This window comes from Campylobacter sp. W0066.1, from assembly GCF_024723635.1.
In the GTDB taxonomy this organism is placed as follows: Bacteria; Campylobacterota; Campylobacteria; order Campylobacterales; family Campylobacteraceae; genus Campylobacter_D; species Campylobacter_D lari_C.
The window spans coordinates 1-57,671 of record NZ_JANQCW010000008.1 but is presented as its reverse complement, the minus strand read 5'-3'; the positions used below and the strand labels follow the sequence as shown (position 1 = coordinate 57,671).

57 protein-coding genes, 2 tRNA genes and 1 pseudogene (1 of these 60 running past the window's edge) are annotated in these 57,671 nt (G+C 30.6%); 38 read left to right on the top strand and 22 right to left on the bottom strand.

What is annotated here, in order from left to right; translation table 11 throughout:
- From CAMP18497_RS04485 to map, 3 genes are all read left to right on the top strand, one after another.
- Positions 1–271, top strand: the final stretch of a protein-coding gene (locus tag CAMP18497_RS04485; protein ID WP_442867773.1) for an aromatic amino acid transport family protein. 1,013 nt of this gene lie to the left of the window's left edge; 271 of the gene's 1,284 nt are visible here — the last part of the coding sequence; the start codon falls outside the window, past its left edge; the stop codon is at positions 269–271.
- 11 nt (positions 272–282) lie between these two features.
- Positions 283–1,650, top strand: a complete 1,368-nt coding sequence (locus CAMP18497_RS04480) for an L-serine ammonia-lyase (RefSeq protein ID WP_337212724.1) — start codon at positions 283–285, stop codon at positions 1,648–1,650.
- 89 nt (positions 1,651–1,739) lie between these two features.
- A complete protein-coding gene (map, locus tag CAMP18497_RS04475) occupies positions 1,740–2,495 on the top strand; it encodes a type I methionyl aminopeptidase (protein ID WP_337212722.1) in 756 nt (251 codons plus the stop codon).
- A gap of 16 nt (positions 2,496–2,511) precedes the next feature.
- Here the strand turns inward: map and CAMP18497_RS04470 are convergent, their stop codons facing one another.
- From CAMP18497_RS04470 to CAMP18497_RS04460, 3 genes are read right to left on the bottom strand one after another with little or no spacing between them, the layout of a single operon-like run.
- Entirely contained in the window at positions 2,512–4,314 is a 1,803-nt protein-coding gene (locus CAMP18497_RS04470) for a methyl-accepting chemotaxis protein (RefSeq protein ID WP_337212720.1), read from the bottom strand.
- Positions 4,298–5,221, bottom strand: coding sequence for a cytochrome-c peroxidase (locus tag CAMP18497_RS04465; RefSeq protein WP_263676995.1), 924 nt, complete (start codon positions 5,219–5,221; stop codon positions 4,298–4,300). The genes CAMP18497_RS04470 and CAMP18497_RS04465 overlap by 17 nt, the downstream gene beginning before the upstream one ends.
- Positions 5,222–5,275: 54 nt before the next feature.
- Positions 5,276–6,565 (bottom strand): MFS transporter, encoded by a 1,290-nt coding sequence (locus CAMP18497_RS04460; protein ID WP_337212718.1) that lies wholly within the window; start codon positions 6,563–6,565, stop codon positions 5,276–5,278.
- A 136-nt stretch (positions 6,566–6,701) separates the two neighbouring features.
- Between CAMP18497_RS04460 and infA the strand changes: the two genes are divergently transcribed.
- The 17 genes from infA to flgE all read left to right on the top strand — a co-directional run bounded on the left by infA (position 6,702) and on the right by flgE (position 20,543).
- On the top strand, positions 6,702–6,920 hold the full coding sequence (infA, locus tag CAMP18497_RS04455) for a translation initiation factor IF-1 (RefSeq protein ID WP_012660842.1): 219 nt from the start codon (positions 6,702–6,704) through the stop codon (positions 6,918–6,920).
- 174 nt (positions 6,921–7,094) lie between these two features.
- Positions 7,095–7,208, top strand: coding sequence for a 50S ribosomal protein L36 (gene rpmJ / locus CAMP18497_RS04450; RefSeq protein ID WP_002781429.1), 114 nt, complete (start codon positions 7,095–7,097; stop codon positions 7,206–7,208).
- A 3-nt stretch (positions 7,209–7,211) separates the two neighbouring features.
- Positions 7,212–7,577: a 30S ribosomal protein S13 gene (gene rpsM / locus CAMP18497_RS04445; RefSeq protein WP_012660843.1), complete on the top strand. Its 366-nt coding sequence runs from the start codon at positions 7,212–7,214 to the stop codon at positions 7,575–7,577.
- 9 nt (positions 7,578–7,586) lie between these two features.
- Positions 7,587–7,979 (top strand): 30S ribosomal protein S11, encoded by a 393-nt coding sequence (gene rpsK / locus CAMP18497_RS04440; protein WP_012660844.1) that lies wholly within the window; start codon positions 7,587–7,589, stop codon positions 7,977–7,979.
- Between the two features lie 30 nt (positions 7,980–8,009).
- Complete coding sequence (rpsD, locus tag CAMP18497_RS04435; protein ID WP_039617184.1) at positions 8,010–8,636, top strand: 30S ribosomal protein S4; 627 nt, start codon at positions 8,010–8,012, stop codon at positions 8,634–8,636.
- A gap of 14 nt (positions 8,637–8,650) precedes the next feature.
- The gene (locus CAMP18497_RS04430) at positions 8,651–9,664 is read left to right on the top strand and encodes a DNA-directed RNA polymerase subunit alpha (RefSeq protein ID WP_039627711.1); all 1,014 of its coding nucleotides are present in this window, start codon (positions 8,651–8,653) and stop codon (positions 9,662–9,664) included.
- A 3-nt stretch (positions 9,665–9,667) separates the two neighbouring features.
- On the top strand, positions 9,668–10,021 hold the full coding sequence (gene rplQ, locus CAMP18497_RS04425; RefSeq protein WP_337212716.1) for a 50S ribosomal protein L17: 354 nt from the start codon (positions 9,668–9,670) through the stop codon (positions 10,019–10,021).
- A 117-nt stretch (positions 10,022–10,138) separates the two neighbouring features.
- Positions 10,139–11,038 (top strand): ATP phosphoribosyltransferase, encoded by a 900-nt coding sequence (gene hisG, locus CAMP18497_RS04420; protein ID WP_214097810.1) that lies wholly within the window; start codon positions 10,139–10,141, stop codon positions 11,036–11,038.
- A gap of 9 nt (positions 11,039–11,047) precedes the next feature.
- Positions 11,048–12,328 carry a histidinol dehydrogenase gene (gene hisD, locus CAMP18497_RS04415; RefSeq protein ID WP_114639928.1) on the top strand — a complete coding sequence of 427 codons (1,281 nt, stop codon included), beginning with the start codon at positions 11,048–11,050 and terminating at the stop codon, positions 12,326–12,328.
- Entirely contained in the window at positions 12,325–13,392 is a 1,068-nt protein-coding gene (gene hisB / locus CAMP18497_RS04410; RefSeq protein ID WP_337212712.1) for a bifunctional histidinol-phosphatase/imidazoleglycerol-phosphate dehydratase HisB, read from the top strand. Before hisD ends, hisB begins: the two co-directional genes overlap by 4 nt.
- The gene (locus tag CAMP18497_RS04405; protein WP_337212710.1) at positions 13,389–14,228 is read left to right on the top strand and encodes a type II restriction endonuclease; all 840 of its coding nucleotides are present in this window, start codon (positions 13,389–13,391) and stop codon (positions 14,226–14,228) included. The genes hisB and CAMP18497_RS04405 overlap by 4 nt, the downstream gene beginning before the upstream one ends.
- On the top strand, positions 14,221–15,063 hold the full coding sequence (locus tag CAMP18497_RS04400) for a DNA-methyltransferase (RefSeq protein ID WP_214097806.1): 843 nt from the start codon (positions 14,221–14,223) through the stop codon (positions 15,061–15,063). The genes CAMP18497_RS04405 and CAMP18497_RS04400 overlap by 8 nt, the downstream gene beginning before the upstream one ends.
- A complete protein-coding gene (hisH, locus tag CAMP18497_RS04395; RefSeq protein WP_337212707.1) occupies positions 15,060–15,641 on the top strand; it encodes an imidazole glycerol phosphate synthase subunit HisH in 582 nt (193 codons plus the stop codon). Before CAMP18497_RS04400 ends, hisH begins: the two co-directional genes overlap by 4 nt.
- 6 nt (positions 15,642–15,647) lie before the next feature.
- Complete coding sequence (gene hisA / locus CAMP18497_RS04390) at positions 15,648–16,382, top strand: 1-(5-phosphoribosyl)-5-[(5-phosphoribosylamino)methylideneamino]imidazole-4-carboxamide isomerase (RefSeq protein WP_337212705.1); 735 nt, start codon at positions 15,648–15,650, stop codon at positions 16,380–16,382.
- Positions 16,364–17,131: an imidazole glycerol phosphate synthase subunit HisF gene (hisF, locus tag CAMP18497_RS04385; RefSeq protein WP_337212703.1), complete on the top strand. Its 768-nt coding sequence runs from the start codon at positions 16,364–16,366 to the stop codon at positions 17,129–17,131. Before hisA ends, hisF begins: the two co-directional genes overlap by 19 nt.
- Before the next feature lie 11 nt (positions 17,132–17,142).
- The gene (gene hisIE / locus CAMP18497_RS04380) at positions 17,143–17,769 is read left to right on the top strand and encodes a bifunctional phosphoribosyl-AMP cyclohydrolase/phosphoribosyl-ATP diphosphatase HisIE (RefSeq protein ID WP_337212701.1); all 627 of its coding nucleotides are present in this window, start codon (positions 17,143–17,145) and stop codon (positions 17,767–17,769) included.
- A gap of 311 nt (positions 17,770–18,080) precedes the next feature.
- Entirely contained in the window at positions 18,081–20,543 is a 2,463-nt protein-coding gene (flgE, locus tag CAMP18497_RS04375; RefSeq protein ID WP_337212699.1) for a flagellar hook protein FlgE, read from the top strand.
- Between the two features lie 167 nt (positions 20,544–20,710).
- On the opposite strand, the gene CAMP18497_RS04370 is transcribed toward flgE, so the two are convergent.
- Together CAMP18497_RS04370 and CAMP18497_RS04365 are read right to left on the bottom strand one after the other, a co-directional pair.
- Positions 20,711–21,292, bottom strand: a complete 582-nt coding sequence (locus tag CAMP18497_RS04370) for a zeta toxin family protein (RefSeq protein WP_263672352.1) — start codon at positions 21,290–21,292, stop codon at positions 20,711–20,713.
- Positions 21,293–21,420: 128 nt separating this feature from the next.
- Positions 21,421–22,662 carry a multidrug effflux MFS transporter gene (locus CAMP18497_RS04365; RefSeq protein WP_337212696.1) on the bottom strand — a complete coding sequence of 414 codons (1,242 nt, stop codon included), beginning with the start codon at positions 22,660–22,662 and terminating at the stop codon, positions 21,421–21,423.
- A 123-nt stretch (positions 22,663–22,785) separates the two neighbouring features.
- On the opposite strand from CAMP18497_RS04365, the gene CAMP18497_RS04360 reads away from it, so the two are divergent.
- From CAMP18497_RS04360 to CAMP18497_RS04305, 12 genes are read left to right on the top strand one after another with little or no spacing between them, the layout of a single operon-like run.
- Positions 22,786–23,055: an iron-sulfur cluster biogenesis protein NfuA gene (locus CAMP18497_RS04360; RefSeq protein ID WP_039619526.1), complete on the top strand. Its 270-nt coding sequence runs from the start codon at positions 22,786–22,788 to the stop codon at positions 23,053–23,055.
- On the top strand, positions 23,042–23,581 hold the full coding sequence (locus tag CAMP18497_RS04355) for a hypothetical protein (protein ID WP_039617205.1): 540 nt from the start codon (positions 23,042–23,044) through the stop codon (positions 23,579–23,581). Before CAMP18497_RS04360 ends, CAMP18497_RS04355 begins: the two co-directional genes overlap by 14 nt.
- Positions 23,565–24,848 (top strand): UDP-N-acetylmuramoyl-L-alanyl-D-glutamate--2,6-diaminopimelate ligase, encoded by a 1,284-nt coding sequence (locus tag CAMP18497_RS04350; protein ID WP_337212694.1) that lies wholly within the window; start codon positions 23,565–23,567, stop codon positions 24,846–24,848. Before CAMP18497_RS04355 ends, CAMP18497_RS04350 begins: the two co-directional genes overlap by 17 nt.
- Positions 24,849–25,154, top strand: coding sequence for a YbaB/EbfC family nucleoid-associated protein (locus CAMP18497_RS04345; RefSeq protein ID WP_337212692.1), 306 nt, complete (start codon positions 24,849–24,851; stop codon positions 25,152–25,154). It abuts the gene before it with no gap.
- Entirely contained in the window at positions 25,151–26,230 is a 1,080-nt protein-coding gene (locus CAMP18497_RS04340) for a DUF7488 domain-containing protein (RefSeq protein WP_337212690.1), read from the top strand. The genes CAMP18497_RS04345 and CAMP18497_RS04340 overlap by 4 nt, the downstream gene beginning before the upstream one ends.
- A complete protein-coding gene (locus tag CAMP18497_RS04335; protein ID WP_337212757.1) occupies positions 26,230–27,075 on the top strand; it encodes a polyprenyl synthetase family protein in 846 nt (281 codons plus the stop codon). Before CAMP18497_RS04340 ends, CAMP18497_RS04335 begins: the two co-directional genes overlap by 1 nt.
- Before the next feature lie 3 nt (positions 27,076–27,078).
- Complete coding sequence (gene tkt / locus CAMP18497_RS04330) at positions 27,079–28,983, top strand: transketolase (RefSeq protein WP_337212688.1); 1,905 nt, start codon at positions 27,079–27,081, stop codon at positions 28,981–28,983.
- Between the two features lies 1 nt (position 28,984).
- Positions 28,985–30,085: an MlaE family lipid ABC transporter permease subunit gene (locus tag CAMP18497_RS04325; RefSeq protein WP_442867772.1), complete on the top strand. Its 1,101-nt coding sequence runs from the start codon at positions 28,985–28,987 to the stop codon at positions 30,083–30,085.
- Entirely contained in the window at positions 30,082–30,804 is a 723-nt protein-coding gene (locus CAMP18497_RS04320) for an ABC transporter ATP-binding protein (RefSeq protein ID WP_263676909.1), read from the top strand. The genes CAMP18497_RS04325 and CAMP18497_RS04320 overlap by 4 nt, the downstream gene beginning before the upstream one ends.
- The gene (locus CAMP18497_RS04315; RefSeq protein WP_337212683.1) at positions 30,804–31,631 is read left to right on the top strand and encodes an MlaD family protein; all 828 of its coding nucleotides are present in this window, start codon (positions 30,804–30,806) and stop codon (positions 31,629–31,631) included. Before CAMP18497_RS04320 ends, CAMP18497_RS04315 begins: the two co-directional genes overlap by 1 nt.
- A gap of 1 nt (position 31,632) precedes the next feature.
- The gene (locus CAMP18497_RS04310) at positions 31,633–32,223 is read left to right on the top strand and encodes an ABC-type transport auxiliary lipoprotein family protein (RefSeq protein WP_337212681.1); all 591 of its coding nucleotides are present in this window, start codon (positions 31,633–31,635) and stop codon (positions 32,221–32,223) included.
- 42 nt (positions 32,224–32,265) lie between these two features.
- Positions 32,266–32,787, top strand: coding sequence for a flagellar FLiS export co-chaperone (locus tag CAMP18497_RS04305; RefSeq protein ID WP_337212679.1), 522 nt, complete (start codon positions 32,266–32,268; stop codon positions 32,785–32,787).
- Positions 32,788–32,821: 34 nt separating this feature from the next.
- On the opposite strand, the gene CAMP18497_RS04300 is transcribed toward CAMP18497_RS04305, so the two are convergent.
- Positions 32,822–33,361 (bottom strand): superoxide dismutase family protein, encoded by a 540-nt coding sequence (locus tag CAMP18497_RS04300; RefSeq protein WP_263675564.1) that lies wholly within the window; start codon positions 33,359–33,361, stop codon positions 32,822–32,824.
- Between the two features lie 113 nt (positions 33,362–33,474).
- On the opposite strand from CAMP18497_RS04300, the gene CAMP18497_RS04295 reads away from it, so the two are divergent.
- Positions 33,475–34,353 (top strand): helix-turn-helix domain-containing protein, encoded by an 879-nt coding sequence (locus CAMP18497_RS04295; protein WP_337212677.1) that lies wholly within the window; start codon positions 33,475–33,477, stop codon positions 34,351–34,353.
- Between the two features lie 65 nt (positions 34,354–34,418).
- On the top strand, positions 34,419–35,255 hold the full coding sequence (locus CAMP18497_RS04290; RefSeq protein ID WP_337212675.1) for an ATP-binding protein: 837 nt from the start codon (positions 34,419–34,421) through the stop codon (positions 35,253–35,255).
- Between the two features lie 20 nt (positions 35,256–35,275).
- Here CAMP18497_RS04290 and CAMP18497_RS04285 read toward each other — a convergent pair whose 3' ends face one another.
- The 6 genes from CAMP18497_RS04285 to CAMP18497_RS04260 form a co-directional block, all read right to left on the bottom strand.
- Positions 35,276–35,533 carry a TFIIB-type zinc ribbon-containing protein gene (locus CAMP18497_RS04285; protein WP_337212673.1) on the bottom strand — a complete coding sequence of 86 codons (258 nt, stop codon included), beginning with the start codon at positions 35,531–35,533 and terminating at the stop codon, positions 35,276–35,278.
- 48 nt (positions 35,534–35,581) lie between these two features.
- The gene (ung, locus tag CAMP18497_RS04280; protein WP_337212671.1) at positions 35,582–36,271 is read right to left on the bottom strand and encodes a uracil-DNA glycosylase; all 690 of its coding nucleotides are present in this window, start codon (positions 36,269–36,271) and stop codon (positions 35,582–35,584) included.
- 8 nt (positions 36,272–36,279) lie between these two features.
- Positions 36,280–37,587 (bottom strand): sensor histidine kinase, encoded by a 1,308-nt coding sequence (locus CAMP18497_RS04275; RefSeq protein ID WP_337212669.1) that lies wholly within the window; start codon positions 37,585–37,587, stop codon positions 36,280–36,282.
- Positions 37,577–38,263: a response regulator transcription factor gene (locus CAMP18497_RS04270; protein ID WP_337212667.1), complete on the bottom strand. Its 687-nt coding sequence runs from the start codon at positions 38,261–38,263 to the stop codon at positions 37,577–37,579. The genes CAMP18497_RS04275 and CAMP18497_RS04270 overlap by 11 nt, the downstream gene beginning before the upstream one ends.
- Position 38,264: 1 nt before the next feature.
- Positions 38,265–38,687 (bottom strand): DUF1104 domain-containing protein, encoded by a 423-nt coding sequence (locus CAMP18497_RS04265; protein ID WP_337212665.1) that lies wholly within the window; start codon positions 38,685–38,687, stop codon positions 38,265–38,267.
- Between the two features lie 62 nt (positions 38,688–38,749).
- Positions 38,750–39,502, bottom strand: a complete 753-nt coding sequence (locus CAMP18497_RS04260; protein ID WP_337212663.1) for an SIMPL domain-containing protein — start codon at positions 39,500–39,502, stop codon at positions 38,750–38,752.
- A 75-nt stretch (positions 39,503–39,577) separates the two neighbouring features.
- On the opposite strand from CAMP18497_RS04260, the gene mutY reads away from it, so the two are divergent.
- Both mutY and CAMP18497_RS04250 read left to right on the top strand, forming a co-directional pair.
- Positions 39,578–40,621: an A/G-specific adenine glycosylase gene (gene mutY / locus CAMP18497_RS04255; RefSeq protein WP_337212755.1), complete on the top strand. Its 1,044-nt coding sequence runs from the start codon at positions 39,578–39,580 to the stop codon at positions 40,619–40,621.
- Positions 40,611–41,468, top strand: a complete 858-nt coding sequence (locus CAMP18497_RS04250) for a radical SAM/SPASM domain-containing protein (protein WP_337212661.1) — start codon at positions 40,611–40,613, stop codon at positions 41,466–41,468. The genes mutY and CAMP18497_RS04250 overlap by 11 nt, the downstream gene beginning before the upstream one ends.
- Here CAMP18497_RS04250 and CAMP18497_RS04245 read toward each other — a convergent pair.
- The 3 genes from CAMP18497_RS04245 to CAMP18497_RS04235 are packed head-to-tail and all read right to left on the bottom strand — an operon-like array spanning position 41,452 to position 44,297.
- Positions 41,452–42,327, bottom strand: coding sequence for a hypothetical protein (locus CAMP18497_RS04245; RefSeq protein ID WP_337212659.1), 876 nt, complete (start codon positions 42,325–42,327; stop codon positions 41,452–41,454). The two genes, CAMP18497_RS04250 and CAMP18497_RS04245, sit on opposite strands and share 17 nt — an antisense overlap.
- Positions 42,321–42,941: a penicillin-binding protein activator LpoB gene (gene lpoB, locus CAMP18497_RS04240; protein ID WP_337212657.1), complete on the bottom strand. Its 621-nt coding sequence runs from the start codon at positions 42,939–42,941 to the stop codon at positions 42,321–42,323. Before lpoB ends, CAMP18497_RS04245 begins: the two co-directional genes overlap by 7 nt.
- 9 nt (positions 42,942–42,950) lie before the next feature.
- Positions 42,951–44,297, bottom strand: coding sequence for a hypothetical protein (locus tag CAMP18497_RS04235; protein WP_337212655.1), 1,347 nt, complete (start codon positions 44,295–44,297; stop codon positions 42,951–42,953).
- Positions 44,298–44,349: 52 nt separating this feature from the next.
- On the opposite strand from CAMP18497_RS04235, the gene CAMP18497_RS04230 reads away from it, so the two are divergent.
- Positions 44,350–44,437 (top strand) — tRNA-Ser (locus tag CAMP18497_RS04230).
- Here the strand turns inward: CAMP18497_RS04230 and CAMP18497_RS04225 are convergent.
- Positions 44,438–45,088: a putative metalloprotease CJM1_0395 family protein gene (locus tag CAMP18497_RS04225; protein WP_337212653.1), complete on the bottom strand. Its 651-nt coding sequence runs from the start codon at positions 45,086–45,088 to the stop codon at positions 44,438–44,440. It abuts the tRNA gene before it with no gap.
- Positions 45,089–45,215: 127 nt separating this feature from the next.
- On the opposite strand from CAMP18497_RS04225, the gene CAMP18497_RS04220 reads away from it, so the two are divergent.
- A tRNA-Met gene (locus tag CAMP18497_RS04220) sits at positions 45,216–45,292 on the top strand.
- A gap of 8 nt (positions 45,293–45,300) precedes the next feature.
- Here the strand turns inward: CAMP18497_RS04220 and CAMP18497_RS04215 are convergent.
- From CAMP18497_RS04215 to CAMP18497_RS04190, 6 genes and pseudogenes are all read right to left on the bottom strand, one after another.
- The gene (locus tag CAMP18497_RS04215; RefSeq protein WP_337212651.1) at positions 45,301–45,573 is read right to left on the bottom strand and encodes a hypothetical protein; all 273 of its coding nucleotides are present in this window, start codon (positions 45,571–45,573) and stop codon (positions 45,301–45,303) included.
- 25 nt (positions 45,574–45,598) lie between these two features.
- A complete protein-coding gene (locus CAMP18497_RS04210; protein ID WP_337212648.1) occupies positions 45,599–51,859 on the bottom strand; it encodes an inverse autotransporter beta domain-containing protein in 6,261 nt (2,086 codons plus the stop codon).
- 631 nt (positions 51,860–52,490) lie between these two features.
- On the bottom strand, positions 52,491–53,132 hold the full coding sequence (locus CAMP18497_RS04205) for a potassium channel family protein (RefSeq protein ID WP_263664328.1): 642 nt from the start codon (positions 53,130–53,132) through the stop codon (positions 52,491–52,493).
- Positions 53,129–54,472, bottom strand: coding sequence for a TrkH family potassium uptake protein (locus tag CAMP18497_RS04200; RefSeq protein WP_337212645.1), 1,344 nt, complete (start codon positions 54,470–54,472; stop codon positions 53,129–53,131). The genes CAMP18497_RS04205 and CAMP18497_RS04200 overlap by 4 nt, the downstream gene beginning before the upstream one ends.
- Before the next feature lie 93 nt (positions 54,473–54,565).
- A pseudogene (locus tag CAMP18497_RS04195) lies at positions 54,566–55,898 on the bottom strand (anaerobic C4-dicarboxylate transporter).
- An 18-nt stretch (positions 55,899–55,916) separates the two neighbouring features.
- A complete protein-coding gene (locus CAMP18497_RS04190) occupies positions 55,917–57,329 on the bottom strand; it encodes an aspartate ammonia-lyase (RefSeq protein ID WP_337212643.1) in 1,413 nt (470 codons plus the stop codon).
- Positions 57,330–57,671 lie beyond the last annotated feature (342 nt).

Genomic DNA, 57,671 nt, shown 5'->3' with positions numbered 1-57,671 from the left:
AGGTAATGAAAATCCTGATTTGAAAAAAATCGCAGTTTATTCAACTTTAGTAATGTATATTATTATGTTGATTACCGCTTATGTAAACCCAAGTATTTTAGGCTTTATTGAAAGCTTAGGTGGTCCAATTATTGCTGCGATTTTATTCTTGATGCCTATGATTGCAATTTATACTGTTTCTAAAATGAAAAAATTCCAAAACAAAGCTTTAGATGCATTTGTGTTTATCACAGGTATTTTGACAATCATCACTGTAATTTATACTTTTTAAGGTGCTAGTGAATGAGTAGTAATTTAAGTATATTTAAAGTTGGTGTTGGTCCTTCTTCTTCTCATACTTTAGGACCAATGTTAGCAGGGAATATGTTTTGTGAAAAAATCAAAGATAAAATCACACAAATTACAAAAATTCAAATCAAACTTTATGGCTCTTTATCACTTACCGGTAAAGGCCATTTAAGTGATAAAGCTATTATATGGGGTTTGAGTGGATTAAAGGCAAAAGAGCTTAACGCTGCTTTGCAAGATCGCGTGTTTAATAAAATTTTGCAAGATAAAATTTTGGTTTTAAATGCTCAAAAAGAATTAAGTTTTGATTATGATAAAGATTTGATTTTTGAAAAAGACTTTTTGCCTTTGCATGAAAATGGGTTAAAAGTAAGTGCTTATGATGAAAATGGAGAAATCATTGCTGAAGAAATTTATTATTCAGTAGGCGGTGGTTTTGTTATGAGTGAAGCTGAGCTTCAAAAACACAAAGATGGAGCTTGTGAGCAAAAACATACTAAATTAGAACTTGATATTAACAATGCAAGCGATGCTTTAAAAATTTGTGAAGAAAAATCATGGGATCTAGCAAAACTTTCTTATGAATATGAGCTTCAATTTCACACCAAAGAAGAAATTAGAGCTTATTGTTTAGAAATTTGGGAAGTAATGCAAGAGGTTTATTATAATGGTATTCATCCAAGTTCAGATTTCCTTCCAGGAAATTTACATTTAAAACGCCGTGCGAAAGGACTTAATGAACGTTTGGCTATGACAAGTGATCCTTTAGGAATTATTGATTTTATTTCTTTATATGCTATTGCTATTGCAGAGGAAAATGCAAGCGGAGCTAGAGTAGTAACTGCACCAACTAATGGAGCATGTGCTGTTGTACCTGCTGTAATGCTCTATCTTAAAAATCACACGGTTGGTTTTAATGATGAAAAGGCTATTAATTTTTTACTAACTGCTATGTTAATAGGTTCTTTTTATAAGAAAAACGCAAGTATAAGTGGTGCTGAAGCTGGTTGTCAAGCTGAAATTGGTAGTGCAAGTTCTATGGCAGCAGGAGCTATGGCTACTGTGATGGGTTTTGATGCAAAGATAGCTTGCAATGCTGCTGAAATTGCGATGGAGCATCATTTGGGGCTAACTTGTGATCCAGTAAGTGGTTTAGTGCAAATTCCTTGTATAGAAAGAAATGCCTTTGGAGCGATCAAAGCGATTTCGGCTGCTAGAATGGCAATGAGTAGAAAATCAACTCCAAAAGTAAGTCTTGATGAGGTCATAAAAACTATGTATGAAACCGGCAAGGATATGAACTCAAAATACAAAGAAACTTCTTTAGGTGGCTTAGCTACTAATCTTACAAGTGTATGTTAAAACCTTAAGTTTTAGAACTTAAGGTTTTTCCTTAAAGCTTTTAAAAGCGCATAAATGCTAAATTTTTAAAAATTTTAAGGAAAACATAAATGATAGAAATCAAAAAACCAGCAGAAATAGAAAAATTACGCAAAGCAAATGAACTTGTAGCTAGAACGCTTGATTATCTAGAAAGTATCATAGTTCCAGGTATGAGTTTAAAAGAAATTGACATTAAAGCGGAAGAATTTATACTTGATCATGGTGCAAAACCATCTTTTAAAGGTTTGTATGGTTTTCCAGGTAGTATTTGTATCTCGCTTAATCAAGCTTGTATTCATGGTGTAGGCGATGAGCGTATTTTAAAAGAAGGCGATATTTTAGGGCTTGATGTGGGTACTTGTATAGATGGATATTATGGAGATGCAGCAAGGACTATACCTATAGGTAAAATTTCAGCTACTGATGAAGCTTTGATTGCTTGTGCTAAAGATGCTTTGTATTATGCTATAGATATTATCAAAGAGGGTATGCGTTTTAAAGAGCTTTCTTGTGAGCTTGGTGAGTTTATTACTAAAAGAGGTTTTGTGCCTTTGAAAGGTTATTGTGGTCATGGTATAGGTAAAAAACCACACGGTGAGCCTGAAATTCCAAATTATTTAGAACCAGGGGCTAGTGCAAAAAGTGGCCCTAAAATCAAAAATGGTATGGTATTTTGCATAGAACCTATGGTGTGTCAAAAAGATGGCACGCCGGTACATTTAAAAGGCAATTGGGAAGCAGGGAGCAAAGATGGTTTAAATGCGGCTCACTATGAGCATTGTGTTGCTATTATAAATGGCAAGGCAGATATTTTATCTAAGTAAGAAAGTTTAATCTTTCTTACTCGAATGTTTTTAGTTTTTCTGAAAGTTTAGAAGCATTTTCTAAAACATCTTGTGAAATTTGCGTTAAATCAAGGGAGTAATTTTTAACACAATTTGCAAGTTCGGTTACTTTTTCTATATTTTGTTCTAGCTCATTCATTTTAGCTTTTGATTCATCGCTTTTTTCTTCCATGATTTTCGTAGAATGAATACTTGTTTTTAATTTTTCTATAGAAGTTCCAACTTCACCTTGTAAGATATTAGCTTTGTTAGAAGTGTCATTCATGGATTGATGAATTCCATCCATTAAGCTTTTATTATCATTGATTTGTTGTACTATAGTTCTTACGGTGGTTTCTATAGCGACTAAAGACTTTGTGGTTTTATCAGCTAGATTTCTAACTTCATCAGCAACCACAGCAAAGCCACGTCCATGCTCGCCTGCACGCGCAGCTTCAATGGCTGCATTTAGTGCAAGTAAGTTGGTTTGATCGGCTATATCTTTTATGGTTGTAGTAACTTCTACTATGCTATCAGCACTTTGCACTAGCATATCCATAGCACTTAAAACACTTTGTTCTTTTTCGCCACTTAGTAATATAAGTTCTACTAATTCTTTAAGTGTTGTTTCAACCTCTCCCATCACTTCTTGCATATCATGCATATCGTTTATAGTGTTTTTAGCTAGGTTTTGAGTTAAGTCTATATGGCTTTCTAAGATAGAGCTTATTTCATAGACATTAGAAATTTGCTCATGCTGTAAAAGTGAGCTTTGCTGTAAAACTTCAGCATTTTGAGAGAGTTTTTGTGAGCTTTTATGGCTTGAATTTGCAGTTTGTATAGCTTCTAAAACTGAATTTTGTACTATTTGTATAAAAGAGTTTATATGGCCAGCACTTGTAGCTAATTCACTTTTTTTGTCAATATCTAATCTTGCACTTAAATTTGCATGCTCACCAGCTAAGTTTGCACTTAGTTTTTCAAGTAAAGATATAGGTATGATTACTTTTTTTAGTGTTAAAAGTATGAAAAAAATCAACACAGCTAAGGTAAATAAGAAAATTCCTATAGCGGTGTAAAGATTATATTTGTTATTAAGGTTGATTTCTTGTGCAATTAAATTTTTATGAGTAATGATTTCTTTTTGTAATTCTTGATCAAGAAAACTTTGAGAATTATCTTTTAAAATTTTAATCTGACTGAGTATCATTTTACAATGTGTGCTAAAAAGCTCAAATAATTCTTGTGGCAATTGAGAGTCTTTCGCATTCAAATTTGCGACAAGATTTTGTAGTCTATTTTGTGCTAAAGGTTCTAATATATCCATAGTTCCTATAATACTTAATATATCTCCTATATAATCTATTTGTTTAGCTTCTTGGATAGTGAGTGCTAGTTGATTTGTTTGTTTGATGATTTCTTGTTGAATTTCATAAAGATAAAGTTTTGAATTTATAGCAATAGAATTAGCTGATTTAAAATGCTGTAATTGAGCATTTTTTTTCTCAAAAATGGTTTGTATTTTTTTGGTGTCTATTTTATTAGCTTTTAAAATTGCTAAAGTATTTTCAAAATCTTGTACCAAAGCAACACTAGTATCGTAATTTTGCAAATTGAGTTTATTTTTAAAAATCTCATCTATTTTGGTATCTAAAATTTCTAATTTTTGAAAAGAACCCATGATGAGTGAATTTCTTTTTGTAGTGTTGTATGTATTAAAAATAAACAAAGTCAAAGTTAAAAGCAATACCAAAACCACTATAGATAAAGTAATAAATTGTTTTAAAAAAGAAAAAGATTTTTTATTTGAGTGGGTCATGGTATTCTCCTGTTAAAGAATTTAAAAAAGCAACTATATCATCAACTACATCTTGTTCTAAAAATTTACCAAGTTGGTAATACGCCATAAATTGCACACAAGCATCAAGGGTTGGCATAGAGCCATCGTGAAAATAAGGAGCAGTTTTAGCTATATTTCTAAGGCTTGGTACTTTTACTACAAATTGATCATGAGGATCTTGAGTAATCTCATAGCGTCCTTTCCAGTTTGTTCCATTATCATAAGGCACAAATACCCCCATTTTTTGATACATATTACCACCTATATTTTGTCCTTGATGACACGCTATACAACCATTTGATAAAAAAGCATTATAACCTCTTTTTGCTTGTTCGCTTATAGCGTTTTTATCGCCCTTTAGGTAGCGATCAAAAGGCGAATTTGGAGTGAGTAAGGTTTTTTGAAATTCTGCTAAAGCATGTGCTATATTATCAAAGGTTATTTCTCCATAAAGTTTTTTAAATTCTTTTTCATAAACTGCGTTAGCTTTTACTATTTGTATCACTTCATTTGCGTCTTTTAATCCCATTTCTTTAGGGTTTAACAAAGGATGTTTGGCTTGATCTTGCAAATCTTTTGCATTGCCTCTCCAAAATTGTGCTAGATTAAAAACAGCATTAAAATTTGTAGGGGTATGGAATGGTTCATCTACTATACCATTAATACCTGTTGAAAAGGTTTTATTATCAACTCCAAAATTTGTAATATCATGACAGCTATTGCAAGATACTTTTTTATCTTTTGATAAACTTGTATCCATATAGAGTTTTTTCCCTAAAATAGCTTTTTCTTTATCATAAGGTATGCTTTCTGGTATAGGTGTGATCATTTCAAGCGCTAAAAGCGGTAGTAAAGAAAATATTAAAACAATAAAAATTTTCATAATCATTTTCCTTTATTTTTATAAATTTTTAATTAATAATTTTTCTTAATTATAACATTAAAATCTTAATCTCTTATAAGTAAATACAGCAGCTATCAATGTTATTAATGAAAGAAATAGAATATAAATAAAAATTCCATATACAAAAGGATTTTCAGGTTTTACAGCCAAAGAGTGCAATGCAAATACAAGTTGAGGTGTAAAACCACCTGCTATAGCATAGGCTATATTATAAGAAAAAGAAATCCCACTAAAACGAATACTTGGTTTAAAAATTTTACACATTAAAATAGGTGCTAAAGCATTAATACCACCAAAAAAACATGCTATGAAATAAAAATATATACTCAAATGTAAAATTTGTGCATAGAAAAAATAAAAATAAAAAAAGCAAGAAAGGCTAAAACCTATTGCAAATACCAAACTAGTCATTAAAAAACCAAATTTATCTACCCAAATTCCAGCAAGCAAGGTTCCGCAAGATAAAATCACTATTGCAATCATTTGTATTAAAATAGCGTCTGTTTTATCAAGAACTAAAACTTCAGGTATAAAATTTGGCATAAGTAAAATAAGTATAATCACACAAGCTGTAAGCATCCATGTTAAAAGCATAGAAGCGATGATATCTAAAAAAATATTTTTTTCTTTAAAAAGAGCTTTTAAAGGAAATTTTTCTAAGTTATTTTCTTGGTGCATTTTTTGAAAAACAGGTGTTTCTTCTAGAAATTTTCTAAGGTATATAGAAATAATACCAAAAATTCCACCTATGGCAAACGGAATACGCCAAGCATAATCATAAATTGATTCTTGATCAAAGCAATGATTAATTATTAGCGCAACAACACATCCTAAAAGAATACCAAAAGCCATGGAAGCATTAATGGCACTGATATAAAAACTATCTTTTCCATCGGGCGCGTGTTCTTTTACAAATACCCAAGCACCAGGTAATTCTCCGCCTATGGCTATGCCCTGAGCTATTCTAACAAGTAGTAAAAAAATAGGAGCTAAATAACCTATGCTTTCAAAAGTAGGTATGAAAGCTAAAGAAAAAGTTGGAACAACCATCAGCAAAATACTAAACATAAACATTTTTTTGCGACCAAATTTATCACCAAAATGCGCCATAACTATACCACCAAGTGGTCTAGCTAAATATCCTGCCGCAAAAGCCCCATAAGTATTTAAAAGTTTCCAAAAATCACTTAAATCACTTGGAAAAAAATTTCTTGAAATATAATTAGCAAAAAAGACAAAAATCACAAAGTCATAAAATTCTAAGGCCCCACCTAAAGAAGATAAGGAAAGTGTTTTATAATCACTTCTTTTTAAACTTTTTGGCATCTAAATACTTTCTTTTTTGTAGTAATTTTATAATTATAGTAAAAAAATATCATAGTTTGTTAAAAAATATTAAAAAATTAAAAAGAAAAATTGTGTTAAAATAATAGTTTTGTATTTTAATAGAAAGGAGAATGCATTGGCAAAAGATGATATTATCGAAATCGATGGTAATGTAATCGAAGCTTTACCTAATGCAACTTTTAAAGTTGAATTAGATAATAAACATGTAATACTTTGTCATATTGCAGGTAAAATGCGTATGCATTATATTAGAATTATGCCTGGCGATAGAGTTAAAGTAGAGTTAACGCCTTATAGTCTTGATAAGGGTCGTATTACATTTAGATACAAATAAGTCTAAGTTGTTTAAAAGCAAAAGTAAAGTATAATTAGCACTTTTGCAGAAATTGCAATAAAACTGTATGAAGAAGTATTTTCAAAATCACCACTTATTTTGAAAATAGTTGGTTGCTCTAAAAACCTGGTGCAGTTGTAAAAAAAGTGGAATTTACAATAACAGGAGTAAAGCATGAAAGTTAGACCATCTGTTAAAAAGATGTGTGACAAATGCAAAGTAGTTCGTCGTAAAGGCGTAGTTCGCATTATTTGCGAAAATCCAAAACACAAACAAAGACAAGGATAATTTATGGCTCGTATTGCAGGTGTGGATTTACCAAAGAAAAAAAGAATTGAATATGGCTTGACTTATATTTATGGTATAGGTTTGCATACTTCAAGAAAAATCTTAGATAAAACAGGAATTTCTTATGATAAAAGAGTTCATGAGTTAAGTGAAGATGAAGCAGCAGCTATCCGTAAAGAAATTCAAGAAAACTACATGGTTGAGGGTGATCTTAGAAAACAAGTTGCTATGGATATCAAAGCATTGATGGATCTAGGAAGCTTTAGAGGCTTAAGACATAGAAAAGGCTTACCAGTTCGTGGTCAAAAAACAAAAACAAATGCCAGAACTAGAAAAGGTAAGAGAAAAACCGTTGGTGCAAAATCATAAGGATAGAAAATGGCAAAAAGAAAAGTAGTTAAGAAAAAAGTAGTTAAAAAAAATATAGCTAAAGGTATAGTTTATATCAGTGCAACATTTAATAATACTATGGTTACTGTAACTGATGAAATGGGAAATGCTATCGCTTGGAGTAGTGCAGGTGGTTTAGGATTTAAAGGTTCTAAAAAATCAACTCCTTATGCAGCACAACAAGCAGTAGAAGATGCTTTAAATAAAGCAAAAGAACATGGTATTAAAGAAGTAGGTATTAAAGTACAAGGACCAGGAAGTGGTCGTGAGACAGCGGTTAAGAGTGTAGGTGCTATGGAAGGTATTAAAGTAACTTTCTTAAAAGATATTACCCCATTAGCTCATAATGGTTGTAGACCACCAAAACGTCGTCGTGTCTAAGAATAAGATATAAGATTTAGGAGAATTATAATGGCAAGATATAGAGGACCAGTAGAGAAATTAGAAAGACGACTTGGCGTAAGCTTGGCAATGAAAGGCGAAAGAAGATTAGCAGGTAAAAGTGCTTTAGATAAACGCCCTTACGCACCAGGTCAGCATGGACAAAGAAAAGCTAAAATCAGCGAATACGGACTTCAATTAAGAGAAAAACAAAAAGCTAAATTTATGTACGGGGTTAGCGAAAAACAATTTAGAAGATTGTTTAGTGAAGCTGCTAGAAAAGATGGCAACACCGGTGCACTTTTAATTCAGCTTTTAGAACAAAGACTTGATAATGTTGTTTATAGAATGGGTTTTGCTACAACACGCCGTTTTGCTAGACAACTTGTAACCCATGGACATATTTTAGTAAATGGTAAAAGAGTGGATATTCCTAGTTATAGAGTAGAAGCAGGTCAAAAAATTGAAGTGATTGAAAAAAGTAAAAACAATCCTCAAATTTCAAGAGCGATCGAACTTACTGCTCAAACTGGTATAGTTGCTTGGGTTGATGTAGAAAAAGATAAAAGATTTGGAATTTTTACAAGAAAACCTGAAAGAGAAGAAGTTATCATTCCAGTTGAGGAAAGATATATCGTTGAGTTGTACTCTAAATAATAAAGGTTTTTGATATGAGACATATTACAACTTCTGCTTATACACCAACAGAGTTTAGTATTGAAAATATCAGTGATACAGTAGCAAAAGTAAGCGCATGGCCTTTTGAAATCGGCTATGCTATTACTTTGGCGCATCCTTTGCGTCGTTTGCTTTATTCAAGCACAGTAGGTTTTGCTCCAACAGGAGTTAAAATCAAAGGCGTAGCACATGAATTTGATAGTATGCGTGGTATGCTTGAAGATGTAGCATTGTTTATTATCAATCTAAAAAAATTAAGATTTAAACTAAAAACAGATTCTGAAAAAGAAATCGTAACTTTTAGTTTTAAAGGACCAAAAGAAATTTGCGGAAAAGACTTAGACAATGAAGTTGTTGAAGTTGTGAATGCAGATAGCTATCTTGCAACGATTAATGAAGATGCGGATTTAGAATTTACTTTAATCATTGAAAAAGGTATAGGTTATGTGCCTTCTGAAGAAATTCAAAATTTCTTAGATCCTGAATTTATAGCACTTGATGCATTCTTTACTCCGGTAAAACATGCGGTTTACGATATAGAAAAAGTGCTTTTTGAAGATAATCCAGATTATGAAAAAGTTGTTTTTACAATCACAACCGATGGTCAAATTTCACCAAGTGATGCTTTTAAAAATGCTTTAGAAGCAATGTATAAACAATTATCAGTGTTTGATAAAATCACTAATGCGCAAAGCGTTGTAAGAAGTCAAACACCAAATAATGAAGTAGAACATGTAAAATTACTTCAAAATATAACTGAGTTAAATTTAAGCGCAAGAAGTTTTAACTGCTTAGAAAAAGCAAATGTGGTTTATATCGGTGAGCTTGCTTTAATGAGTGTTAGCGAACTTGCAGATTTAAAAAATCTAGGTAAAAAATCTTTAGATGAGATTAAAAGCGTAATGGAATCTATAGGTTTCCCTATAGGAAATTCAAAACTCAGTGATAGTGCAAAAGAAACGCTAAAGAAAAAAATTACAGAATTAAAAGCACAAAATGAAGGATAATCAATGAGACATAGACATGGATATAGAAAGTTAGGTCGCACTTCTACTCATCGTGCAGCCTTATTAAAAAACCTTACCATTGCTATTATTAAAGCAGGTAAAATAGAAACAACATTACCTAAAGCAAAAGAATTAAGAGGTTATGTTGAAAGATTGATCACTCGTGCAAGAAAAGGCGATTTCAATGCTCACAGAGCAGTTTTTGCTAGCTTGCAAGATAAGGAAGCTACACATAAACTTGTAACAGAAATCGCACCTAAATTTGCAGATAGAAACGGTGGCTATACAAGAATTATCAAAACAAGAATTCGCCGTGGCGATGCTGCAGAAATGGCTTTCATCGAATTCGTAGCTTAATTTTTAGCCTTTTTAAAGGCTAAAAACTTCTTATTTTTATTCATTTACTTACTATTTTTTGTATTTTTATCCATTTTTTGCTACTATTAATCTTTTTAACTACAAAAAAGGAAAAAAATGCAAGAAAATTCAAGATTACGCATAGCTATACAAAAATCAGGTCGTTTAAGCAAAGATTCTATCGCCTTGCTTGAGTCTATAGGTGTAAAACTTCGCATACACGATCAAAGCTTGATTGCTTTTTCTACAAATTTACCTATTGATCTACTTAGAGTAAGAGATGATGATATACCAGGATTAATTTTTGATGGAGTGGTAGATCTTGGTATAGTTGGAGAAAATGTTTTAGAAGAAAATGAGTTAGAAAGAAAATCAAAAAACGAAAATGCAGATTTTATAATGCTTAAAAAGCTTGATTTTGGTGGGTGTCGTTTGTCTTTAGCATTGCCAGAAAATAGCGAGTATAAAGGTATAGAAAGTTTTAAAAATTTACGCATAGCAACTTCTTATCCACAGCTTTTAAAGCGTTTTATGGAAGAAAATAACATCCCTTATAAAACTTGTATGCTAACAGGCTCAGTTGAAGTAGCACCAAGTGCAAATTTAGCTGATGGAATTTGTGATTTAGTTTCAAGTGGTGCTACTTTAAAAGCAAATGGACTTAAAGAAGTTATGGTGATTTATAAGTCAAAAGCTTGTATTATCCAAAGAAAAGAAAGTTTAGCTTTACATAAACAAGAATTAATCGATAAGTTACTCATTAGGATTAATGGGGTTATGCAAGCAAGAGAGTCAAAATACATCATGTTGCATGCTCCTATTGAAAAGCTAGAAAAAATCACAGCTTTATTACCAGGTGTTGAAAAACCTACGATTTTGCCTTTAGAAAATGATAAAGCTAGAGTGGCATTACATATGGTAAGTCAAGAAAATTTATTTTGGGAAACTATGGAAGCTTTGAAAAAAGAAGGTGCAAGTGCGATTTTAGTTTTACCTATTGAAAAAATGCTCTCTTAAAGGATAAAAATGCAAATACTTGATTTTGAAAAATTAAACCAAAGCGAACAAGAATTAGCACTCAAGCGTCCTGCTATGAGTGCTAATGCACAGGTTAAAACCATAGTAGAACAAATCATTGAAGATGTTAAAACAAATGGCGATGAAGCTTTAAAACAAATGGCTGTAAAATTTGATAAAGTAGAGTTAAATTCCATCAAACTAAGCGATGAAGAGCTTAGTAATTTAGCAGAGCAAATTGATGATGAGTTAAAACAAGCTATTAAAATAGCTTATGAAAATATCTATAAATTCCACAAAGCTCAAGAAAGCCAAACTATAGAAGTTCAAACCTTTGAAGGAGTAACTTGCAAGGTGCTAACAAGAGCCATTGAAAAAGTAGGACTTTATATACCAGGAGGCTTAGCACCACTTTTTTCAACCGCACTCATGCTAGCTATCCCAGCTAAAATTGCAAAATGTAAATTTATAGCCTTAGCTTCCCCAGCGCCACTACACCCTGCCATTGCTTTTGTAGCAAAACTTTGCGAAGTTGATGCAGTGTATCAAATAGGTGGAGCAGGAGCCATAGCAGCGCTTGCTTATGGAACGCAAAGTGTGCAAAAAGTAGATAAAATTTTTGGCCCAGGAAATGCCTTTGTAACTGAAGCCAAAAAGCAAGTTAATAATCATGGAGTAGCTATTGATATGCAAGCAGGACCTTCAGAGGTATTAGTTTTAGCAGATGAGTTTGCTAATGCTAAATTTATAGCTTCGGATTTACTCTCACAAGCTGAGCATGGAGCAGATTCTCAAGCGATTTTAGTTTGCACAAGTGAAAAATTAGCTAAAGAAGTAGATAGTGAAGTTGCTTTACAGCTTGAAAAACTCTCGCGTAAAGAAATTGCTTCAAAATCTTTAGCACACTCTAAAATCATTCTTGCAAAAGATATAAAACATGCTATAAGCATTTCAAATGACTATGCACCCGAGCATTTGATCATTCATACACAAAATCCATCTAGCTTGCTTGATGATATTATGCATGCAGGTTCGGTATTTTTAGGTGAGTATTCTCCAGAATCTATGGGAGATTATGCAAGTGGGACAAATCACGTATTACCAACTTATGGTTTTACTAAGTCTTATTCTTCTTTAGGGCTTGCTGATTTTATGAAAAGAATGACTGTACAAGAACTTAGCAAAGAAGGCTTTAAAAAACTTGGGCCTGTGGTGGAAATTTTAGCAGCAGCTGAAGGGCTTGATGGGCATAAAAATGCCGTGAGTTTAAGATTAGAAAGTCTAAAATGAGTGCAAAAATTTTATTTATTGATAGAGATGGCACCCTCATTGATGAGCCAAAAGATGATTTTCAAATTGACTCTTTAGAAAAACTTGAGTTTGAAAAAGGTGCCATCAATGCACTTTTAAAGTTAAAAAATTTTGGTTTTAAATTTGTTATGGTGAGTAATCAAGACGGCCTAGGCACAAATTCTTTTCCTAAGGAAAATTTTGACAAGGCTCATGAAAAAATGCTAAGTGTTTTTCAAAGTTGTGGCATAGAATTTGAAGATATTTTTATATGCCCACATTTTGAGCATGAAAATTGTGCTTGCAGGAAGCCAAAAACTGCCATGCTTGAAAACTATATCAAAAATAAACTTTATGATAAAAATAAAAGTTTTGTCATAGGCGATAGAGATAGCGATATGCTTTTGGCGCAAAATCTTGAAATTCAAGGTTTAAAATATGATAAAAACGATTTTAACTGGGAGCAAATCGCTGGTTTTATCTTGCAAAATTACCGCAGTGCTTGTATAGAGCGTAATACCAAAGAAACCCAAATTCAAGTTAAAATAGCTTTTAATGAAAAAGCAAAAGCTAATATCAAAACAAATATCGCATTTTTTGATCATATGTTAGAGCAAATTGCTACGCATACAAATATATCTTTGGAGATAAAATGCAAAGGAGATTTAGAAGTTGATGAACATCACAGCGTAGAAGATGTTGCACTTGCTTTGGGCGAGGCTATTAAAAATGCACTAGATCGAAAAATAGGCATTGCAAGATATGGCTTTGTTTTACCTATGGATGAGTGCTTGGCAAGTTGTGCGATTGACTTTTGCAATAGACCGCATTTAGTTTATAAGGCTAAATTTAAAAAAGAAAAACTTGGAGAATTAAGCACAGAAATGATAGAGCATTTTTTCTACTCACTAAGCTATGCTATGGGTGCGAGTTTGCATTTAAAAGTTAAAGGCAAAAACGATCATCACAAAGCTGAAGGACTTTTTAAAGCCTTTGCAAGAGCTTTAAAAATGGCTATAAAAATAGAAAATGAAAACCTAGCAAGCTCTAAAGGAGTGATATGAAAAATGAACTTAGTTTTGAAAAATTTATAAATAGTTTGCAAGCTACAAATAGACATTTAGATTTTTATGTAGATTGGGAAAAATGCTTAAGAAATAAAAATAAAATTAGCATCTATCTTAATCATTTAAATTTTCTACTAGGAAAAAGCAAAAATGAATTAAGGCAATCTATAGAAGAACTTTTTGAAGAATATCCAAAAGCTTTTAATGTTTTAAATGTATTAATTGCGGTTAGAGATAAAGATAAAAAGGACATTGTTATAAATCAATTTTCAAATTTTGTATCTTTGGAAGGGTATTTTAAAAATTCAGATAGTGTTTATAATTTTATTTGCGAAACAGGCTTGTTAGAAATTTTTTCTACTCATGAGATTAAAAATTTAAATGATTATGTATTCGGAATAGAAGTGGGGCTTGATACTAATGCGAGAAAAAATCGTAGTGGTAAAATAATGGAAATGCAATTAAAAGAAATTTTTACTCCACATTGTTTAAAATTTGAAGAGCAGGTAAATATTAAAAAATTTCCTGAACTTCATAAAGCTTTTGGTGAAGATATAAAAAAATTTGATTTTGTAATTTTTTCTTCTAAAAAAACTTATTTTATAGAATGTAATTTTTATGCAGGTGCGGGAAGTAAACTAAATGAAGTTGCCAGAGCTTATCAAGAACTAGCTCCTAAATTTGATCGGTTTTCTCAATATGAATTTATATGGATAACAGATGGTCAAGGTTGGTTAAAAGCTAAAAATAAACTTGAAGAAGCTTATAAAAAAGTAGAAATTTATAATCTTTCTAATATTAATGATTTTATCTTAAAGGTAAAAAATGTCTAAGTCTATTTTTACAAGTAAAGATAAACTTTTTCAGCTTTATCAAAATGATTGTAATAAATTATTACCTCAATTTGAAAATCAAATTGATCTAATCTTTGCAGATCCTCCTTATTTTTTATCTAATGATGGTTTGAGTATCCAAAGTGGTAAAATAGTAAGTGTAAATAAGGGGCAATGGGATAAAGGTGATGATATTGAAAAAATAGATGAGTTTAACTTAAAATGGCTTTCAAATGCAAAAATAGCACTTAAAGATACTGGAAGTATTTTAATAAGCGGAACTTATCATAATATTTTCTCTCTTGGCAGAATTTTACAAAAACTTGATTTTAAAATTTTAAATATTATTACTTGGCAAAAAACTAACCCACCGCCTAATTTTTCCTGTAGATACTTAACTCATTCTACAGAACAAATTATATGGGCTAGAAAAAGTCCTAAACATAAACATATATTTAATTATGAGTTGATGAAAAAATTAAATGAAAATAAGCAAATGCGAGATGTGTGGCAATTTAGCGCTATAGCTCCGTGGGAAAAAAATAATGGCAAACACCCCACCCAAAAGCCATTACCTTTACTTGTTAGATTAATTTTAATGGCAAGTAATGAAAATTCGTTAATTTGCGATCCATTTAGTGGAAGTTCGACTACAGGGATTGCAGCTAATTTATTAAATAGAAAATTTATAGGTTTTGAAAAAGAAGATGAATTTATTAAAATTTCTGTAAATCGTAAAATAGAGTTAGAGAAAAATTTTCAAATGATTAAAAACAAGATTAACGACTTGAAAGTTTTAACAAAAGCAAATTTATTTCAAGAGAGAATGATATGAAACTAGCTATTATAGATACAGGTTGTGCGAATTTAGCTTCTCTTGCTTTTGCGCTCGAGCGTTTAGGACAAAAAAGTATTATCACACATGATTTAAAAGAACTCTCGCAAGCAGATAAGCTTTTACTTCCTGGGGTTGGCACCGCAGCTAAAGCAATGGCTAATCTAAAAGCACTTAATTTAGAAAATTTTATCCAAACTACCACAAAACCACTTTTAGGTATTTGTCTTGGTATGCAAATTTTGGGTAAATTTTCAGAAGAATTACACCAAAAAACACTCGGCATTATGCCTTTTGAGACACAAAAATTCCAAGAAAAAGCAAATTTTACTTTCCCGCATATGGGGTGGAATCAAGTCTTTAGCTCACATGGGCTTTTTAAAGGTTTAGATGGAGCTTATTTTTATTTTGTACATAGTTATTGTGTGAGTTTAAATGAATACACCATCGCAGAGTGTGAGTATTCTACTAAATTTAGTGCAAGTTTAAACAAAGACAATTTTTATGGTGTGCAGTTTCACCCTGAAAGAAGTGGCGAAGCGGGTGAAGTATTATTAAAAAATTTCATAAATATGTAGGTAAAAATGCAAACTCAAATCATTCCAGCATTAGACTTAATAGATGGTAAAGTAGTAAGGCTTTATAAAGGAGATTATACTAAAAAGCAAGAATACAGCTTTGATCCTTTAGCTAAATTTCAAGAGTATGAGGATCAAGGCATTACTTGGCTTCATTTGGTGGATTTAAGCGGTGCAAAAGATCCTAGTAAAAGACAACTAAAACTCATAGAAAACCTAGCTTCAAAAATTAGAGTAAATCTTCAAGTAGGTGGAGGAATTCGCACTAAAGATGAGGTTAAAGCTTTGTTTGATAGCGGTGTTAAACGCGTAGTTATAGGCTCTTTATCGGTTAAAAATAAAGCCTTTACACAAGAGCTTTTGAGTGAATTTGGTGTAGAAAGTATAGTCTTAGCGCTTGATAGTGTTTGCATTAAAGATGAGTTTTTTGTGGCTGTTGATGCATGGAGTAAAACAAGCGATGAAAAATTATTTGATCTTTTAAATTTTTACAAAAATGTAAAGCATATTTTATGCACAGATATTTCTAAAGATGGCACGATGAGTGGAGCAAATATCACTTTATATAAAGCTTTATATGAGAAATTTCCACATTTACAAACTCAAGCAAGCGGAGGTGTGGCAAGCTTGGAAGATTTTAAAAAGTTAAATGGCATAGTAAGTGGTATCATCGTAGGCAAAGCCTTGCTTGATAAAGAATTTAGCATAAAGGAGGCTAAAGAATGCTTGCAAAACGCATAATCGCATGTTTAGATGTAAAAGATGGTAGAGTAGTTAAAGGGGTGCAGTTTAAAAACCATGAAGATATGGGAGATGTTATAGAACTTGCTAAATTTTACTCACAAAATGGCATTGATGAGCTTGTATTTTATGATATAACCGCTTCAGCTAAAAATGAGCGCATTGATAGAACTTGGGTAAGCAAGGTAGCACAAAATATCTCTATACCATTTTGCGTTGCAGGGGGTATAAAAAGTGAAGATGACGCAAAAGAACTTTTAGCAAATGGTGCTGATAAAATTTCTATTAACTCCCCTGCTTTAAATGACCCTGATTTGATCTCACGCCTTGCAAAAAGCTTTGGAGTGCAATGCGTAGTTGTAGGTATAGATACTTTTAAAGATGAAAACAACGAGCTTTTAGTATATAAATACACCGGAGATGAGAGCAAATCTCATCATAGTGGTAAAAAAACACTAGAGTGGATTAAGCAAGTATGTGAGCTAGGAGCGGGTGAAATTGTGCTAAATATGATGAATCAAGATGGCATGAGAAAGGGGTATGATCTTGATCAACTTGCTAAAGTTAGACAAATTTGTCCTGTGCCTTTAGTGGCAAGCGGTGGTGCAGGAGCTAAAGAGCATTTTTTAGACGCTTTTAAACTTGGTGTTGATGGAGCTTTAGCAGCTTCAGTGTTTCATAAAAAACTTATAGATATTAAAGAATTAAAACTATTTTTAAAAGATCAAGGCATACAAATTCGTATTTAAAAGGAAAAGCTATGAAGATAAATGAAGAAGAATTTATAAAAAGTATTAACTGGCAAAAGGTTAATAACCTTGTTCCTGTGATCATACAAGATTATCATTCTTGTGAAGTTTTAATGCAAGGTTTTATGAATGAAGAGGCATTAAGAGAGAGTTTTAAGCACCAAAAGGTTGTGTTTTACTCACGCACTAAAGAGCGTTTATGGATGAAAGGCGAGCAAAGTGGGAATTTCTTACATATTATAGATATGGGGCTTGATTGCGATAGAGATTGTATTTTAATCCTTGTAAAAGCTCAAGGCGCTACTTGTCATACAGGCGATACTTCTTGTTTTGAAACGCTTTCTAAAAAGGCTGATTTTGTGTTTTTATCGCGTCTTGAAAGGCTCATCAATTCACGCAAAAACACTTGCGCAAGTTCTTCTTACACGGCTGAGCTTTTTTCAAAAGGTACTAAACGCATAGCGCAAAAAGTAGGCGAAGAAGGCGTTGAAACCGCTTTGGCTGCTACTGCTAAAGACAAAGATGAGCTTATAAATGAAGCTGCTGATTTACTTTATCATTTAGAAGTGTTATTAGCTGATGCGGATTTGAGTTTAAATGATGTGATTGCTAAATTAAAAGAAAGAAATAAAAGTTAAGCGTGATTTCTCACGCTTAATTAAGCAATATTTTTGAAAAGATTCACTAACTATATCGAGTAATTTTAAAAAAACTTTACACTTTAAAGACATAGTATGCATTTTTATAACAATTTGTTATGAAAATTGTAGACATTAATTTTTGACTAAAAGCTTTATTTTCCATTATTTTACTAAATTACTTTTGCAATATATGTATTCAATTGAATAACATTTTATTTACATTTTTGGAACACTTATTGCTTTACATTAGCTAAGCAATAGAAGATTGTGAGATATTCACAAAGCAATATTTTTTAAAGGATTTAATTATGATGAGATCTCTTTGGGCTGGGGTTTCAGGACTCCAAGCACACCAATACGCAATGGATGTAGAAGGTAACAACATAGCAAATGTTAATACATTTGGTTTTAAGTATTCTCGTGCGGATTTCTCAACGCTTATGAGCCAAACTTCTAAGATAGCTACAGCTCCAGATGGCAACCTAGGTGGTAAAAACCCTATGCAAGTTGGACTTGGTGCGGGTGTAAATTCTACGACTAGAATTCACTCTCAAGGTAATATCCAAACTACAGATAAAAACACCGATATGGCTATCAATGGAGATGGATTTTTCATCGTTTCAAATGATGGCGGTACTACTCAATATTATACTCGTGCAGGGGACTTTAAAACAGACGCAGTAGGAAATTTCGTAGATAATAACGGCTATACCGTTCAAGGCTGGAACTACAACCAAGAAACAGGTCAAATTGACTCTTCAACTTCAGTAGGTGATATCGTAATCCCACCTGGTATGAGTATGCCTGCTAGACCAAGTACTTCAGTAAAACTTACAGCAAATTTAGATAGTGGTAATACTTTGGGTATGAATGCTTCTGCTAAGCGTCCTATCTATGCTCTTGATTCTTTACATGGTGGTAGGTTAGATACAGGAACAACCATAGATGAAAATGATACTGGACATACTGAGTTTTATACTACTTCAAAAAGTGGAGCCCAAGTAACTGAAAAAGGTGTTGATATGGGTGTAGTGTTTAACGCTCAAGGTGAGGGCTTAAACCTAAGAGATGGGCAAGGTATATGGATAAGCTATAAAGAGGCTAAGCATCAAAGTAATGTCAAAATGAATGATACCTTGCCTTTAGATAGGGCAGAATGGAAACCAAGTACTAATTATACATTTTGGGGTGCAAAAGATGGCGATACGCAATACCCTGCAAAATTAGATATTACTATTAATGGTGTAAATATTACAGCAGAAGGTGTAGGACAGGAAACGTTTTTAAATGCTATCAATGCTAAGACAGCTGAAACTGGTGTAGTAGCTTCGATAGTAGATGGTAAAATGACATTTACTAATGATAATAGCACAGGAACTACGGCAAAATCTAAAAATTTAAATATTACTATAAACGAGGGAAATACTGCTGGATCACAAGTTTCTACAAATGACAAACCGCAAGATGGAAATATAACATTGAATTCTCAAGGGCAAGATGCTAATATCAGAGCATGGCTTGGAACAGATGGAACAGATGGAACAAATGGTAATATTAAGAAAAATGTTAAGGTTGTTACTGCTCATGAGTATATTTATAGCTCAAATAGTGTAGATATAGGGCCAAATCCTAATCCAAGTGCAAATACAGCTCAGGATGCACATATGCCAAGTTTAGATGGCCAAAGAACTTTTCATACTACTGAAGATTTAAGAGAGCTTTTGCAAAGAGATGCTAGATGGGCTGTGGATTATGACGGAGATGGAAAATTAGAAAATTGGAACAATGGTGGCGGTGCAGGAGAAGATGCAAATGTTGGTGTAGAAGTGGTTGTAGAAAGTGATGGTAGATTTAAAATAACTAATCCTAAATTAAACGATCAGTCTAAAGATATGACTTTTAAAGTTACAGGTTATTCTAATGAGGCTAATAAAATCGCCACAAATGATAAATTTACAGCGATGTTTAGCGCTTTAGATGGAAATTTCAACGCAGGTAATAATGAAAAATATTCTCAAGACATGTATTTATCAGCTCATACTGCGAGTATAGAAATTTTTGACTCATTAGGAACTAGACATGAGTTAACTGTGCAATTTACTAAGCAAAGTAAAACAGCAGATGGTGGGGCTGAATGGTCTATCATCATCTCAGTGCCTGAGCCTGCAGAGATTAATTTCAGTGGTGATGGTGCTCCAGGAAATATAGTAGTAGGAAATTTAAGATTTGGTAATGATGGCTCTTTACAAAGCTATACGCCAAATGTATTAAACTTCACTGGAAATAACGGCTCAAAACCTGATCAAGTTATAAAACTTGACTTTGGTACAACAGGTGGTTTTGATGGCTTAACAAGCTATGATAAAGACTCAGCTACCACCAAACAAGAAACTGATGGTTACACAGGGGGTAACTTAAAGCCAGACGCATTAAGAACTGATGAGAATGGTTATATTTATGGAGAATTTACAAATGGTAAAACTCTAGCTCTAGCTAAGGTTGCTCTAGCTACTTTCCCAAATAATATGGGTCTTGAAGAAATGGGTAATAACCTTTTCAAAGCAACAGCAAACTCAGGAACACCTACTATAGGCCATGCAGGCGAAGGTGGTAGAGGGGGCTTAAAAGGCTCAGCCATAGAAATGTCAAACGTGGATTTAAGTCGTGCATTAACTGAGCTTATCGTAATCCAAAGGGGTTATCAAGCAAACTCAAAAACGATTACTACAAGTGATCAGCTTTTAAATACTTTGCTTCAATTAAAACAATAATTTTAACCCAAGGTTTTAAAAACCTTGGGATCAAGCTTTACAAGGTTATCGAGGTAGCCTTGTAATACTTGATAGCCTTGAAGCCTTCAATCTATTGCTAACTCACTTCTTTCTTGCCTTAAGGAGTGAGTAGCATGATTTGCATATCGACAAGTTAAAATAAAAATTTATAAACTTGGATTTTTAAAATTTATCATTAATGGTTCTAGCCATTTGGTAGTTTCAAATACTTCTAGCTTGTTGTTTTTAAATTCTAAGAGTTTTTTGTAATTTTGGGTATTGTCAAAAATAGTAATGTGATTACAAAATTTAGCAACGGTGTTAAAATTTTGTAAAGACTCATAGTATCTTTTTTCTATAAGTTCTTCTTTTATATCATGCCCGCCTTTAGCTACGCGAATTTTAACTCTTTGTTTTGCTGTGTTTGGAGAGTCTAGTCCGATGTAGTAAAGATTTATAGTGTAAGAATTTTTTTGTAGCTTTTTGAATAAAGATAAAATGCTAGTGCCACAAAGTGTGGTTTCCTGGTTAAAATCATAAGCTTTTTTGATATAGTTTTCACGCATTTTAATGGCTATCCTTGAAGCTCTAAATTGATCTTCTTGATTTTTCCAATCGCCAAAGCTACTTACGATTTCATCGATGTTGATTCTAAGCCCAAAGTCTTTGTTTTTTTCAAGTTCATTATAATACAAGGTAGTTTTTCCAGATCCATTAACACCTGCAAAAATAGTAGCTATTTTTTTCATTAATAAAGCCTTTATTGATTGATGAGAAATTTTAACATAAATTGTTTATAAGTGTTTTGAAAATAAATATAAAGTTTTTTGAAAAAGGTTCGATATAGTCAGTGAATCTTTTCAAAAATATTGCTTAATTAAGCGTGAGAAATCACGCTTAACTTCTTTTTGATTTTATTTAACTTTCTTTTATTAATCAAACTCAGATAAGAAACCAAAGATAAAAATGTACAAGTTCCTAAAATAAGCGATAAAAATATAGGTGTATTAGCATTTAAAAGACTTACTAAAAATGCCATTACTCCTGCCATAGCAAATTGCGCTGCCCCTAAGAGTGCTGAAGCACTACCTGCATTTTGTTTTGATCTTGCCATAGCTAAAGTGGTGGTATTTGGCAGGATAAAACCCAAACTTGCTATGATAAAACACAAAGGAATTTCAAAAGCCCAAAAACCTAGATCAAAAGTTGCCCCTAAAATGAGTAAAAAAGTTAAAAAGGTAATCATCATAAGTGCTCTTGGTAAAACATAATAAGGCGAGAGTTTAAGAACTATCCTTGCGTTTATATTAGCACATATAACAAAACTTAAAGCATGAGCTCCAAAAAGGGCTGCGTATTGTTGAGGGCTGAGTTCAAAAACACGCGTAAAAACAAAAGATGAGCCGGTTAAATAAGCAAAAAATCCTGCAAAGATTAAATTCCCGCAAAGCAAATACACCACAAAACGACGATCTTTTAAGATTTTTTTGTAACTTTTTGCAACTTCTTTGTGATTAAATTTTTTACCTTGAGTGTTGAGGTTGCTTTCTTTTAAGGCAAAAATAACAAGTAAAAATAAAATAAAACCTAAGATAAACAATGTTAAAAATATACTACGCCAAGAAAAAAACTCAAGCAAAATCCCACCAAAAGTAGGGGAAAGCATAGGAGCTAAAGAAGTAAAAACCATCATCAAAGCATAAACCCCTGCTGCTTCTTTAAGCTCAAAAACATCATTTACTATAGCTCTTGCTACAACTACGCCCACACAACCTCCTAAGGCTTCAAAAAAACGCAAAGCTATAAAAGCATGAATGGAATCAACTAAAACACAAGCAATGCTTGAAGAAATAAAAAGAAAAAGTCCTATATATAAAGGTTTTTTTCTGCCATATACATCACTTAATGGCCCATAAAAAAGCTGACCTAAAGAAAAGGCGATGAAAAAACTTGCAAGAGAAAGTTGAGTGTAAAAAGAATTTGTTTGAAAGCTTTTTTCTACTTCATTTAAAGCAGGCAAATACATATCAGTTGAAAGTGGTGCTATGGCAGATAAAAAGCCTAATATAAAAATGAGTTTGAGTTTTTCAAAACCTTTTATTTGAGTGCATTTTTGCATAAAAAATCCTAAAATATTTTTATCATTGTATAGCAAAAAGTCTAAAATAAACAATAATTTACATTTTTTAAAGGCAAATAAGATAAAATTAAACTAAAAAATAATCAAGGAAAAGTTATGAATATGCCTTTTAGTGATGAGGAATTAATAGAGCCTGTAAAAGCAAGTCTAGCTAAAACTATGCATATTTTAGAAAATGATGGTGGTGGGCTTGATTTTTTAGGGGTTAAAAATGGTGTGGTTTATGTGAAGCTAACCGGAGCTTGTCATGGCTGTCCAGCTAGTGGAACGACTTTGAAATATGGCTTAGAAAAACAACTTAAAATCGACATACACCCAGATATAACTATAGTAAATTTAGCAGGCGGGGAAAGCGAATTTGCAAAATTATAAAAAAATAGCCATAGAATGTTTTTATAAAAAAGATTTTAAAAATGCTAAGATGTATTTTTCTCTAGCTTATGAAAAGCGTAAAAATAAAAGACTCTTAACTTTTATCAACATTTGCGATTTAGCTTTAAAAAGCCCTGAAGAAGCTTTTGTGTTTTTTGAGTTTTTTATGCAAAATTATAAAAATACTAAAGTAGATAAAGATATTGAAAAACTTATTAATCTTAGTCAAAGTGTGCAGTTTGAGGAAGATAGTGAAGATTTTGAAGGTTTGAGTTATCAAGATTTTTTACTTAGTGAAGCAAAAGTTGGGTTTAAACAAGCTTTAGAAAATGTTATAATATCAAATAAACTTATCATTAATGATAAAGAAGATTTTGTGGATTTTTTAGAAAAGCTTTTAGAGCATGGTTATAAAGATATGCTTGTAGCTTATATGGAAGATGTTTCGGTGCATTTTTATTCTAACTATAGATTTATCAAGCTTAGTGAGAAAATCAAGGAATTAAATTATGATAGTAAAGATTGAAAATACTTTCATTTGTGATAATTCTAACGAATGCGAAAAAGATTGTTTTTTCTTAAAAACCGCTCAAAACGAAAAATTTCTTCATCAAGCTTTAGAAAAACAAGCAAAAATTATAAATATAACTGAGTGTAAGAAACTTTTAAATATAGATGAAAATATAAAAATCATAGGCATTACAGGCACAAATGGCAAGACAACTACTGCAGGGGCTATTTATTCTATCTTGCTTGATTTGGGTTATAAATGTGCCTTGATGGGAACTAGGGGTAGTTTTATAAATGATAAAAATATCATTCCAAAAGGCTTAACTACTGCTCCTATTTTGCAAACTTTAGAGCTTTTATCTTTAGCAAGTAAGGAAAAATGTGAATTTTTAATTATGGAAGTAAGCTCACATGCTTTGGTGCAAAACCGCATTGAAGGGCTTGAGTTTAAGGCTAAAATTTTTACTAATATTACTCAAGATCATTTAGATTTTCATGGAAACTTTCAAAACTACCAAGCGGCAAAAGAAAGTTTTTTTACCGATGAGTGTATGAAATTTATCAATAAAGATGCAAAAGCTATAAATTTTAATATCAAAGGTGCTTTTACTTATGGAGTGGAAAATCCAAGTTATTATCATATCAAAGCTTATGCTTTAAAAAATGGCATTGAAGCTGTGGTAAATTTTGGAAAAGAAACCTTTATGATTGACTCTTCTTTGGTGGGGCTTTTTAATCTTTATAATCTTTTGGCTGCAAGTGCTTGTGTGAATGAACTTGTTAAGCCAAATTTAAAAGAGCTTGAAAAGGCCATTAGTAATTTTGGTGGTATTGAGGGTAGAATGCAAGTGGTTGCAAAAGATGTGATTGTAGATTTTGCTCATACGCCTGATGGCATAGAAAAGGTTTTAGATGCTTTAAAATATCGTGATTTGATTGTGGTTTTTGGAGCAGGAGGGGATAGAGATAAAACTAAGCGTCCATTAATGGCTAAAGTTGCCAAATACTATGCTAAAAGACTCATCATCACAAGCGATAATCCGCGCTCAGAAGAGCCTATGGATATCATTAATGATATTTTAAGTGGTATAGAAAAAGATGAGAGCGTTTTTATAGAATGTGATAGAAAAGAAGCGATAAAAAAAGCATTAGAGCTTAAAACGAAAAATGATTTTGTAGTGATTTTGGGTAAGGGTGATGAAACTTATCAAGAGATTAAGGGTGTAAAATATCCTTTTAATGATAAAGAAGTAGTATTAGAGATATTAAAAGAAGGAAAATAAATGTTTGAAAATATGGATTTTTCTAAAATGGGCGAGCTTTTAACTAAGGCTCAAGAAAAAGCAAATGAATTAGAGCAAGAGGCTTTAAAAAAAGAATTTAGTGCAAAAAGTGGCGGTGGTTTAGTAAAAGTTAGTGCTAATGGAAAAGGTGAAATCATCGATATAAGCATTGATGATTCTTTGCTTGAAGATAAAGAATCTATGCAAATTTTATTAATAGCAGCAATTAATGATGTGATGAAAATGGTAGAACAAAATAAAAAATCAATGGCTAGTAATTTATTTAGCGGAATGGGAATACTATGAGAATTTTACTTTGTATTTTAGGCATAACTTGTGTGCTTTTTGCTGTGCCAAGACCGACTTTTAATGATTTTTTGGGTTGTTATGAAAAAAACAAAGCTAGTATGTTAATATATGAGGGCTTGCCTGCTTTTGCTTTAAATGAAAATACTTTAGCAGTAGTTAAAACCAAAAATGCAAAATTAAACAGTTATACTAAGTATGATCCTTTTTTAAATTTATATTTGGTAAAAACAGATTTTAGTTTAATCCCTGCGCCTATGGGAAATGAAGAAGAATTAACACGCAATAGCTGGGTGGGAATTTTAGATAGCAATAAAAGTTATATAGGGCATTTGAAGTATTTTGGACAAAGTTTGACAGAGCGTGATCAGCTTGATTTTACTTCTAAAATCGGAGAACTTAACTCGCCATGTTGTAAAATGTTAGGTATAACTTTAGAAGATGGCAAGCTCATAGGTAATCGTTATTTAAAACACTTTGCAAAATATCCTGATGTTTATTGGGGTGATATAGGTGTGGATTTTGATATGCGTGATGGCAAAATTTATGTAAAAAATGTGCGCAAAAATGGGCAATTTTTGCTTAATGATGAGCTTGTGAGTGTAGATGGACAAGTTTATGATGATATAAGAAAATTAAATGAGAAAATTTTATTCGCTGATCGTGGTGCAACTTTGTATTTTAATATGTTAAGAGATAATAAAGATGTCAATATTTCTACGACAGTTTTTGATAAAGATTTGGGTGTATTTGCCAAACCTAAAAAAGTAGTTCAAGCTAAACCGACTTCTTTTTATAGTAATCTAGGATTACGCGTAGATATGAAAATGAATGTTACTGAAGTAACTCCAAATTCTAAAGCGCAAATGGCTGGATTTTTAAAAGGGGATAAAATTTTAAGAATTAATAATCAAAAAATCAACAATTTTAATGAGCTTCAAACCATATTAACTCAAGCTAATACTTTTGATGTTTTAGTTTCAAGACAAGCAAGTAATATCCCTTCGGCGAAAAATAATGATTTTGAGCATTTTAATAAAGGATACTTTGACTTTTTTATAAGGCTAAATAAGTGATTTTAGAAAAATTCAAACAACATTTAGAGCAAAATTTTCCTAAAACTCAAAGCTTTCATCCGTTTTTTAATGAGGCTTTAAAATGGATGTTAGAAGCTGGTGGGAAGCATTTTAGAGCCCAACTTCTTTTAGGGATAGTGAATGCTAAAAATCCTGCTTTGTTTGAAAAGGCTTTAAATGCGGCTTTGGCTTTGGAATTTATCCATACTTATTCTTTAATACATGATGATTTACCTGCTATGGATAATGCTTCTTTGCGTAGAGGAAAGCAAACTTTACACAAAAAATACGATGAAACCACCGCTATTTTAGTAGGTGATGCTTTAAATACTCAAGCTTTTTTACTACTTTCAAGACTTGATTTAAAAGAAAATGTTAGATTAAAACTCATAGAAACTTTAGCTTTTAATGCAGGGCTTAATGGTATGATTATCGGACAGGCTATTGATTGTTATTTTGAAGATATACCTTTAAATTTAGAACAAGTTGAGTTTTTGCACATCCATAAAACTGCAAGATTGATCGCAGCGGCTTTAAGAATGGGCTGTGAAATTTGTGAGTTAGATGAAAAAGAATGTGAGCAAATTTATGAAATAGGGCTTTTGATAGGATTAGTTTTTCAAATCAAAGATGATATTATCGATGCGACTTTAGATACTCAAGAAGCAGGAAAGCCAACTCATAATGACTTGCATAAAAATTCTTTTGTAAAACTTTTGGCTTTAGAAGGTGCTAAAAAGGCAAAAGATGATAAAATTGCACTATGTGAAGAAAAAATGAAAAATTTAGACTCTAAGCTTGCTAATGAGCTTCAAATTTTGATTGATAAATATTTAAAAGGTTAAACAATGTTACAAAAACAAGCCAACACTATAAGATTTTTATGTGCGGATATGATACAAAAAGCAAATTCGGGCCATCCAGGTGCACCTATGGGTTTAGCAGATATTATGAGTGTTTTAAGTACTCATTTAGTGCATAATCCAAAAGATCCTACATGGTTAAACCGCGATAGATTAGTCTTTTCAGGTGGTCATGCTAGTGCTTTGCTTTATAGCTTTTTGCATTTGAGTGGCTATGATGTAAGTTTAGAGGATTTAAAAAATTTCCGTCAATTACACTCTAAAACCCCAGGTCATCCTGAGATTTTTACTCCAGGTGTTGAAATCGCCACAGGGCCTTTAGGACAAGGCATTGCAAATGCGGTTGGTTTTGCTATGGCAGCTAAAAAGGCAAGTTTGCTTTTGGGTGAGGATATTATCAATCACAAAGTATATTGTTTATGTGGTGATGGGGATTTGCAAGAAGGAATTTCTTATGAAGCTTGTTCTTTGGCAGGACTTCACAAACTTGATAATTTAATCATCATTTATGATAGTAATAATATTTCAATCGAAGGTGATGTGGCTATTGCCTTTAATGAAAATGTAAAAGAGCGTTTTAGAGCGCAAAATTTTGAAGTGCTTGAGATAGATGGGCATGATTTTGAGCAAATTGATTTGGCATTAAAAACAGCTAAAGAAAGCAAAAAGCCTTGCTTAATCATCGCTCATACTACCATAGCTAAAGGAGCTTTAGAGCTTGAAGGAAGTCATCATTCTCACGGAGCGCCTTTGGGTGAAGAGCTTATTAAAAAAGCAAAAGAAGCTTTAGGTTTTGATCCGCAAAAAACTTTTGAAATTCCAGAAGAAGTTAAAATTCGCTTTAATGCCGCAATAGAACTTGGAGATTTAGCACAAGCTAAGTGGAATCAAAAAGTGCAAAATTTAAATGCAGAAAAGCAAGCTTTATTAAAAGAGCTTTTAGAACCTGATTTTTCAAAAATACAATTTCCTGATTTTAAAGGACAAGATTTAGCTACTAGAGATAGCAATGGTATGATTTTAAATGCTATCGCTAAAGCTTTACCGGGATTTTTAGGTGGTAGTGCAGATTTAGGTCCATCAAATAAAACTGAACTAAAAGATATGGGCGATTTCCCAAATGGAAAAAATATCCACTATGGCATAAGAGAGCATGCGATGGCTGCTATATCAAATGCTTTTGCTAGATATGGTTTGTTTTTGCCTTATTGTGCTACCTTTTTTATATTTAGTGAGTATTTAAAACCTGCTGCAAGAATAGCAGCTTTGATGAGGGTTAAACACTTTTTCATCTTTACTCATGATAGCATAGGGGTTGGCGAAGATGGCCCAACACACCAACCTATAGAGCAACTTAGCACTTTTAGAGCTATGCCAAATTCATTGACATTTAGAGTAGCTGATGGGGTTGAAAATGTAAAAGCATGGCAGATTGCACTTAAAACTAATATGCCAAGTGTTTTTGTTTTATCACGTCAAAAATTAAGTGCTTTAAGTGAGCCTGTTTTTGGAGATGTGGAAAATGGAGCTTATTTATTAGAAGAAAACGCAAATGCACAATTTACACTTTTAGCAAGCGGTAGTGAAGTATCATTGTGTTTAAAAGTAGCTAAGAATTTAAAAGAAAAAGGTGTGATTGCTAATGTAGTTTCTATGCCTTGTTATGAATTATTTATCGCTCAAGAAAAATCTTATAAAGAAAGAATTTTACAAGGTAAGGTTATAGGTGTGGAAGCTGCAAATTCAAATGAACTTTATAGAATTTGTGATGAGCTTTATGGCATAGAAAGTTTTGGTGAGAGTGGTAAAGATAAAGATGTATTTGAGCATTTTGGATTTAGTGAGGAAAAATTAAGCTCATATGTTTTAAGTTTATGTAATGAAAAATAAAATCATCAAAGACATTAAAAATCAAGAATGCATTTTTAGTGTTTTTGGTATATGGGATAAAACTAGCGTAGGAAAATTAGAAAAATTAGACTTTCCTACTCAAAAAAATATTATTTTTGATTATGCAAATTTAGATTTTATAGATACTGCTGGGATTAGGTATTTTCTAGCTTTAGAAAATGAACTTAAGCAAAAAGGTTTTGAGCTTAGTAGAGTAAATCTTAAAAGTGAGCATGCTAAGCTTTTTGAACTTTGTCAAAAAAACTATAAAAGCTTTTATAATTCTTATGAAGATAAAAAAACACTTAAAGATTTTTTTGAAAATTTAGGAAAAAATGTTGTTGAATCTTTTGCGCTTTTAGTGCAGTTTTTAAATTTCATAGGGCTTATCATTTATACTTGTTTTAAAACACTTTTAAATCCTAAAAAACTTCGCTTTAAGGCATTTTTATATCATGTAGAAAATAGTGCTATTAATGCTTTGCCTATTATTATGTTAACTTCATTGCTTGTGGGTGTGGTACTTGCTTATCAAGCTGCGTATCAACTTGCACAGTTTGGAGCTAATATTTACATTGTTGATTTAATGGGAATTTCTGCTACTAGAGAGCTTGCACCATTAATTAGTGCTATTGTTATAGCTGGTAGGAGTGCAAGTTCTTATACAGCTCAAATTGGAGTGATGAAGCTCACTGATGAAATTGATGCGATGAAAACTATGGGTTTTAAAGAAAGTGAGTTTATCATTTTACCTAGAGTTTTAGCTTTAGCGCTTGCCATGCCTTTAGTGGTAATAGTGGCGGATATTTTAAGCATTATAGGTGGAATTGTAGTTGCTTGGTTTAGTTTAGAAATTAGTGCGAGTGAGTTTATGAGTCGTTTCAAAGAAGCAGTGGAGCTAAAACATATCATCATAGGGCTTATAAAGGCACCTATTTTTGGATTTTTGATCGCTTCTATTGCTTGTTTTAGGGGATTTTTTGTGCAAAAAACTACTGAAAGCATAGGTGTTTATACGACAAAAAGTGTGGTAAATGCTATTTTTTGGGTGATAGCTTTTGATGCGATTTTTTCTGTATTTTTAACAAAGGCTGGATTTTGATTATAAAGGCTAAAAATATCAGCACTTATTTTGGAAGTAAATGTGTGCATGAGGATATTAGTTTTGAAGTGCAAGATAATGAAATTTTTGGCATTTTAGGTGGTAGTGGTAGTGGTAAATCTGTACTTTTAAGACAAATGCTAATGCTTGAGCATTTTGATAAGGGCGAGTATGAAATTTTAGGCAAGAGATTAAAAAATATAAGTGATGAAGATGCTTTGTTTTTGCAAAAACAATGGGGTGTTGTTTTTCAATATGGAGCATTATTTAGCTTTTTTAATATACTTGAAAATATTAGCATACCTTTGGTTGAATATACAAAACTTAGCAAAAACGATATCAAAGAAATAGCCATGATGAAGCTTAAGATGGTAGGGCTTGATGAGAGTGTGGCAAAACTTTATCCAAGTGAATTAAGCGGAGGTATGAAAAAAAGAGTGGCCATAGCTAGAGCTTTGGCACTTGATTCTAAATTGCTTTTTTTAGATGAGCCAACTTCAGGGCTTGATCCTTATAGTTCAAGAGAATTTGATGAGTTGCTTTTGAGTTTAAAACAAAGCTTTAAATTATGTGTAGTTTTAATTACTCATGATAAAGAAAGTATGAAAAATGTATTAAATCGCTTTTTGATTATAGAGAATAAAAAAGTTGGTTTTTTGGGAAATGTTGAGGCTTTGCAAGAGCAAAATCCAAGACTTTATGAGAGGTTTATGCAATAATGGAAAATAAAGCAAATTATATTTTGATCGGAATTTTTGTTTGTGTATTATTTTTTATCAGCTTATTTTTTATAGTGTGGTATGGGAATTTAAAAGATGAGAAATCTTTTAAATATTATGAAATTTATATGGAAGAATCAGTTGCAGGGCTTAGCGTCAAAGCTCCGGTTAAATTTTTAGGGGTTGATGTTGGTAGTGTTGAAAATATCAGCATAGATAGTTCAAGTAAGCAACTAAGAGTGAAAATTTTAGTTAAGCTTGATTCTAGTTTAGCGGTTAAAACAGATACTTATGCAAGTTTGCAAATTCAAGGTATAACAGGATTTAAGTTTATTCAGCTTGCAGGGGGTAGTGAGGAAGCTAGTGTTTTAAAAGCAGATGATGATGTTTATCCTATTATAAAATCAAAGGAAAGTTTTTTTACGAGCATAGATAAGCAAGCAAATAATCTTTTAGAGCTTATTAATGTCTCAAAGCTTAAACTAGAAAATCTTTTAAGTGATAAAAATTTAAAAAATATAGAGTCTATTTTACAAAATACATCCGAGTTTTCTGCGTATTTAAATACTAATGCACCAGCATTTTTAGAAAATTTAAATAAAACAAGCTCTAAACTTGGTAAAAGCGCGGATGAATTTTCAAATTTTTTAAATAATGCTAATGGCCAACTTAATGAGCTTAATAAAAGCAGAATGCTTTTGAATGAAAATTTAGATATTTTAAGAGTTTTATTTTTAGATTTTACGCAATTATTAAAAAATTTAAAACAAAATCCTTCCGATGTAATTTATAAAGATAAAGCCATTCAATATGCTCCAGGAGAATAAAATGAAATTTTTATATATTAGTTTAGTAGCTATTTTTTTTAGTGCTTGTTCTTTGATTAGTCCAAGTCAAACTTTACCTGCAAATAAATATTTTAGTATTAATTTAGAAAAGTTAGAGCAAAGTCAAAATAAAAAAAACGCAACTATTATAGTTTCTTTGCCTAAGGGCTTAGCTTATACTAATGAAATTTTTTATAAAAAAGATCATGTTGTTAATGCTTATGCTTATCATTTTTGGAAAGAAAATCCTGCTTTGATGATTAAAACTTTTTTGGAATTTCATTTGCAAGATTTAGAAGCATTTGAAGCGGTTTTAAACCAAGATAGTCTAGCTAGTGCTGATTATGTTTTAGAAAGTAAAGTAGATATTTTAGAGCAAGATTTTAGCGATGAGGTGTATTCTAAAATAAAATTAGGCATTAATTTAAATTTGGTGCAAATAAACACTAAAAAACTTATAGCAAGTAAGTATTTTTACTATGAAAAAGAATTAAATGATAATAATCCTCAAATTTTAATCCAAAATTATGATGAGGTTTTTTTGCTTTTTGCTAAAGATTTTAGAGTTTGGGTAGATCAAAATTTGGAATAAAAAATGCTTTTCCTGTTGTAGCAATAACAAGGAAGGCGTATTATGAGAGATGAATTAGAAATCTTACAAAAACATTTAGGACAAGTAGGTTCAAGTATAGATGGTGCGAATTTAAAACACCAAACACAAAAATTTAGTGAAGATATTACCGATGCAAATGATTTTGTCGGTGCTTTGCAAATTTTAGATTCTTCGTTGAAAAAAATTTCAAAACTTTTAGAAGATAAAAATTATGAAGATGTGCAAGATAAAGTATTAATCGCAAGTGAAAGTTTGAAAATAGTAGATAATTGCTCATTTTTAGGCAATGCTTTATTTGATAATAATTATAATGTAAATGTAGGCTCAAAGGCTTTTGCTTTTGAAATTTGCAACCCTTTAAAAATTCTAGAAACTAGTGATTATGAGGGTATGAAAGCTTATATAGTAGATAAAAGAGAAGAAATAGCTTCTATGCTTAGTGAGCTTGCAGTGGCTATTGCTACTTATAGTCCTAGTCAAAGTTTTGGCGGATCAAGCCACGATTTTATGAAAGATTTTGATTTTACTAAGCTTTTTAAATAATACTAAAGGCTAAAAAGCCTTTAGTATGTGTTTTTTATTTAATTACCCCACAAGCCATTCTAGCGCCACCGCCACCAAGCGCTGCAGGATGATCGCTATGATTGTCTCCTCCAAAATGTATCATTAAAGAGTGGTTTTTAAGCTCATTAAGTGTTTTGATTTTTGGTGCTAATACAGGATTAGTTGCTTTACCATCTTTTTCTACATAAAGTGGTGGTAAATCACCTCTGTGGCCTTTATCATCCCATGGGCTTGAATGTGCGTCAGTTTTTTCAGGATCCCAGTGACCACCAGCTTTCATACCCAAACCTTTATCAGTTGCTCCACAATCAGCGTTTGCATGAACATGAAAACCATGAATTCCACTTTCTAAACCTTGAAGATTTGGGTAAAATGCCACTCCATAAGGAGTTTGTACTGCTACAACTTCACCTGCATTTTTGTTGGCATTTTTATCAAGAATTTCCATTTTGATAACTAAATGATCTTTTTGTGCTTTTGGATCAAAATTTTCCAAATTTGCTCCAATTAAAAAACTTGATGCTAGTAAAGAACCTAGTATAATTTTTTTCATTTTCTCTCCTTTTGTTAAAAATTATTTTATTGTAGCATATATTTTTAATGAAAAATTATTTTTTATTATTTTTTATAAAATACAATAATCAAAAAACTTATAAAAAGGTCAAAATGTTAGTTTTTCCAAAAGACTTTGATAAAGTTAGTTTCAATGTGTTAGAAAATTCTTTATTTTCTTTGTGTTATTATCAAAAAAATTCTTCAAATGATAAAAATCAAGAAGTTGTATTTAAAGACTATGCTTTGGTTTTTATATTAGAGGGTTCTAAAAGTATTTATACTATTGATAATCATTTTAAGGCAAGCAAAGATGAAATTATTTTTTTTACAAAAAATTCCTTTTCTATTAGAGATTATTTAAATAGTGAAAATACTTATAAGTCTGTTATTTTATGTTTTAAAGAGAGTATTTTGATAGAGCTTGTTTTTAAATATCAAGATTTAATTTCTAAATTAAGCTCTTTAGAGTATTCTAAAAGTTTATTTAGTTTAAAATCAGATTTTGTAACTAAGAGTATTTTTCAATCATTTTTACCTTATATAAACACTTCTAAAAATAACGAATATTTACTTAAGTTAAAATTTGAAGAATTATTTTTATCTTTACTATATAGTGAAGACAACGCAGAATTTTTAGCCTTTTTAAAAGCAATTTTAAGTGGTTTTAAATTAGATCTTTATCAGATGTTTGCGTATTGTAAAAATGATTTTGAAAATGTGGCTTCTATGGCTAAATTTAGTAAAATGGATATAGCAAGCTTTAGTCGTAATTTCAAACAAAGTTTTGGGATAAGTCCTAAAGAATGGCTTGATAATAAGCGTTTTGAAAAAGCTAAATTTTTACTAGAATTTTCCACTAAGAATATTACTCAAATTTGCCATGAACTTGGATTTAATTCCCCTGCTTGGTTTATAGCAAGATATAAAAAAAGATATGGCATTACACCAAAACAAGAGCAAAAATTAAAAAACTTATATTTTTTGTCTTAAAAGTGATAGATTTTAATTTTAAATTATATTAAAATTTACTAATAATAATTAAGAAAGGTAACAGTATGAAAAAAAGTATTTTAGCTTTAGCTTTATTTGCATTTTGTAGTGCAAATGCTTTAGAGGTGCAAGAATTTAAAGGTTTTGCACATCCTGAAAGTGTATATGTAGATGAAAGTGCGGTTTATGTGTCTAATGTAGGAAAAGAATTGACTCCACTAAATAAAGATAATGATGGTTTTATTTCAAAGTTAGACAAAGATGGAAAAGTTGTAGAACTAGAATTTATCAAAAACCTTAATGCTCCAAAGGGTATGTCTAAAATAGCTGATGTTTTGTATGTTGTAGATATTGATGTTTTATATGGTTTTGATGTAAAAAGTAAAAAAGAAATTTTCAAGCTCCCTATAAAAAATGCAGTATTTTTAAATGATATAGCAGTTTTGGATAATAATACATTGTTAGTGAGTGATACAGGTACAGGATATATTCATAAAATATTTTTAAAAGAGAAAAAATACGAAAATTTCATCCATTTAGATTTAAAATATGGTGGCCCAAATGGATTGTTGATAGAAAAAAATACTTTATTTGTAGCAGGTTATGATCCAAGTGATAAAGCAGGTGGAAAAATCATTAGCATTGATTTAAACACAAAGAAAATTCAAGAATTAAGTAACAAAATAGAACAGTTTGATGGTGTAGTGTTTGATAAAGATAAAAATCTTTTAGTGTCAAGCTGGGGTAAAAATCTTCAAGGATATATTTATATTCTAAAAGACAACAAAGAGATAAAGCTAGATCTAAACCCTATAAAAGGTCCTGCAGACATGTTTTTTGATGGTGAGTATTTATGGGTACCAAAAATGGCAGAGAATGCCTTGATTAAAGTAAAATTATAAAAACTTTTAAGCCAAAAGGCTTAAAAGTCAAATAATTCTCCAAGCCAACTTTCTTTTTTCTTGTATTTATAGCCATTATTGTGATGATAGTTTGCTTGTTGGCTGTAATTTTGTTGATGAGATGGTTGTGGCGCGCTTTGAGAAGAACTTCTTTCTATGATTTTATCAAGTTCACCACGATCAAGCCAAACGCCACGACATTTTGGACAATAATCAATCTCAACTCCATTTCTTTCACTCATTAATAAAGCTGTATTTGCACAAACTGGGCAATTCATATTAATCCTTTATAAAAATTTTCCTAAAGTATATAGATTTAAAGTAAATTATGAGTTTAAATCCCAATCAATAGGACTTTTGTCAAGTTTTAATAAAATTTCATTGCTTTTTGAAAAATGTTTGCAACCTAAAAAAGCATTTCTTGCTAAAGGCGAAGGATGTGCTGCCTCTAGGATAAAGTGTTTTTGAGGATTGATTAAAACTTTTTTGTTTTTAGCATAATTTCCCCAAAGTAAAAATACCAAACCCTCTTTTTCATTGCTAAGTTTTGATATAACCGCATCAGTAAATTTTTGCCAACCAAAATGCGCGTGCGAAGCAGGTTTGTTTGCTTCTACGCTTAAGATAGAGTTTAAAAGTAAAATTCCTTGTTTAGCCCATTTGCTTAAATCACCATGTTTTGCTATAGGGATATTTAAATCATCTTGCAATTCTTTGTAGATATTAAGCAAAGATGGAGGAATTCTAACTCCCATCGGCACACTAAAGCTTAAACCCATAGCTTGATTTGGGTTATGATAAGGATCTTGTCCTAAAAGTATGATTTTTAAATCTTGTAAAGGAGCTAGGTTGAAAGCATTAAAGATTAAATTTGCTGGTGGATATATGATTTTTCCTTCGTTTAGGGCATTGATATAATGAGTTTTTATCTCTAAAAAATAAGGTTTTAAAAACTCATCTTTTAAAAATTCTTTCCAAGTTTGTTCCATTTTTATTTTTTCTAAACAAATATCCATTTTTATCCTTACCAAGAAAGTATAAACTCACTTCCTTCATTCTCTTTGCTTAAAACTTTAATGTTGATATTATTTTTATCAGCTATTTGCTTGACTAAGTTTAAACCTATGCCAAAGCCACCTTGGTCTTGATTAAAGCGCTTATAGCGTGTAAAAATTTGAGATATTTCCTTAGCACTCATACCTTGACCCTCATCTTTAATGCTAAGTGTTTTTTCTTTTAAACAAATATAGATTTTTTTATGAGCATTGGTGTATTTTATAGCATTGCTTAAAATATTGTCGATTAAAATTTGTATTTCTTCTTTGTTTACATAAAAGCTTTGCTCTAAAAGATTTCTTTCAATGATGAGATTTTTTTGTGTGATTAAAGTTTCAAAGTATTCTAGCCTTTGTTCTAAAAGCTCTTTTAAATTGATATCTTCTTTGAAATTTTCTTTTTGTAAGAAAAAATTTAAGGCTATGAGATTTTGATAGATATGGTTTAAATTTTTACTTGCTAGTTTGATATGGTTTAGTTTTTTAGTGTTATTTGGGTTCAAATTTGTATCATCAAATTTTTTAATACTAGCTAAAATCACACTTAAAGGCGTATTAATTTCGTGCGTGGTGTCTTTAATAAAATCATTGAGTGTTTTAAATTGTTCTTTGATATTTTTAAAGACAAGCAAGATGAGTATATAAGCAATTATAGCAAGTAGTAAAATACATATAAGCGTATAAAAAATAGTTTTTAATTTTAATTTCCAAAGTTCATCGGCAAAATCATTGATGTCTAGATTGTTATAATTATCTTTGCGGTATTGTTCTTTTTTAAAACCAAGATCATCAGTTTCTATAATGATATGAATATTTCTGTGTTTTAAAAATTTAAAATAATGTCTAGGTTTTTTCATATCAGTTCTATCTATATAAGTATCAAGATTGCGAATTCTTAAAAAATCTATAAATAATTTTTTATCTCTGCTGTAGATAAAGTCGTTGTTTTTTAAATGATTGAAAATATTTATAGCATCAAATGAAAGATTACTAAAAATGACTTCTTGATCTAAGATAATAGCAAAGGAAGTGTTGAGTTTATCAGAAATTTCTGTGAAGTTGATTTTGTCTAATGAAATTTGATTATGTTTTGACTCTATAATATTTTGCAAGATGTAATTGTGATGAGTATACATATGTGTTAATTGGTTTAAGCGTATATAGCTAGCTTCTTTTTGATAAAAAGTAATAAAAAAAATTGTAAGAAAAGTACCACTTGTGATGATATAAAGAGCTAGAATTTTAAAAATAGTATTATTAAAATTTTCACTTTTCATTTTCTAGCCTTATGGCATAACCTATGTTTCTTTGATTGATGATAAGATCTTTACCAAGAATTTTTCTTAAATTTTTCACATAAACTCTAAGGCTCATAATTACAGGTTCTTCATCTAAACTCCAAATTTCATCAAAAATGGTTTCTATGCTTACAAAATGTGGACGTTTTTTAAAAAGTAAAGCTAAAAGTTCTTTTTCTTTGTTGGTAAGATTGATGATTGTTTTATCTTGATAAAGAGTTTTATTGAGTGGATCAAAAGAAATATTTTTTGAAGAGCTAAGTAAAATCAAATCTTCTTTTTGGTGGCTAAAATTTCTTTTAATGATATTTTTTACACGGATAATTAATTCATCTATATCAAAAGGCTTTTTAATATAATCATCACAGCCTGATAAAAATCCTTGTTTTACATCATCAAGCATAGATAAAGAAGTTAAAAATATAGCAGGGGTGTTTTTACCACTTTCTCTTAATTCTTTTAAAACTTCAAAACCATTACCTTTTGGGACTTTAACATCAAAAATCCAAAGATCAAAATTTTCTTCATAAGCTTTTTCTAGTGCCTCTTGTGCATCAAATACACAAGAGACTTTAAAACCCTCATCATTTAAAGCTTCATTTATAATTTCATTTAAACTTAAATCATCTTCTAAGAGTAGGATTTTTGCCGCCATTTTATCTCATTGGACAATTTGCATGGCTTCCATGGTTTTGATGATCCATTTTGTGTGTTTTGTGTGAATTTTTACCATGCTGATGCAAATTTAACTCTCTTATTTCTTTGCCGCTCATTTCATCAGTTAGTTTTTGCATGTCTTCTTGAACAATAGCCTTTCTTTGGTTTCTTTCTTGCGCAGAAAGTTTAGAGATATTTTCGCGCAAATTAGTTCTAAATTGTTGATGAAAATCTCTTGCATCTTTGTATTTCATCTCATTCATTCTTTTTTTCATTTCTATAACCAAATCAGCTTGATCTTGCGCGCTAACGGTTTTTGCAAGATTTAAAATCTCATCATTGCTTTTTTTGGAAAAATCAGCTCCTATGGCAAATGAAGCAGCTAAAGAACCCACTATAAATAAACTTATAATTTTTTTCATTGTTTCTCCTTTAAATTAATGATGAGAAATTATAAAAGCTCAAAATAAAGCCAAAATGAAATTTATTGACAAACAAAAAGCACATTAGCTCTTAAGTTTTGTTTTTCACTTTTAATAATAGGCAATACAATGCTATCTGCACTAGCTGCTAAACTTGGAGCATTGTGTTTGATGTTGTAACTATCAAAATGAATGTTTTTTATCGCGCAAGTTTTTGCTAGAGTTTTAGAATAATATTGAGCCTTTTCAAAAGCTTTTTTAAATGCAAGATCATATAAATCTTCTTTGTTTGCTTCTAAAATAGTCTCATCAAAGCCAGCTTGCAAAGCTTTGGTGTTAAAAGAAATTAAAGCATTAGTAGTGCTAATACTTTCTATATCTTTTATAAGATTTTCATAGTCTTTAATTTTATTTTGCGGAATTTGGCAAGTAAAATTAGAGTGCAATCTATATCCATTTAGCGTTTTTACTCCTTGATAATAATTATAATTTGGCTCTAAAGTATAACTTCCACCTTTGCAATAATTTTCTTTAGCAATACGATCTGAGATTTCTTTAAATGTTTTAGCAATATGATTTTTTTCTTCACTAGAAACAATAGTTTTTTTACTAAGTTCTTCGCTGGCATTAAAATTTAAAGTAGCATTGAAGATATTTGGCATAATTTCATTAGATACTTCTATATTTCTTGAAAATTCTATATTTTGTTTATTATGATTTTTTAAGCCTAAAAATTCAGTGTTAAAAATCACTCCTAGCACAAATAATACTAAACAAAGTAATCCTAAACCCAAGCCTTTTAAAAAACTTTTCATTTTTGCTCCTTTTTAAAAATATTTTTTTATTTTAACATAAAGCCTTTAAGAATAGATTGTATAATTTTTTTAAAAATAAAGAAAGTCTTAATGCAAAAAATTCATGAAAATATTTTGAAATGGTATGATCAAAATGGTAGGAAAAGTCTTCCCTGGCGTATTTTGCATGATGAGTATAAAAAATACGCTAAAGCAGATGATTTAGAAAAATTAAAAAATATTGATATTGCTTATGCTGTTTATGTTAGTGAGATTATGTTGCAACAAACTCAGGTAAAGAGTGTTTTGCAAAATTATTATTTTCAGTTTTTAGCTAAATTTCCTTCTTTAAAAGCGCTTTCTATGGCAAGTGAAGATGAGGTTTTAAAAGCTTGGCAAGGACTTGGGTATTATACTAGAGCTAGAAATATGCACAAATGTGCAAAAATTTGTGCGCAAGAATTTAATGCAAAATTACCATTTGATATTAAAGAGCTTCAAAAGCTTCCTGGTATTGGAGAATATACAGCTGGTGCTATAGCTTGTTTTGGTTTTTTGCAAGCTAAGTCTTTTGTGGATGCAAATATAAAAAGAGTTTTGAGTAGATTTTATAGTTTGCAAAATCCAAATTCTAAACTTTTAACACAAAAGGCAAAAGAATTTTTAAACTATGATAATGCATTTGATCATAACCAAGCTTTGTTAGATATAGGGGCTTTGGTTTGCTTGCCTAAAAATGCAAAATGTGAAATTTGTCCTTTAAAAGACTTTTGTGGTGGAAAAAATGAATATGAAAAATTTAACCCAACTAAAAAAATTCAATACGAAAATACTATTTTAAAAATACTTATAGTGCAAAAAAATGAGCAGTTTTTACTCATTAAGAGTCAAGAAAAGTTGTATTTTAATTTATATAATTTTTTAGAATACAAAAACCAAAAAAAAGCAAAATTTATAGGAGAATTTAAGCATTCTTATACCAAATATAAAATCAATGCTAAGGTATATTTTTTAAAAGATGATGATTTTGAAGACTTTCAAGCTAAAGCTTTTGCTTATAAAGAATTAGAGTATATCACGCTTTCAAAACTTGCTTTAAAAGCATTTGAGCTTTTTAAAAAGAGTGATTATGTATTTTGAGAAAATTTATATAGAATTAAGTGATATTTGTGGTTTAAAATGTGATTTTTGTCCTAGTCAAAAAGCCCAAAGAAAACAAATGAGCCTTGAAGACTTTGAAAAAATTTGCAAAAGTGTGCATAATCATGCCAAGCTTTTTACTTTCCATGTGCTTGGAGATCCTTTAAGGGTTTTAAATTTAAAAGAATATTTAGAAATAGCTTTAAAATTTAATATGCAAATAGAGCTTACTACGAGTGGGTTTTATTTTGATGAAGAAAAAATCAACCTTGTTTTAAGTTTTAAAAATATCCACCAAATTAATATCTCTTTGGGTGCTTTTTTATCTCAAAGTAAAATGAGCTTAAAAGAATACTTTGAGCCTATTTTGAAACTTATTTTTTTACACTTAGAAAATAAAAATAATTCTTTTATCAACTTAAGACTTTGGAATTTAGATAAAAATTTCAACCCACCTTTGGAAAATGAGAAAATTTATGATTTTTTAGAACAAATTTTTAAAATAAAAATTCAAAAGCAAAAAACTAAAAATCGCCTAGAAAGGCATATTATCTTACACCAAGCTAGACTTTTTAAATGGCCTTCTTTAAAAGATGAGGTTGTTAGAGAGAAGGGGTGTTGTCATGCTTTAAATGGACAAATTGCTATTTTAAGTGATGGAACTTTAGTGCCTTGTTGTTTGGATGTTAAAGGGGATATAAAACTTGGAAATTGTTTTGAAAAAGATTTTAGTGAGCTTTTAAATTCCTCTTTATATATAGAATTAAAAGAAGGTTTTAAGCAAGGAAATTTAAAAGCTGAGCTTTGTAAAAGGTGTGAGTTTTTAGAGGCTAAAAACCTAAATTAACCCCACCTTCATTGTTGATTTGATAGTTTACATCTAAACCTTGCTCTATTTCTTCTTCTTTGTCATTGTCTTTAGAATGTTTAAAAATATCTTCTGTAATTTTTGTAGCAATACCTCTAAGGGCTTTTTGTTTGCTTGAATTACTTGTAGAACTCATTTTAAACTCTAAAGTATTAGAAGCTTTGATTTGAGTTGTAGCAAATTCTATCAAACGATAGTCAATGTTAATATTATAAGTTTGAGTGCTAATTTCATTTTGAGTTTGTTTTATTTTAGGATTTAAAATGAGTAAAAAATCAGCACCCAAAACATTGTAAAGTTTAACAAGTTCATCATCACTTGCATTTTTTATAAGCAAAGATTTTTCTTGATTATAAAGATCAAGATTTGCTCTATCTAAAATTCTAAATTTTTTACTTTGGAGTAAAACGCTTAAAAGTTCTTGTTCAAATTTAGCCGAAAGCTCATCTTTAACTTTGTTGATGATAATTAGCGAACTTTTATCCTCAAGGTTTTTTTCATTGTAAAGTTTTTTATAAATTACAACTTTTGCATGAAATTCATTTTGATTTGTTTGAGTTAAAGATTTAATATCATAACTATTAAAAACTCCATTACTAACAAAATCAATTTCCTCATCATAGCCTATATTAAAATTTCCATTAAAATTAAATTCAAATTTTTTAAGTTTGACTTGTTTTAAACCTTCCATTTTTCCTAGAGCTTCATTGATAGCATTTTTTATTGCTTCACTTCTTGTATTTCCAAAACCCTCGCCATAGCTTTCTTTGTTTAAAGCACTTTGTGCTTGACAAAGACAAACGAGGGTTAAAAAAAGAATTAGTAGTTTTTTTACCATGTTACACTTTTGCCTTTGCCTGTTTTATTGATGGTTTTTTCATCTTCCCAAAAGGCTAATCCACTAGTTAAATCCGTAAGAATTAAATGGAAAAAATACTCGGTTTGAATTTTGCCATTGTAAAGTTTGACAGTATCTTGTCTGATTTTACCTGAAAGTGAGAAATTTGGAGCTAAAAGTGTGCCTTTTTTAGCAATGGAGTTTTGATTAAATTCTTCATTGTCTCTTAAGTCTCTTACATCATGAGATAAGCTATCTTTTGCTCCGCCTGCTGCTATAGCGGTTGTTAGTATAAATTTTCCAGATTTTCTTAATGCTATGGTAATTTTTGAAGTGAGTTTGTCTGTGTCTATTCTTTGTGGGGTGTCATTGATGATTTTTCCTATGGCAACAACTTTTCTATTAGAGCTATTTAAATTTGCAAAAGCAGGATCACTAAGTAAGCTTTGTATCATATCTTCGGCAGTTTTTTCAAAATCTTCTCTATCAAGTCCCAAAGTAAGTGCATCGCCTTGTACTTTTTGAGAAGCTTTACCATCGGTATATTTTGGCTGTGAAGAGCAAGCACTGAAAACTAAAAGTGCAAAAATCATAAAAAATAAACTTTTTTTCATTTTATCTCCTTATTGTTCTTTAATTTTATAAATAATATTTGAACTTGGTACAAAAGATCTTATAAGTACAATATAATTTTTATCTTTTTCCAACGCATCTTCAAAGATTATTTTTTCTTTATCATCATAAATTTTAACTAAACCTTCATTTTTTAGCATTAAAATACTAGCACTTTTTGGTAAAGCTTGCCACATTCTAAGATCTGCTTTGTTAATTAAAGCAGTGCTAACAGTGCTAATAAATGATAAAAAACCACTAGAGTCATTATTAGCTATGGCCAAATTAATTGAAGTTTTAAGCGCGCTTGAAGCTAGGGTTTTCATTACCATAGAGGGTAAAAGAGTTTTAAATTCACTTGCTATAATATCATCAAAATAAATTAAATTTTGAGTTTTTTCATCTTGGCTTTGCAAGAATTTATAAGAAGCATTTCTTGATTTTAAATAAGCAAAAGCTACGCTAATATTTGCAAGATTATCATTAAAAACAAATGGCAAAGTAAGATTAAATTCTTCTTTTGTAGCGCTAAAACCATTTTCATAAATGATAAAAATATATTTTTGTTGAGGGAAGGATGTTTTTAAATGAGTGAATTTTTCAAATACTTGAAATTGCTTTTGAAGTTGTTTGTTTTTCATATTGCTTAATGCTACTTCTTTTAAAAGCTCATAAGCTTTAATATAATCTTTATCAAAAAAGAAAAATAAAGCACTAAGATAGCTAGCATAGATATTAGTATAATTTTTATTTGCGTTAAATGTGCTAAGAAGATTGTCATATTGTTTATAGATAGGGTTTAAATTTTGCTGAAAACTTGTGTATATTTTTTTATCTTTTTGAAGTTCTTTTTGGTATTCTTCTTGAGCTTTTTGTATATAATCATAAAAATATTCTTTCATTCTATCTTGTCTGTATAAAGCTCGGTTAAACTCTACTCTTGCGTTTTTAAAATCACCTAAGCTCATATAATTTAAACCTTTGTAAGTATTTAGCATAATCCTTTCATAAAAATAACCTTGATAGTCATTGATGGTATCATTAAGTAAAATTTCACTAAAATTTCTAGTGGCTTTTTGAAGCCCATTTTGTAAATCTACATCATATTTATAAGCTTCTTCTGCTTTATCAAAAAAAGCATTACTTTTTTCATAATCTTTGCAAACTCTTGCTAAAGAAGCTAAATTTAACCCTGTATATATGGTGTCTTTATCTGCATTTTTTAAAGCTAGGATATTTTCATCACATTGTTTGTTTATAAAGGCTTTTTCATAAGATAAATTAACATTAGCATGATTTGAACAAGCACTTAAAAAAAGTAAAATAAAAAGATAAAAACAAGAGTAAAAAAGCTTCATAAAATCCCTTTTTAGTGTAAATTTAAAAAAATAAGTTATAATTTTCATTTTTAGAGAGGTGTCCGAGCGGTCGAAGGAGCACGCCTGGAACGCGTGTGTGGGGCAACTCACCGAGGGTTCGAATCCCTTCCTCTCTGCCACTATGCGCTTTTGTTATACTGACTTCCTATATAATCTTGTGATGCATTTTGTGTGTATGATTTTATAGCTTTGGAATTTGAATTTGTTTTTTCCTCATTCTCATTTTTACTTTTTTCATTTTGTGCTTTTAGCTCTTCTGCTTTTAATTTAGCTTGTTCGGTGCGTGCGTCATTTTGCATTTGCATAGCATTAGCTGCTACTTTATAATCTTGCGGACTAGGATCAGCTGGTGCCATAGCTGCAGCAATTACTTGCATAGCATTTGCTATAGTTTCTTCAGGAGTATTGCCTTTTTGCATTCTTATAGGCACTTCTCCTTCAACTGCATACATTTTGTTATCAGGACCTCTTGTATAGCCAAAACTTGCAGCACCTGCTAAGGCTCCACCTGCTGCTTGATGGGCTGCTTCATGAGCTCTTACTTCTCTGTCGATTTTTTCAAGTTCTCGTACTTGTTTTACTTCCTCGTTACTTAAGTCTTTACCATTGACTTTTTGAGTTTTTTCATCTTTTTCTTGATTGTTATCATTTTCTTTTGTTTGCTGTGGATTTTCTTTTTCTGAAATGTTTTCTTTGGTTTGTTTTTTATCTTCATTTTGATAAGGATTTTGTGCGTAAAAGGCATTGCTATAACTTGAGCTAATTTGCATTAAAATCCTTTTTTAATATAGTTTTATATTTGTAGCACAAAAAAGTTAAAAAATATATAAAAAATTACAAAATAAGCATTTTATAAAATGTTAAGCAAAATAAAGTATAATTTTAACTTCTTTTTATGTCAGGGTAGCTCAGCTGGCTAGAGCGCTGGTCTCATAAGCCGGAGGTCGGGAGTTCAAGTCTCCCCCTTGACACCATCTGGCTTTCAAAAAAACATTTTCCAATGATTTTTTAGTATTTTGATGATATTTTTGCAAATTTCTTTCTTTTTACTTTCTTCTATTTGAAGTTTATCGAAAAAAGTTTCTTCAAGGGTATCAATAAGTCGCACACATTCTTTTACATCAAATGTTTTTGATTCATTTAAAGATGACAATGCTTTTAATAATAGATCTTTATATTCCATAAGAGTTTTAATTTCTACCTCTGAAAGTTGAGCTAACAGAGATAGAAATTGCATAAAATTGTAAAATGGCATATTCCCGGTCTTTACTTATATAAAACTACTCAAGAGTACTATTGTAAGAATCACTTGACCAAGAATCCCACTCAAAGCCTTTATATCCATATCGCGTTACAGCTGTTAAGGAATATTTTTTTCCATCTACATATAAATCCATATAATAAAGATCCCCAACATTCCCAACAGTACACCATATAACACCCTCTCTATAGGTTGCTTTTCCGTTTCTATCAAATTTTGCATCTTTTTGTAAAACTTTATAACTACTCATCCCAATCATCCATGTCCATTGTGGTTTTACTTCTATTGGTGCATTTGGCATTCCATTAGAAAAATAAGAATTTGCTGGAACCCAACAACCGTGTTGTAAATCATTAATACTTTCAAAATGAATATTAATTACATCAGGTGGTCTCACGAAAGATGAGATTGTTTTTTCAGCAGCAGGCTCATTATTGCTTTTTCTATAAGTAAACTTGACTCTAAAAAATCTATTATCATAATCATCCGTATTAACAGAAGAAACAGGATTAAAATGTAATTTAATCTCCCCGTTTTTATTGGCGTTTAAAATTTTACCTCTTTCCTCTAAATCAGTATAATACAACTTTTCTAAACCAATAACAACTTCACTGTTAGGTTTTAAACCGGTTATTGTTATTACCCCTCCTTTATCAAAAGTAATTTTATCATCATCATGTATAATAGGGTCAAAGCTATAATATATGGTTGTGTTTGCTTTTTTACTATCAAATTCTGCTTCAGCTTCTATTTTAACATCATCGTATGGAGCTTTTGCGGCCAAAATTATAGTGCTTTCTCCTTTGTCGTTAAAAGTTGTTTCATTGTGCGATAAGACACCACTGCCACTTATAATTTTCCATTTTACTTTTGTTTTAGGTTTCCCATTAATCGCCTTCAAGGTTAAAACTTTTCCTTGCTTAGCTTCAATTATACCAAGACTTTCAATATTTAGACCATATTGATATAGATTTATAATATCTGTTGTAAAGATTTCTTCTGTATCTTTTGTTTTATTATATTTAAATTTAACTTGAAAATCTTTAACACTATAATCTGAAATTGGTCTAAAATGCAATTGCGCTTTTCCATGCTCATCAACTGCTAAAGTGTATGAATGTATCGGTTTTACAGTTTGATTTTTAAGAATCTCAATGTAAGAATTTGGCATTAATCCGCTAATAGGAATTTCAAAATCAGTTTCATAATCTATTGTTTTTTCTTTTCCTTTAAAGCTTGGGTAGGTTATTTTTGGGGTATAAATTTCTTTATCTGAATAAGCTATAGTTTGACTTAATCTTTGACCTATAGTTTCTACGCTAATTACAGGATTAGCTTTAAATGGAGCTTTGGAAGTAATAGTTGCTTTAGCTTCACCACTAGCATTAAATACTTTATCAGCTTTAGTTAAAGTAGCATCCCCGCTTAAACTCCACTCTACTTTTTCATTAGCTTTACCACCTTTTAATACAGCATGAGCTTCTTCTCCTTCTCTTTTTAAGAAAGAATCTTTGTCAATATCCAAAACAAGTTTAGTATCTTGTTTATATATATAAATCCAATCTGTTGAAAAATCCGCTGATTTGCTTTTTGTTTTCATATACTTAAATTTGATATAGAATTTATCGACTGTTGGTATCCATACTCCATTAAATTCTAAAGTAGCTCTACCAAGAGAATTTACTTTAACATGATCTTGTTTAGGCTGAGCTTCAGACAGTATATTATGATAAATTTCAATTTCTGTATTTGGAATTAAATTGCTTACCTCAAGATTAAAATCTTGGTTTAAGTTTACTGTTTTTTCATGACCTTTATAATTAGGATAAACAATACTAGGGATATATTCTTTATCTACATAAGCAATAGCAGTACTAACGTTTTGTCCGATGGTTTCTACACTAATTACAGGATTAGCTTTAAATGGAGCTTTGGAAGTAATAGTTGCATATGCATATCCACTACGATTAAAAGTTGTATCATGACTACCTAAGGTAGCATCACCATCTTTTAAACTCCATTCTACTTTAGCACCTTTTTTACCACCTTTTAGTGTAATATTAGCTTGTGCATTTTCTTCTGTGTATATTGTCTTATCTCCTTCAAATTTTAGTTCTCTTTGATAAAGATTGATTTTATCTGTGGTAAACTCTGCTTTGCTTACTCCTGTGTTCATATAACTAAACTTAATAGTAAGTTCTTTAACACTATAATCACTAATACCATTAAATTCTAAAGTAGCTTCACCTTTATCATTAACATTAAAGCTTTCTTTTTTAGCTTTTACTCCTTTACTTCCACTGATTTTATCAATGGTTGAATTTGGTAATAAACCGCTTACTTTTAACACATAATCTGAGTCATAGTCTATAGTATTTTTTAAAGTATCAAAAGGGAGCCAGCTTGGATCATATGCAGGATATTTTACTTCAGGGGTATAAATTTTTTTATTATACTTAATACTTTTTGTAAAAGAACTACCTAAAGCATTGACTTTTAACATAATATCATTCTCAAATGGAGCCTTAGAAGTAATAGTTGCTTTAGCTTCGCCATTAGCATTAAAAGTTGTATCATGACTACCTAAAGTAGCATCCCCACTTAAACTCCATTCTACTTTAGAACCTGTTTTTCCACCTTTTAATACAGCGTGTACTACTTCTCCTTCTTGAGTATAAAGTGTTTCTTTGTCAAGTTCTAAATTCAATTCTCTTTGATAAAGATTGATTTTATCTGTGGTAAACTCTGCTTTGCTTACTCTTGTGTTCATATAACTAAACTTAATAGTAAGTTCTTTAACACTAGGATCACTAATACCATTAAATTCTAAAGTAGCTTCACCCTTATCATTAACATTAAAGCTTTCTTTTTTAGCTTTTACTCCTTTACTTCCACTGATTTTATCAATGTTTGAATTTGGTAATAAACCGCTTACTTTTAACACATAATCTGAGTCATAGTCTATGGTTTTATCTAATGTTTTCCAAAAACTTACTTTATAAGAAGGATATTCTATTTTTGGAGTATATATAGTTCCATCTGCATAAGTTAATGTTTTAGCGAGGTTTTGTCCTAGGGTGTTAACATTAATTGTAGGATTAGTTTTAAATGGAGCCTTAGAAGTAATAACTGCTTTAGCTTCACCACTAGCATTAAATACTTTATCAGCTTTAGTTAAAGTAGCATCCCCGCTTAAACTCCATTCTATTTTTTCATTAGCTTTACCACCTTTTAAAGTTACTTCAGCATTTTTATTAGGTTCTGCAATAATAGTACTTGGATCAGCATTAAAGGAAATAGTGTATTGATAAAGTTTGATTTTATCTAAATTAAGCTCCTCTTTAACGCTACCTTGTTTGGTATAACTAAACTTAATAGTAAGTTCTTTAACACTATAATCACTAATACCATTAAATTCTAAAGTAGCTTCACCCTTATCATTAACATTAAAGCTTTCTTTTTTAGCTTTTACTCCTTTACTTCCACTGATTTTATCAATGGTTGAATTTGGTAATAAACCGCTTACTTTAATATTAAAATCATCTATATAATCTATAGTTTTTTCTTGATCTTTAAAGCTTGGGTAAGTTACACTAGGTGTATATGTTTTTACATCATAAGTAATAGTTTTACTTAGGTTTTGGCCTAGGGTGTTAATATTAATGATAGGATTAGTTTTAAATGGAGCCTTAGAAGTAATAGTTGCTTTAGCTTCACCACTAGTATTAAATGTTGCTTCTTGATTACTTAAACTAGCGTCTCCACTTAAACTCCATTCTATTTTTTCATTAGGTTTACCACCTTTTATAGTTACTTCTACATGATCAAGTTTTAGATCTTTTAAAGCTTTGTTGCTATCACTTTCATAAGCATGGATTTTATCTTTACTAAAATTAATGCTTGGGGTGTATTGGTGGAGTTTGATCTCTCCGTTTATTTCTTGAGTGCTAGCTGTGCTTTGATTATAAGTAGCAATGATTTGCAATCTTTTAATATTAAAATCTTTTACTCCTTCAAATACTACCTTGCTCTCACCTTTATTATCAGCTGTGCTTTCTTTATCATTGCTAATTCTTAAAGTCTTATTGCTTTGTATATCTTTAGCTTTCCATGAAACTTTTGTTTTTGGCATTAAGCCTTTAAGTTTTACTTCAAAATCGCTTTTATAATCAATCATTCCTTTTTCAAAGTCTTGATGAGTCACAGGGTCTTTTCCAGTAGGAAGTTCCATAGTAGCTGAATAGTTTTTGATTTCTAAATCTTTACTTTTTGCTTTTACTAACTCATCGCTCATATTCTTAGCAATGATTTTTACTTTTTCATTTCCACTAAGTCCTATGATTTCTACATTGCTCTCGCCATTTTCATTAGCTATTAAATTAAGCTCTTTAGAGGTTTTATCTTTATCTATAAATAAAGCATTATCTCCTTGTATGCTCCATTTAACCTTAGTAGTTTTAGCTTGTAAGTTTTTATAGCTTGCATGAGCTTTTTCTTTATTACCTATAGTGGTTTTATCTAAGATAATATCATTATCTCCATAAATTGCTATTTGAACAAAGGCTTTTAAAGTAACTCCTAATACATTGGCAATAATTTCAGCCTTTTCTTTATTTTTCATACTTGCATCAGGCTTATAGATGATATTTGAAATTCCATCTTTATCAGTTTTATCTGAATTTGGAGTTTTTTCTAAACTTCCTTTGCCGATTAATTTCCAATTTATATCTAAATCACTTGCTAAATCACTTCCTGCAAATGTGATTAGAGATTTTTCATGTCTTTGTATATTAGAAGGTTTGGCAAATACCCTAAAGTCTCCTTTTGGAGTTACAATAGTAATAGGAAAACTCTCTTGAGCATTACCTGCTTTAGCAATTAAATTGGTTTGATGGACTCCATAAGCATGGATTATTTTTACAAAAACCTTTCCATTGCCATCAGTAATATAATGATTTCCATTCTTTAATATTACACTTTTTTGTTCAGGAGTTACACTTATAGCAACATTTTTAACTGCTTGGTTAAAGCCATTTTTTAGCATAATGCAATGAGTATTATCTCCTAAATTTCCACAATAAGAAATATGATAAGCATTATTAATGGCTTTATATTCAAGCACCATAGAATAATCTCTATCGATAAAATGAGTTCTAGAGCCTTCAATAGTATTATTTATACCTGCAAATTTAGGATCAAAAGCATGTTTGAGGGCATCTTTATCTAAAGGTATACTAAAATTCATAGCTATATTTGTACCTTGTTTATCACTTTCATTGCTTCTTTTGTGACTTAGCGAAAAAGTTAATGCAGGACAAGGTGAATAAGTAATACCTCCTTCATACACTAAAGGATTTTTTTCTAAATCTTCATAACAATTTGTATTGCCAAATGGAGCAACCTTTTCTCCATACCATTTACTTATATTAGCAAAGATAGCTACATTACTCATAGAAGGAAAAGCGTATTTAATACCCATGTCCCAACCATTAGCAGGGCGCTCTAAGAAAGTTAGATTATTATTAGTATTTTTAAAATCATAACTATCAACCCAATCACTTAGTCTTTGATAAATATTAGCATGAAAAGCGAGTGTATCTAGCATACTTTCAAAACCTAAAGACATTCTTTTATGTTCCCTGCTAAAATCATGATCATAAACTAAATTTAATCCTAGCATGATATTTCCTGAATTATCTAATGCTAATGCATTAGGATAATATCTTATACCACCACCAAAATGACCTATGATTCTATTATTATCATATCCACCTATACCGCTTTGTAAAAAATAAGATATTTTTGGATTATCTTCACTCATAATAGGTAAAAGTGCTTTAGCACCACCGCTTAAACCACCTCTGTCGTTATAGCTTAAATTAAACTCACTATTAATGGAGTGATTAAGAGATTGTAAATATTCTTGGATTAAAGTATTAGCTTGTAAGCTTAAATAATTACCTGCTAAGTCTCTAACAATTTCATCTCTTTCTTTGCTATCTTTGGCATTATATACATTACCTATGGTTTGGATGGTGTTAATAACCTTATTAGATAATTCTTTATCTTCTTTACTAAGATTAGAATCTTTCTTTGGTTTTTCTTCTAATAGCCTTTTGACTTTTAGATCAATATTGTTATGATCTTTAGCCTGACTTAAGCTATTAACCGCAAGAGTTTGATTGTTATCTATAATGATTTTATCTTGATTTTTTAAAATCATTATTTGAGAAAAAAGAAAAGTGTGAATGAGTAAAACAAATAAAAGCGTTTTTTTCATATACTCCCCCTAGAATCCTTTCATAAAGTTTGATTTGTGATGAGAATATGATAACACAAAAAATACAAAAATGATAAAAAAGTTATAAATATATTGAAAAATAGCTAAAAAACTATCAAATATAATAATTATTTATAAACTATAATCAAAATTACTTTTATTTTTTATTAAAAAAATACATATAGATTTGTTATTATTTACATATCATCAAAATTCACTTTTATTTACTTTTTTAAAATAATGCAAAAATAGACTTTTGTAGCTTTTATATTTATACTTTGTTATATTGTTTAATATATGTGCAGATATGAAAAAATAGTGTTTATATAAGAATATAAATTGTATTTAATATATTTGGTATATAAAATATAAATACTAAGCTTATATATAGTAATAAATAAAGAGTAAAAATATCTTATTATACTCTTTAGATAATTAGAATATAGAGTTTTTTATAAAGTTGATAATAGTTGTTATAATCTTAAAATAACTTATTAAAAAAATATATTTAATTATAGTTTATATGTTTTTATAAATCAGGCAATAGGTAAAATAATATATGAAATGTTTAATGAAAAATGAAAGGTGATTTAAATATAAGGCTAAAGCTTAAAAATAAGCTTTAGATTTTTTAATATTCGTATTGATTTAGTTCTTCTTGGGTGCCAAGTAGCATTAGTATATCATTTAGATAAGCAGTAGTTTCTAAATTTGGCATAATACTCCAAGTATCGTGCTGTTTATGTGCAATAACTTTTAAATTTTGTCCGATAGATTGCAAAGTTTTTCCTGCTAAATTTTCATCCACTAAAAGTTTTGCTACTTTGATGGTATTAGCTGAGAGATCTATGATTTCAAAATTTGGGTTAGTAATAAGAATTTTAGCCAAACGTTTTGCAGATTCTTTTTCAGGATAGATGACTTTATTAACCCCAAGTTTTGAAAGAATTTGTCCATGTGTAGAAGAATTTGCTTTAGCTATGATATTTTTTACTCCTATTTCTTTTAAAGCCATGAAAGTAAGTATGCTTGATTCTAAATTTTCACCTATACTAAGTATGACAACATCAGCATTTGCATAACCTGCTTCTTTTAAAGCTATAGTATGGGTAGAATCTAAGATATAAGCAAAATCCGCATGATCTTGCAATTCTTTAACCGCTTCTTCATCAATATCTGAAACAATAACTCTTTTACCTTGATCAATAAGTTCTTTTGCTAAAACTGAGCCAAATCTTCCAAGTCCTATAATACCATAAGTTTCTTTTTTCATAATATAATTTTTCCTTTTGGATAATTTAAATATTTTTCTTTTTCTTTAAAAAATATACTAAATAAAAATGCAAGCACACCCACTCTACCACTAAGCATAAGTAAAATGATAATTAACTTGCTTTCAGAATTAAAAAGCGCGCTAAGTGATAAAGTTCCACCATCACCCACTGAAACTCCTACTGTAGCAAAAGCTGAGCTTGTTTCAAAAAGCAAGGGCAGAAAGCTTTTATCATCCTCAATTAAAGATAAAAGCAATACACAAGCGATGATATATACAATAGAACTTACCGCTATAATAAAAGCTTTGTTGATAGTTTCTGTAGGAATTTCAAAGTTAAAAATTCTTGCATTGCTATCTTTGATACTCCAATAAGCATAGATTAACAATACAGCAATAGTAGTTACCTTAATACCTCCAGCTGTTCCACCAGGCGCACCACCTACAATCATAAACAAAGATCCAAAAAATAAACTTGCATCTTTAAAGGTGCTAAGATCAAGAGTATTAAATCCTGCCGTTCGGTAATTTACTGCTGTAAAATAAGCACTCATGATTTTATCAAAAAGTGAAAATTCGCCTATACTTTTTGGGTTATGGTATTCAAATAAAAAAACCACTAAGCTTGCAAAAATAATCAATATAACAGTAGAAATTAAAACAAGTTTTGTATGTAAGCTTAAGCTTGCAAAACGTTTTTTAGAAAAAAAGTATAATTCTAATAATACAAAATAACCCAAACCCCCAATGATAATCAAAGAGGTAATAATAAAATTAATCCAAAAATCATCTCTATAAGGCATTAGGCCACTTTCAAATACACTAAAGCCAGCATTATTAAAAGCAGAAATGGAGTGAAAAATACTAGCCCATAGGGCTTCACTTAAATTCATATCTAATTTAAATCTTAAAAATAATAATACTGCACCTATAAGCTCAATAGCAAAAACAAAAAATAAAACCTTTTTTAAAAATCCTACAAGTCCGTCAGCACCAGGATAAATCAAGGATTCTCTTAAAAGATTTTTTTCTCCAAAACTCATTTTTTTGCGTACTAAAATATATAAAGCCATAGCTATACTCATATAGCCTAAACCGCCTATTTGAATAAGCAATAAAATAACAAGTTGTCCATAAAAGCTAAAATCTAATGAGGTGTTTAATACAATAAGTCCTGTCATGCTTACAGCTGAAGCACTGGTAAAAAATGCATCTAGAAAAGATATGGGTTTAGTGTGCATAATAGGAAGCATTAGAATAAAAGTGCCAAAAAGCGCTACTAGAATATAACCTATAAATAAAATTCTTATATTTTTTCTATCTAAAGTTAATTTTGTCATTTTGATTCTTTGAAATTAAAAAAACATTCTACTTAAAATTAGTTAATAAATAAAGAAGAAAACTTTCCACTTTTAAAGTGGAAAGTTAGAGTATTAAAGCATTCCTACTGCTAAGAAACCTAGAGCAACAGCTATAACTATAGCTAATACACCCGGAATAAAGAACGCGTGGTTAAATATGAATTTTCCAATTCTTGTTGTACCTGTATCATCCATTTGAACCGCACCTAATAAAGTAGGGTAAGTTGGAAGAACGAAAAGCGCTGAAACAGCAGCAAAACAAGCAACTAGCATATAAGAATCTGCAGGATTTGTAGCTGAAATTCCTAATGCAGCGATGATAACTGGAACAATAGCTTTTGCAGTAGCTGCTTGAGAGTATAAAAGCATACTAGCAAAGAAGAATGCAACTGCAAGCATAGCTGGAGTTTGTTTAACCCATTCACCTGCTACTTCTTTAATACCTGCCTCATGACCTGCAACGAAAGTATTTCCAAGCCAAGCAACACCAAATACACACACAAGCTGTCATACCTGATTTAAATACACTTGTATCTAAAATTTTAGCAGGCTCAACTTTACAAAAGATTGTGATTAAAGTTGCAGCAGTTAATAAGAAACTCATAATTGCAGCATCTCTTGGGATAACTACTGGATCAATCCATTTGATATTGTTAGAAATTGCTGTAGCATAAAGAACAACTGCTAATACTGTGAATAAGAAAATAGCAACTGAAAGTTTCGCACCTGGTTTGTCTTCACTTTGTAAAACATCAGAAGCACTTTTTACAAGACCAGCTTTTAAGCGTTCTTGATATACAGGGTCTTTGCTAAGATCCATTGGAGTGATTAAACTTACAATGAAAGCTGTAATCATACAAGCAGCAAAAGTAGTTACAATCCAAATACCAATTAATGCAGGATAATTCCAACCAAGCGGTTCTAATACACCAGTCATATAAACAACAGCAGCACTAACTGGAGAAGCTGTAATACCAATTTGTGAAGCAACAACCATTAATGAAAGTGGAGCTGATGGTTTAATGTTTTGTGATTTTGCAACATCAATAACAACAGGCATTAATGAAAATACTGCATTACCAGTACCTGCTAAAATAGTAAGTAACCAACCGCAAGCTGGTGCAAGGTAATTGATAAATCTTGGATGTTTACGTAAAATTCTTTCAGTAACTTTTACCATATAATCCAAACCACCTGCTTGTTGCATAGCAGAAATCGCAGCAATAGCTGCAGCGATGATTAAGATAACATCCCAAGGAATATTACCTGGTTTCATACCTAAAACAAGACCTAAAATAACAACACCCAAACCTCCGGAATAGCCTATTGCTATGCCGCCAAGGCGGATACCTATGAATATTGCCCCAAGAAAGACAACAAGTTGTAAAATAATCATAATATCCATGATTTAAACTCCTAAAAACTACGCTTTTCTTTTTTCTGTCATGTGAGGATTTAACATATTTTCTGGTGTTAAAATTCTTTCAATTTCTTCTTTTGGAAGATATCCTCTTTCAAGACAAATATCGCCAACTGCTTTACCAGTTTCTAAAGCTTCTTTAGCAATACTTGCAGATTTTTCATATCCTAAAATAGGGTTAAATGCTGTAACAATACCGATTGAGTTAAGTACAGATTGTTTGCATGCTTCAGGATTTGCTGTTAAGCCTCTTACAGCTTTTTCAGCTAGAGATTTCATTGCATTTTCAAGTAAAACTATAGAGTTGAATAATCCATAAGCAATACCTGGTTCAAATGCATTAAGTTCAAATTCTCCTCTTTCAGAGCAAAGCATGATAGTAACATCATTTCCTATAACTTCATAGCAAGCTTCACCTACTGCTTCGCATATTACTGGATTTACTTTACCTGGCATGATAGAGCTACCTGGTTGCATTTTTGGTAGATTAATTTCGCCTAAACCACATCTTGGGCCTGAATTCATTAATCTTAAGTCATTTGCGATTTTTGATAGTCTTACAGCTGCAGTTTTTAAAGCACCGCTTACATGTACAAAATCAGCTGTATCTTGAGTAGCAGCAATAAAATCTTCAGCTGGTTTAAATTCAACACCAGTAATTTCTTTTAATTTTTTCTCAACCACAAATTTATAATCAGGGTGGCAGTTAATTCCTGTACCAATAGCTGTTGCACCAAGATTTAAATAACTCATTGACTCACGAGCTGCTGTGATTTTTTCAATATCACTTTTAATATAGCTAGCAAAAGCGTTGAAAGTATTTCCTAAAGTTGTAGGAACCGCATCTTCAAGCTCTGTTCTACCCATTTTGATGATATCTTTGTATTCTTTAGCTTTAACTTCTAATTCAGTTTTTAAAAGTTCCATAGCTTTTAAAAGATCAGTAAGTTTTGCATAGGTTGCTACTTTGATTGAACTTGGATAAGTATCATTTGTAGATTGACCTAAGTTTGTATGATCATTTGGATGAAGGTATTGGTATTCACCTTTTTTGTGTCCCATGCTTTCAAGAGCAATGTTAGTGATAACCTCATTAGTATTCATATTTGTACTAGTACCAGCACCACCTTGGATCATATCTACTACAAATTGATCTAAAAATTCACCAGCAATTAATCTATCGCAAGCTTTAGCAATAGCATCAGCTTTGTCAGCATCAAGAACTCCAACTTCTTTGTTAGCAAGAGCAGCTGCTTTTTTAACTTGAGCGAAAGCTTTTACAAAATATGGATAATCTTGTAATCTTCTACCACTCATATGGAAGTTTTCTAGTGCTCTAAAAGTTTGCACTCCATAATAAACTTCGTCAGAAATTTCCAACTCACCAATAAAGTCGTGTTCTTTTCTTGTTCCCATGATGTACTCCTTGTGGGTTTTATTTAAGTTTTGTTTATAAACTTAATGAGTATTATATAACAATTTTTTATAAAAGTTTCATAAATTTTTCTAAATTTTTAAATATTTTAATAAAAAATATATAAGAATTAATTATAAAATTAAAAATTATTTCTACTGGTAAAATGTTTTTATAGATATTTATGATTTGTAATAACTTTAAAAATATAAAGATAAGGCAAATAAAGTGAAAATGAAGCTATAAGAGTTGTAAGTCAATTAGCAAACTCTAGCTTACCAATTACCATCCCCCTAAATCCTTCATCAATCAAACTAAACCCTTAATGGGTTTAGTTTGATTAT

Coding starts and splice junctions, on each gene's coding strand:
- hisIE (WP_337212701.1), top strand. CDS start 17,143: ATGAAGATAAATGAAGAAGAATTTATAAAAAGTATTAACTGGCAAAAG.
- CAMP18497_RS04470 (WP_337212720.1), bottom strand. CDS start 4,314: ATGACCCACTCAAATAAAAAATCTTTTTCTTTTTTAAAACAATTTATT.
- hisF (WP_337212703.1), top strand. CDS start 16,364: ATGCTTGCAAAACGCATAATCGCATGTTTAGATGTAAAAGATGGTAGA.
- CAMP18497_RS04315 (WP_337212683.1), top strand. CDS start 30,804: ATGGAAAATAAAGCAAATTATATTTTGATCGGAATTTTTGTTTGTGTA.
- CAMP18497_RS04190 (WP_337212643.1), bottom strand. CDS start 57,329: ATGGGAACAAGAAAAGAACACGACTTTATTGGTGAGTTGGAAATTTCT.
- CAMP18497_RS04310 (WP_337212681.1), top strand. CDS start 31,633: ATGAAATTTTTATATATTAGTTTAGTAGCTATTTTTTTTAGTGCTTGT.
- CAMP18497_RS04360 (WP_039619526.1), top strand. CDS start 22,786: ATGCCTTTTAGTGATGAGGAATTAATAGAGCCTGTAAAAGCAAGTCTA.
- hisG (WP_214097810.1), top strand. CDS start 10,139: ATGCAAGAAAATTCAAGATTACGCATAGCTATACAAAAATCAGGTCGT.
- CAMP18497_RS04480 (WP_337212724.1), top strand. CDS start 283: ATGAGTAGTAATTTAAGTATATTTAAAGTTGGTGTTGGTCCTTCTTCT.
- tkt (WP_337212688.1), top strand. CDS start 27,079: ATGTTACAAAAACAAGCCAACACTATAAGATTTTTATGTGCGGATATG.
- CAMP18497_RS04285 (WP_337212673.1), bottom strand. CDS start 35,533: ATGAATTGCCCAGTTTGTGCAAATACAGCTTTATTAATGAGTGAAAGA.
- CAMP18497_RS04295 (WP_337212677.1), top strand. CDS start 33,475: ATGTTAGTTTTTCCAAAAGACTTTGATAAAGTTAGTTTCAATGTGTTA.
- CAMP18497_RS04270 (WP_337212667.1), bottom strand. CDS start 38,263: ATGGCGGCAAAAATCCTACTCTTAGAAGATGATTTAAGTTTAAATGAA.
- hisB (WP_337212712.1), top strand. CDS start 12,325: ATGAGTGCAAAAATTTTATTTATTGATAGAGATGGCACCCTCATTGAT.
- CAMP18497_RS04305 (WP_337212679.1), top strand. CDS start 32,266: ATGAGAGATGAATTAGAAATCTTACAAAAACATTTAGGACAAGTAGGT.
- ung (WP_337212671.1), bottom strand. CDS start 36,271: ATGGATATTTGTTTAGAAAAAATAAAAATGGAACAAACTTGGAAAGAA.
- CAMP18497_RS04215 (WP_337212651.1), bottom strand. CDS start 45,573: ATGCCATTTTACAATTTTATGCAATTTCTATCTCTGTTAGCTCAACTT.
- CAMP18497_RS04430 (WP_039627711.1), top strand. CDS start 8,651: ATGAGACATATTACAACTTCTGCTTATACACCAACAGAGTTTAGTATT.
- hisD (WP_114639928.1), top strand. CDS start 11,048: ATGCAAATACTTGATTTTGAAAAATTAAACCAAAGCGAACAAGAATTA.
- CAMP18497_RS04225 (WP_337212653.1), bottom strand. CDS start 45,088: ATGCAAATTAGCTCAAGTTATAGCAATGCCTTTTACGCACAAAATCCT.
- CAMP18497_RS04200 (WP_337212645.1), bottom strand. CDS start 54,472: ATGACAAAATTAACTTTAGATAGAAAAAATATAAGAATTTTATTTATA.
- CAMP18497_RS04265 (WP_337212665.1), bottom strand. CDS start 38,687: ATGAAAAAAATTATAAGTTTATTTATAGTGGGTTCTTTAGCTGCTTCA.
- CAMP18497_RS04205 (WP_263664328.1), bottom strand. CDS start 53,132: ATGAAAAAAGAAACTTATGGTATTATAGGACTTGGAAGATTTGGCTCA.
- CAMP18497_RS04210 (WP_337212648.1), bottom strand. CDS start 51,859: ATGAAAAAAACGCTTTTATTTGTTTTACTCATTCACACTTTTCTTTTT.
- CAMP18497_RS04405 (WP_337212710.1), top strand. CDS start 13,389: ATGAAAAATGAACTTAGTTTTGAAAAATTTATAAATAGTTTGCAAGCT.
- CAMP18497_RS04300 (WP_263675564.1), bottom strand. CDS start 33,361: ATGAAAAAAATTATACTAGGTTCTTTACTAGCATCAAGTTTTTTAATT.
- flgE (WP_337212699.1), top strand. CDS start 18,081: ATGATGAGATCTCTTTGGGCTGGGGTTTCAGGACTCCAAGCACACCAA.
- hisA (WP_337212705.1), top strand. CDS start 15,648: ATGCAAACTCAAATCATTCCAGCATTAGACTTAATAGATGGTAAAGTA.
- CAMP18497_RS04400 (WP_214097806.1), top strand. CDS start 14,221: ATGTCTAAGTCTATTTTTACAAGTAAAGATAAACTTTTTCAGCTTTAT.
- CAMP18497_RS04260 (WP_337212663.1), bottom strand. CDS start 39,502: ATGAAAAGTTTTTTAAAAGGCTTGGGTTTAGGATTACTTTGTTTAGTA.
- rpmJ (WP_002781429.1), top strand. CDS start 7,095: ATGAAAGTTAGACCATCTGTTAAAAAGATGTGTGACAAATGCAAAGTA.
- lpoB (WP_337212657.1), bottom strand. CDS start 42,941: ATGAAAAAAAGTTTATTTTTTATGATTTTTGCACTTTTAGTTTTCAGT.
- rpsM (WP_012660843.1), top strand. CDS start 7,212: ATGGCTCGTATTGCAGGTGTGGATTTACCAAAGAAAAAAAGAATTGAA.
- CAMP18497_RS04365 (WP_337212696.1), bottom strand. CDS start 22,662: ATGCAAAAATGCACTCAAATAAAAGGTTTTGAAAAACTCAAACTCATT.
- map (WP_337212722.1), top strand. CDS start 1,740: ATGATAGAAATCAAAAAACCAGCAGAAATAGAAAAATTACGCAAAGCA.
- rplQ (WP_337212716.1), top strand. CDS start 9,668: ATGAGACATAGACATGGATATAGAAAGTTAGGTCGCACTTCTACTCAT.
- CAMP18497_RS04350 (WP_337212694.1), top strand. CDS start 23,565: ATGATAGTAAAGATTGAAAATACTTTCATTTGTGATAATTCTAACGAA.
- CAMP18497_RS04275 (WP_337212669.1), bottom strand. CDS start 37,587: ATGAAAAGTGAAAATTTTAATAATACTATTTTTAAAATTCTAGCTCTT.
- hisH (WP_337212707.1), top strand. CDS start 15,060: ATGAAACTAGCTATTATAGATACAGGTTGTGCGAATTTAGCTTCTCTT.
- rpsK (WP_012660844.1), top strand. CDS start 7,587: ATGGCAAAAAGAAAAGTAGTTAAGAAAAAAGTAGTTAAAAAAAATATA.
- CAMP18497_RS04235 (WP_337212655.1), bottom strand. CDS start 44,297: ATGAAGCTTTTTTACTCTTGTTTTTATCTTTTTATTTTACTTTTTTTA.
- CAMP18497_RS04290 (WP_337212675.1), top strand. CDS start 34,419: ATGAAAAAAAGTATTTTAGCTTTAGCTTTATTTGCATTTTGTAGTGCA.
- CAMP18497_RS04250 (WP_337212661.1), top strand. CDS start 40,611: ATGTATTTTGAGAAAATTTATATAGAATTAAGTGATATTTGTGGTTTA.
- CAMP18497_RS04340 (WP_337212690.1), top strand. CDS start 25,151: ATGAGAATTTTACTTTGTATTTTAGGCATAACTTGTGTGCTTTTTGCT.
- CAMP18497_RS04460 (WP_337212718.1), bottom strand. CDS start 6,565: ATGCCAAAAAGTTTAAAAAGAAGTGATTATAAAACACTTTCCTTATCT.
- CAMP18497_RS04345 (WP_337212692.1), top strand. CDS start 24,849: ATGTTTGAAAATATGGATTTTTCTAAAATGGGCGAGCTTTTAACTAAG.
- CAMP18497_RS04370 (WP_263672352.1), bottom strand. CDS start 21,292: ATGAAAAAAATAGCTACTATTTTTGCAGGTGTTAATGGATCTGGAAAA.
- rpsD (WP_039617184.1), top strand. CDS start 8,010: ATGGCAAGATATAGAGGACCAGTAGAGAAATTAGAAAGACGACTTGGC.
- CAMP18497_RS04245 (WP_337212659.1), bottom strand. CDS start 42,327: ATGGTAAAAAAACTACTAATTCTTTTTTTAACCCTCGTTTGTCTTTGT.